Below are 56448 nucleotides of genomic sequence, written 5' to 3'. Positions count from 1 at the left end.
GCGCACCCAAAGTCGTACTTGCCGACTCCGATATCGCGATCAAGCGCGGCCATATCTATATCGCTCCGGGCAACGACCGGCACTTTACCGTGCGTGGCGCTCCGGGCCGCCTCTATTGCAAGATGCGTCCTGGCGATCTCGTTTCCGGCCATCGCCCCAGCATCGACGCGATGTTCCTGTCCGCCGCCGAGGCGATGCAGGGACAGGCGGTAGGCATCCTGCTGACCGGTATGGGACAGGATGGTGCGAAGGGTCTGCTTGCCATGCGCAATTCCGGTTGCCGGACCATTGCGCAGGATCAGGCCAGTTGCGTCGTCTATGGCATGCCCCGCGCTGCGGTGGAGCTGGGGGCGGCGGACTATGTCGTCAATCTCTCCAAAATCGCCGACAAGGCGCTTGAGCTGGTGGCGGCCTGATCGATGTATATGGACCCCAAACTCCAGGCGGCGCCGCAAAGGTCGCGTGTGACGGTCATGCAGGGCATGGTTGAGACCACGGACCAGTCGGACGTCGTTCTGACGACCGTATTGGGCAGCTGCATCGCGGCCTGCCTGTTCGATCCCATCGCTCGCGTGGGCGGCATGAATCACTTTCTGCTGGCTGAGCCAAACTCGTCGCAGACCAATGCCGACACCCATTATGGCATCTATCTGATGGAGCTTCTCATCAACGAGATGCTCAAGCAGGGCGCGGCCAAGTCGCGCATGAAGGCCCATATTTACGGGGGTGGCAACATCCATAAAAATATGCAGCCGATCGGACAAAGAAATTCCGAACTAGCTGAACGATTTCTCAACACTGAGAATATTATCATCACCCACAGAGACGTTGGCGGTTCAAACGCCCGGCGGGTGGATTTTCTGGCGGCGTTGGGCAAGGCCCGGTGCCGGCATGTCGATGGTGCGGCGGCTCCGGCTGCCAAACCGACGCCCATACCGGTCAAGGCCGTGGGCGATGTGGAATTCTTTTAAATAAGGGCGGGTCGAGGACGGACCATGGAAAAAACGACGAAAATCCTGACGGTCGATGACAGTCGCTCCATGCGGGCGCTGTTGCGGGTCGCACTCCTGGAGCGCGGCTATGATGTGGCGGAGGCAGAGGACGGTGTCGAGGCGCTTGAATGGCTCGAAACCAACAGTGCCGATGTCATCATCACGGACATCAACATGCCGCGCCTGGACGGCTTTGGCCTCATCGAAAAGGTGCGGTCAAGTTCCCGGCACATCGATCGTCCGATCCTGGTCCTGACCACGGAAAGCTCGGACGAAAAGAAGAAACGCGCGCGGGATGCGGGTGCGACAGGCTGGATCGTTAAGCCGTTCGACCCGGAAAAGCTGGCCGCTGCGGTGCGTCGCGTCGCCCATTGAGGCCGCGCACCATCGTTATCGGTCAAATGTCTCGGCAGTCGCAGTTATTAAAGGGAAAGTAAGATGTCGGAGAAGACAAGGGTTCTCATCGTCGATGACTCGGTCACCATGCGTGCGCTGTTCACGTCCGCGCTGGAGAAGTCGAGTGACATCATCGTGCTGGACAGCGCGTGCGATGCGGATGAGGCGCGCGATCTGATTGCGCAGCTCAAGCCCGACATCATCACGCTCGACATCGAAATGCCCGGCATGAATGGCATTGATTTCCTGGAGGAGATCATGACCACCAACCCGATGCCGGTCATCATGCTCTCGACCCTGACGCAAAAGGGTGCCGAGATATCGCTGCGCGCGATGGAACTGGGCGCGATCGACTGCTTTCCCAAGCCCAAGCAGGCATCGCCCGATGAGTTCGACAAGATTTCCGACAAGCTGTGCAAGCTGGTCGTCGCGGCCGCCAAGTCCAATGTGAAGAAGCCTGCGCCTCGTCCTGCCGCCCGTCCGGTGGAAGCCGATGCGGGTTTCAAGTGGAATGGTTCCATCGTTGCGATGGCGGCCTCGACCGGTGGCGTCGAGGCCTATATGGAATGTCTGGCATCCTATCCGCCCAACTGTCCGCCCACGATCATTCTGCAACAGATGGAGGAGGGGTTGGCGCTCAGTTTCGCGTCCAAGCTGAACAAGACGATCACGCCGGAAGTCAAGCTGGCCGAGGATGGACAGAAGCTGGAACAGGGCATCGTCTATGTCGCCGCCGACCCATCGGCGCATGTCGTCGTCGATCGCTGGCCAGGCGGCACGTTACGCCTGTTGCCGCGCGATCCGGTGAAGGGCTTCCGTCCGTCCGCTGACCTGCTGTTTGCAGCCTTGGCCAAAACGGCCGGTGCGCGGGGAATCGCCGCTATTCTGACCGGTATGGGCGAAGATGGCGCGATGGGAATGGGCGCGCTGAAGATATCGGGCGCACAGACTTTCTGCCAGACGCCGGATAGCGCATTGGTGCGAGAAGTGATCGACGCGGTCATCGCCAAAGACCCCACCATTCGCCAGCTTCCCCTGGATGCGCTCTGTGCCGCAATCCTCGAAAATGCGTCGTTCGATAAGGCTGCCGCCTGATGCATCAGGAAAGACATACAGATGAGGGGCCGCCACTTGGCGGTCCACTCCCACCATGCGGCGAGCCAACAGGCGACGATGGGCAGGTCGATGACCTGATCCTCTCGCTGGTCGCCGGGGAACTGGACATCATTCGCGGCGCTCTGGAAGAGGTTGCGGCGGCGTTCTGTTCCGACATTCGCATCGTCCAGACGCATGGTGAGTTGCTGCAAAGCATCGACGAACTGGCGCAACGGCATGAGAATATCGCGCGCCTGCTGCGCTCTCGTCCGATGGAAGGTGCAATCGACATGATTACGCTGGAGAGCCTGCGCAATCGGATGCTGGACGGCGTGACGGATCAGCTTGCCCGGATGGCGGGCGCGGACGAGCAGACGATCTGGACCTCCTTCTAACGAAGTCGCATTGCCCGATCTGCGGGTCGGCCAGCGTTATTCTTCGGTTCAATCCCCCGGTCGCGGCAATCGCCGCTGCCGGGGGATTTTTCGTTCGAGTGGCCGAAAACCGGACGATTTGGGCGATATTCGCCCAACGGAGCAAAACGGCTCTCCCCTTTTCGCGAAAATGCTCTAGGACCGGTCATGTAACCGTAACAGTCCAAGCGAGATCATGACCGGCCACGCGCATGCCAAGCCTCGCAGCAGTGCATCCGATTATATCCGTTTCCTGAAGGCATGGGTCCGTCAGCCGCGTCAAACCGCGTCGATCGTTCCCAGCAGCCCATGGCTCGGACGTTTGATGGCGGCGCAGATCGACCCGAATGCTGGCCCAGTTCTGGAACTGGGTGGCGGCACCGGTGCGTTGACGCGCGAGATACTGGCTACGGGCCTCCCGCGCGACCGACTGGAAGTGGTGGAGATTAACCAGCAACTCGCTCGCGAGCTTCACGCTGGATTCCATGGCGTCCGCATTATTCAGCATCCCGCCGAATCGATCTGCGAGCAGGCGGCCGGGGGTGAGGGTGCCTATCAGGCGGTCATCAGTGGCTTGCCGATGCTGGCATTCACCCCCGTACAGCAGGAGGCGATTCTCAGCGAGGCTTTTCGTCTTCTCGCGCCCGGCGGGGCCTTCATCCAGTTCACCTATTCGCCGCGTTCTCCCTTTCGGCGCCCAGTGATCCAGAATCTGGATCTGCGTATTGAGCGTATCGGCACCATTTTACGCAATGTGCCGCCAGCTACCGTTTTCGGGGTGCGGCGGGCCGCTGACACGGACTGATCGCCGGCAGCCGCCGACGACAGGATAACCGCCGCTTCCCTTGTCGCTCCAAGCGGCGTAGACAGCCGGCATGCAGCGGTTCGACGTCATCATCTCCGGCGGTGGTCTGGTGGGCCTGACCCTCGCCATCGCTCTTTCTCGCCACGGCCTTGCCACAGCAGTCGTCGATCCAGCAGACCCCCAGGCGGTCCTCGCCCCCGGTTTCGATGGCCGGGTTGCGTCGATCGGTAGTGCCAGTTGGAAGATGTTCGAGGCACTGGGCATCGCACCCCGGTTGAAAGGGCTATGTTGTCCCATCGACCGGATCTGGGTCAGCGAGGGCCTTAGCGGTGGTGCGCTGGATTTCGAGCCGGATGCTGAAGATGGGGCGCTGGGCTTCATGGTCGAGAATCGCGAACTGCGCCGGGCTCTCGATGCCACGGCCACGCAGGAGGCGAACCTCACCCGTTTTCAGCCGGACAAGGCCGTGTCCGTCGTGCGCGATCTTGACGGGGTTCGAATGATCCTCGCCAGCGGGACGGATATTTTCGCATCCCTGCATGTCGCGGCAGAGGGCCGGAACAGTCCGACCCGTGAAACGGCGGGTATAGGGATCGCCCGATGGGAATATAGGCAGCGGGCGCTCGTGACCGCGATCAACCATGAGCATGTGCACGATAATGTGGCCTATGAGATTTTCTATCCCGATGGGCCGTTTGCCCTCCTCCCCATGTTGCCTGGTACTCGGTCCGCCATTGTCTGGACCGTTCCGGAGAAACACGCCACTGCCATGCTGAAGCTGGGTGAGATAGCCTGGCTGCACGAGGCGAAGAAGCGGATGGGCGATTTCCTTGGCGAAATATCGCTGGCCGCGCCGATGTCCAGTTATCCGCTGGGCTTCCACCGCGCGGCGCGGATTACCGACACCCGGCTGGCGCTGGTGGGTGATGCTGCCCATGGTATTCACCCTATCGCAGGGCAGGGGGTCAATCTTGGTTATCGCGATGTGGCGGCCCTGTGCGAGGTGCTGGTCGAGGGCATGCGGATTGGATTGCAGCCGGGGGATGCACAGTTGCTCGACCGCTATCAGCGTTGGCGCGCATTGGACGCCATGAGCGTGACGGTGATTATGGATGGGCTGGTGCGTCTGTTCGATGTGCCGGGGCGTGCCGCCTCCGCCATTCGCCGTGTCGGCCTGTCGTCGGTTCAGCGCCTCAAACCACTCAAGACCATGTTCATGGCCGAAGCCAGAGGTGAGTCCGGGCCGCGTCCCCGCCTTCTGTTGGGGGAAATGGTCTGAACTGGGGTTGCCTGCGATGATTGCCCTGAGCATTGATATCTATGCCGCGATGACCGTGGCGGCGACGGCGGCGGGGTTCATCGACGCGATTGCAGGGGGTGGGGGGCTGATTACCGTTCCGGCCCTATTGGCGGCGGGAATACCGCCTTTCGCGGCGCTGGGCACGAACAAGCTGCAATCCAGCTTCAGCGTTGCCATGTCCTGCTACCGTTTTGCGCGCACGGGCCTCGTCGATTTTCGTGGGCATGTCTGGACAGTGTTGTTGATCTTTGTAGCGGCTTTCGCCGGCGCGCTCGCCGTTCAGAGCGTTTCCAACGCGGTGCTGGGCCGGGTCATGCCGCTGCTGATTATTGGCGTTGTTGCCTATGTGTTGCTCTCTCCCCGCATGACCGACGATGATTCACATGATCGGCTGGGATGGTGCGCCTATGCACCGCTGGCGGGTGGGATCGGCTTCTATGATGGGTTCTTCGGGCCGGGGGCGGGCAGTTTCTATTCGACCAGCTTGGTTGCCTTGCGCGGCATGGGCCTGACCCGTGCCGCTGCCAATACCAAATTGTTCAACTTCACCAGCAATTTTGCGGCGCTGGTCCTGTTTGCGCTGGGTGGGCATGTGCTGTGGCTGTTAGGGCTGGTCATGGCGGTAGGAGCGATGGCGGGGGCGTGGATCGGAAGCCATGTGGCGATCCGTTTCGGTGCGCGGGTGATCCGACCATTGCTCGTCACCATTTCGCTGATATTGACCGGGAAACTGGTGTGGGAGAATTTTTTCTAAGGCCGGGATAGCGCACTGGCCCTAGCGTTGGCTTTGGCACGCGTATCCTTCTGAAATGCCTATTGCAGGCGCGTCTGTCCCGATGTGTCGCCCCGACCGTGGAACTGCATGAGTTGCATCAACATCTCGCTGCGCTCATTAAGCCTATCGACCTCCAGCAGGGCCTGCTTGGACGCGTCGTCGAACGGCGCTATTTGGGCGATGGCGTTAACGAACGTCTCGTCATCCAGCCGTCCGACCGCATTCCAATCGACGCTATAGCCTAGCTTATCCGCGAAAATCCGCGATTCATATTCCAGCGCGGCCCGTTCGCTCGATGCCAATATGCCGGGATCATCCTGTTCGTCGGTCATGACCGTCGCCTCGACCTGACGAAAGGCGGTCGTCACGTCCAGTTCGCGGACCAAGCGAAAGCGGGCCTCGCCCTCCAGCACGATGTTGAAGCGGCCATCCTCCAGCGCCTCTATCTCGCCGATACGACCGATGCAGCCGATGTCGAACAGGGCGGGTGGATCGCCGGGGCCGCGCGGCTGGATCATGCCGATTCGCTGGTCCCGCGCCATCGCATCGCTCACCAGCGCTCGATAACGTGGCTCGAAGATGTGCAGCGGCAATTGCATGCGTGGATAGAGGATCGCGCCGCCCAGCGGGAAGATGGACAGGCGCCGTGTGGTGCTCGGGTTGGTCCGGGTCATCCCCGTCGCCTGCGGATCAGGCGAAGAGGATGGAAGACAGGCGTCGCCGCTGCGCCGCGACCCATGGATCTTCCAGGCCGACAGCCTCGAACAGGATAAGGAGTTGGTTGCGCGCGGCGCCTTCGTTCCAGCTTCGGTCGCGCGCGATGCTGTCCAGCAATGAGTCGGCAGCGCCGTCATGGTCGCCATTGCCCATGCGGCCCTGTGCCAGTTCGAAGAGTGCGTCCAGATCGTCGGGGTTGGCCGCAACGCGGGCTTCTATGGCAGAGAGGTCTGCAACAGGCCGGGCATTGGCGGCGATGTCCAGCGCGGCGCGGGCGCGCACGATCGCGGCATCCTTCGCAAGGTCCGCATCCAGCGAATCGAGGAGGGTGGTCGCTTCCGTGATCTCGCCCAGCGCGATCAAAGCCCGCGCGTGGCCGCTGATGATTTCCGTATTGTCCGGTGCCATGTCGGCCAGTTGGGCATAGATGCTCAGCGCCCGATCCGCCTCGCCGCCCGCCAGTACGTCCTCCGCCATGGCAATCAGGGGCGCAATGTCCTGCGCCTGTCGGCTTGCATCGCTCTCGATGGGCAACTGGGAGAGCAACTGGTCGAGATATTGTTTGAGTTGTCCCTCGGTGCGCGCCTGCGTCAGGTCGGCAACCGGCTGGCCTTGGAACACGGCGTAGACGGTCGGGATCGACTGCACGCGAAACTGGCTGGCGATGAACTTGTTCTTGTCGACATCCACCTTGTGCAGGATCACGCCCTTGTCGGAATAGTCGGCCGCGACCTTCTCCAGAACCGGGCCAAGTTGCTTGCAGGGGCCGCACCATTCCGCCCAGAAATCCACGATGACGAGAGCGTTCTGTGACGGCTCCACCACATCGCGGCGGAATTCCGCGATTGCCTGCTTCTCTTGCTCACCCAGGCCCAAGGTCGCCACGTCAGTCTCCCATAATCCAGTGCGCGGGGCCACCGTGAGGCAGCGCCCGCATGGCCGTGCATATGGGGGGACGGAGCGGTGGAGTGCAAGAGAAAGGGCGGAATCTTTGCCCCATGTTTTATCATCTGTCTTTTGTGCTTGCCGACCCGGAAAACCGCTGCTAGTTGCCCGCCTCACCCGACGAGGTCATCGACTTCGTCCAGCGTCAGAGCGGGCGTAGCTCAGGGGTAGAGCACAACCTTGCCAAGGTTGGGGTCGAGGGTTCGAATCCCTTCGCCCGCTCCAGATTTCCCATAATCTGGTCATTTCAGGCTGAATTCAGCCTTCCCGGAATCCTGTCCGGTTTTCAACATAACCAACCAAAAGGCTGTTTTTTCGCTATCCGGTTTTTAGGGTCGGGGAAGCTTGTGCTGATTGGGCGGACCTGTGTCGGTTGGACGGGAAAGGGGGCGGTTGGCGGGGGAGGCCATTTTAGGGCTGGCATTTGCGAATGATTCGCAATAAACGGCGGGGCAGAGTTTCGAGGCAGGGGCTGAAAGGACTGAATGATGACACGCCATTTTGTACCCCCGGCCTCTGTTTCGGCGTCGTCTGTCTCTGGTGCATCCATCCACGGTGCATCCATCCACGGTGCATCCATCCACGGTGCATCCATCCACGGTGCATCCATCCACGGTGCATCCATCCACAGTGCATCCGTTCCCCGTGCGCCGGGTCTTGCTGGCGTTGTCCGAGGCGCATCCATGCTCACTGGGCCTGCTCTCACTGGCGTTGTCCCCACTGGACCTGTCCGTGCCGGAGATGGTCCCGCCGAAGCTGCCCCCGGTGCATCCGTCCCCGCAGCGTCGATCCCCAGGGCGCCTGCCGCCAAAACACCTTTCCCCACTGAGGCCGCCCCCAGCACGCCGCCGATCCCGCCTGCCGAGCTGCTGGTGCAGGCCGCACGCTGCTGGCGGGAGGCGCGGGATGCGGGGGCGGCGGTGCAGCCCTGCCTGTTCGGCCTGTTGTCCCCGCACGACTGCGGTATGCTGGCCCCCGTGCTGGACAGCGTCATGACACTGTGGGAGGCGGCGCTGGGCCGTGGGCTGGCGACGGGTGAGCCGGATCGGCTGTCGGAGGATGAGCGCCTGCTGCTGGGCCTGTTCGACGGGACGCGGCAATGGCGGCCTTGCGTGGGCGAGGCTGCGGACGGCAGTGGGATGGCGAGCAGCCTCGATTGCGCGCTCTGTTCCGCGCGGATCATGATGGGCCGGGTGATGCCGGGGCATCGTTCGGCGGTGGTCGGTAACGCCTAAGTCGGGTGATATTGAAGCCTTTTGGGCGGGTTGGCGTCGGTTTTTGTCATTTTTCGGGGTGTTTCGGGCCGGTCGCGCGGGTGCGCTGACGGGAGGCGGATTTTTGTCGGGGTGTCGCGGCGGATGGCATATCGCGCTGCTCCTCTGGAGATTTTGGCGGAAGGCAGCGGAACCCCGGATAAGGTCCGGGGTGACGATGGGGGCATCTGTTGTGATTCCAATATTGAGACGACTGGCTGCCTCATTGCGAGCGTGGTGACGTAATCTGTCGGGTGGCGCAGTGGATTGCTTCGCTATGCGCGTAATGACGCGGTGGCGGGGTTGACGGCGTTGACAGCAACCCGTCTGGCCTCGCACGCCTCGCACGCCTCGCACGCCTCGCACGCCTCGCACGCCTCGCACGCCTCGCACGCCTCGCACGCCTCGCACGCCTCGCACGCCTCGCACGCCTCGCACGCCTCGCACGCCTCGCACGCCCAAGCCCCGCCAGCCCGATGCCCGGACCGGCGGGGTGTCAAAAGGCGATGCGGGGAGGGGAAGGCCTCCTCCTCCTCCTCGCCGGCCGAACCGGCGGGCAGGGGGACAGCCTTCCCCGCTCCGCCAGTCCGACTGGCCGTGGGATCAGAAGCCGACGCGGGCGGTGACGCGGATGTCACGGCCGGCCAGCGGGGCGAAGTCCTTCAGGACGCTCGACGCGCGGCGGGCGTCCACGTCGAACAGGTTGTTGCCCGACAGCAGCAGCGAGAATTTGCCGTTGTCCGCCACCGGCCGCCAACTGACCGACGCATTGACCAGCGTATAGCCGTCGGTCCGCGTCTCGAACTGCGCGATGCGGCTCTGGGCAAAGCTATGCTCCACCTCCACCCGTCCGGTCAGCCGGTCGGACTGCGCCTCCAGCCCGCCCAGCAGCCGTGCGGGCGGGATGCGGGGCAGGGGGCTGTTGTCGGTGCCGTCGGTGCGACCGCTGGCATGGACATAGTCGCCGACCAGATCGAGATTGAGCGCATAGCCGCCGACCCGGCCGAGCAGCAGGGTCATGTCCGCCTCCGCGCCATAATAGCGCGCCCGGCCCTGCCGGAACTGGAAGCAGGGCAGGTCGACATCGCGCCCGCTGGGGGCCGCCGCCGCCTCGCATATGCCCTGATCCACCTGATTTTCGCCGATATAGTCGGCAAACCAGCTATGATAGACGGAGGCGTCGAAGCCGAAGCCGGGTTTGTGGATGTGCAGGGTCGCCTCCACCGTCCAGGCCTTTTCCACCCGGAAATCGGGATTGCCCAGTTCCCAGGCCTGCGTTCCGGCATGGGGTCCGTTGGCGAAGAGTTCCTCCGCCGATGGCGCGCGTTCGGTGCGCGAGACGTTCAGGCCCGCCCGCACATCCTGCGCCAGCGCATAGGAGGCGCCGACCGAGCCGGAGACGGCATCGAAACTGCGCCGCCCGTCGAAGAAGCGCCCGGTGCCGCCGTCGGCGGTGGCGCGCTGGTCCGTCTTCTCATAGCGCAGGCCGCCCTCGATCTTCAGCTTGCCCAGGTCAAGTTGCTGGAGGGTGAAGAGGCCGACCTGGCTGGTGAGGTTGTTGGGCAGGAAGGCCTCGTCCCCCGCCACCTTGAACGCGCGGTTGAAATATTGGACGCCCGATGCGCCGGTCCAGCCGCCGCGATGGGCCTGAACCAGCTCGACGCGCCCCTCCAGCCCCTTGCTCTTGAAGGTGGTGCCGATGGCGCCATCCTCGTCCAGTTCATAATGGCGATAGGCGGCATAGGCGCCGCGCACCCGGATGCGTTCAAAGAAACCGTCACCCATGGCCACGTCGGCGCGCACGTCGATGCGGTTCTGCACGACGGACAGGCGCGGGCTTTCCTGTTCCTGCCCCGATGCGGTCGCATAGCGGATGGGCACACCGTAGAGGCTGTCATAATGGCTGTAGGCGATGCCGACATTGGCGGTGTCGGTGACGACCGCGCCGCCAAAGCCCGCCGTCCATGTCTCCGCCGCGCTGTTGGGCAGGCGGTCGCGCAGGCTGGCGGTCGCGGCGAAATCCGGGTCATCCGGTGTCGTGGGGCCGGCCGCCGCCGCCAGCGCCGCCGCCCGCGCGGGGGCGGAGAGGACATGGCCGCCGATCCGCAGGTCGCTGGTGCGCAGATAGGAGCCATTGGCGTTCAGCACGATATGCGGCCCCACCGCGACATCCGCCGTGCCGCCGACGGATCGCTCGCTGGCCGCCGATCCATAAGTGGCCATGCCGTCGAAGCGATAACCGTTTTCGGGCATGGCGCGGGGGATACGCCGGTCGAGGACGTTGACCACGCCGCCCGCCGCCGACGATCCGAACAGCAGGGCCGCCGGGCCGCGCATCACCTCCACCCGTTCCGCCAGCAGCGGGTCGATGACCACGGCATGATCCGCCGAGGTGTTGGACACGTCGATGGAGCCGATGCCGTCGCTCAGCACGCGCACCCGTTCCCCCTGAAAGCCCCGCAGGATGGGGCGGGAGGCGTTGGGGCCGAAGCTGCTGGCGGAGACGCCGGGCTGGCGCGCGAGTGTCTCGCCGATGGTGGAGCGCAGATCCCGCTCCAGCTTCTCGCCGGTGACGACGGTTGTGCCCGACAGCACGTCCCGCTCGCTCTGGCGGATGGGGGCGGAGACGATGATCTCCGCGCCGTCGTCATGGCTGTGCGCGGTGCGGGTGGGCTGTGTCCTGCCGGTCCGGGCGGTCTGGTCGCTCTGGGCGCGGGCCGGGGTGGCGGGGGTGAGCAGGAGCAGGCTGAGGCCGCCGAGGGTGAGGGTGCCGAGTGCGAGGGTGCTGGCGCCAGAGGCGATACGGCGGCGGCGGCGGGCGAGGTTGGTGGGGCGGGCTGAGGTCGCGGGGTGGGCAGGGCGGAGGTCGTGCAATTCCGTGGCCCGGTGGAAAGTCGGCATAATGGCTCCCTGAATGAGTCGGGCCTCGATAAACGTAATGTTGTATCATCACAATGATGGTTTTTGCGGTTGGGCGTGATGGGGGAACGGTTCGTGGGCGGTGGGGGGGCAGGTGGCGGTGGGTGTGACGGGGTAAGCAGGAGGCAAGCGGAGGGTGTGACGGGTGGGTGGTCTGCCGATGGCGTTATGTTGGAGGAACCCGGTTCGTCATTGCTAGCGTAGCGCAGTAACCAGAGGGCGTCATGCCGCATGGATTGCTTCGCTGCGCTCGCAATGACGGGTGTCTTTGATCGGCGCGCAGGGTGTTGGTTTAGGGCCTTGGCGGCATAGGCAACCTTGCCTCTCCGCCACGCCTCCGCCGAGCGCACAAAAAAGCGGGGCGCTCCCGGTTGGGAGGCCCCGCCTATCTGTCGGTTCGACCGGTGCTTGCTGCCGGTGTCTGCTGCCCAGTGCTTACTGGTCGAGGAAGCTGCGCATCTTGCGGCTGCGGCTCGGGTGCTTGAGCTTGCGCAGCGCCTTCGCCTCGATCTGGCGGATGCGTTCGCGGGTCACGCTGAACTGCTGGCCCACTTCCTCCAGCGTGTGATCGGTGTTCATGCCGATGCCGAAGCGCATACGCAGCACGCGCTCCTCACGCGGGGTCAGCGACGCCAGCACGCGCGTCACGGTTTCCTTCAGGTTGGCCTGAATGGCGGCATCCACGGGGATGATCGCATTCTTGTCCTCGATGAAATCGCCCAGATGGCTGTCCTCCTCGTCGCCGATCGGCGTTTCGAGGGAGATCGGCTCCTTGGCGATCTTCATCACCTTGCGCACCTTCTCCAGCGGCATGGAGAGGCGCTCGGCCATCTCCTCCGGGGTCGGTTCGCGGCCCTGCTCGTGCAGGAACTGGCGGCTGGTGCGGACCAGCTTGTTGATCGTCTCGATCATGTGAACAGGGATACGGATGGTGCGCGCCTGATCCGCGATGGAGCGGGTGATCGCCTGCCGGATCCACCAGGTCGCATAGGTGCTGAACTTGTAGCCGCGCCGATACTCGAACTTGTCCACCGCCTTCATCAGGCCGATATTGCCTTCCTGGATGAGATCCAGGAATTGCAGGCCGCGGTTCGTGTATTTCTTGGCGATGGAGATGACGAGGCGCAGGTTGGCCTCCACCATTTCCTTCTTGGCCAGACGCGCCTCGCGCTCGCCCTTCTGCACCATGTTCACGATGCGGCGGAATTCGGGGAGCGACGTGCCGCTGGCCTGCGCGATCTCGCTGACCTCGACGCGGATGCGTTCCACGGCCGGGCCTTCCGCCGCGGCGAAGGCGGTCCATTTCTTGTCGAGCTTGCCGACCCGCTCCAGCCAGCCGTCGTCCAGCTCATGGTTCACATACTGGTCGAGGAAATCCTTGCGGCTGACCTTGTGCCGTTCCGCGAGGCGCAGCATCTGGCCGCCCAGCGCGGTGAGGCGCCGGTTGAACGAATAAAGCTGGTCGACGAGATATTCGATCTTCTGCTGGTGGAACTGGACGCTCTCCACCTCCGCCGTCAGATCCTCACGCAGCTTGTGGTAGAGGTCTTCCTTGGCCTTGGACAGTTCCTCGCCATTGCCCAGCGCCGTCAGGCGCGCCTGCTGGACCTTGGTGAATTCCTCGAACAATTCCTTGATGCGCGCGAACTTGGCGAGCGCGTCAGGCTTGAGCAATTCCTCCATCGCGGCGAGCGAGAGGGTGTTGTCCTCCTCCTCGTCCGCTTCGGGCCGGGGCGTGCGCCGCTCGACCATCGAATCCTCGTCGTCGTCGGCGGCGACCTCTTCCTCCGGCTCTTCCTCTTCCTTGAACGAAGGGCCAGCGGTCTTCTCGCTGATCTCGGCGTCGGCTTCCTCGCCGTCCTCATTGAGGCTTTCGGGCGCGGGATCCTTGGAGAGCATAGCGTCGAGATCGAGAATCTCGCGCAGTTGCATCTCGCCATTGTTGAGCGCGTTGGACCAGTCGATGATGGCGTTGAAGGTGGTCGGGCTTTCGCACAGGCCAAAGATCATCGTGTCGCGGCCAGCCTCGATCCGCTTGGCGATGGCGATTTCGCCCTCGCGGCTGAGCAGTTCCACCGCGCCCATCTCGCGCAGGTACATGCGGACGGGATCGTCGGTGCGGTCGACCGTCGTGGTCTTCTTTTCCGCGACATTGCCGGAACCGTCATCCTCGGAGTCGCCGTCGACGCTCTCGACCTCGTTATCGGCGTTTTCTTCGCCTTCCTCGGCGTTTTCGTCATGCTCGACGATGTTCACGCCCATTTCGTTGAGCGCGGACATGACGTCCTCGATCTGCTCGGAGGACATCTGGTCCTGCGGCAGGGCGTTGTTCAGTTCGTCATAGGTGAGGTAGCCGCGCTTCTTGGCCTTCGCGAGCAGCTTCTTGACCGACGCCTCGTTGAGGTCGAGCAGAGGCGCTTCGCCGCCGTCGTCGCCGCCGTTGTCGCCGCCTGAAACCTGTTTCGCCTTGCTCGCCATCGAATGCCTTTTCCTTACGCCGCCGCCAGACCCTGTTCCGCATCCGCTCTTAAAAGCGATAAGCGCTCGCGATATTGCGCGAGTTCCCTCAGCAGACCGTGGTGTTCGTCCAGTTTACGCCCATATGACGCGTCATCCAGTCCGGGCGCATAGGGTTCAGTGGCCAAGCCTGCAAGCCTTGCCGCCAAATCCTGTTCAACCACCAAGGTCTGAATAACCTCTTTCAGATCGCCTTCCGCTGTCTCGCGGTCACCCGATTTGAAAAAGAAAGAGAAAGCCAGATCGTTCTGGAGATCCCTGCGTTCCAAATTTTGGATGTCAGATGATGCCAATATGGCCTCGATCAGGTCTTCTTCAAGCGCGGGCCGTTCATAAGAGGCCGAAACCAGTATGTCGCGCCAGCGGGCGAGATGCGCGGTCGGCAGGCTGAGCGTTTGGAGCTGTTCCCGGTGGCCGTAGAGAAGGGACGGCCAGCGCGACACGCCGAGCAGGACAGCGCGGAAGGTTTTCCGTTCGATCCGGCTCCGCATGTCAATGCGCGAATCGCCTGCCTCCACGCGGGTGTCGTTGATCGCGCGGCGCACGCCGTTGACCTCCGACTTGCGCCAGCCCCAGCCGAAGCTCTCGAAGAACTTGTCCTGAAGCTGTTTCGAATATTCCTGTTTGACGAGGGTGTCGCCGATTGCGCCAACCCGTTCGTTGAGCCGGGCTTTCAGGCCCGCGCGGCGTTCCGGCGTGTCCGTCTCGCCCTGCGCCACCTCATAGGTCCACAGGCGGTCGGCCAGCGGCTGTGCGCTGTCGAGGATGATCTGGAAGGCGGCGCTGCCCTTCAGGCGCAGCAGATCGTCCGGATCCACGCCCACCGGCAGGGAGGCGATGGACAGGCTGTGCCCCGGCTTCAGCATGGGAAGCGCGCGCAGCATGGCGCGGTCCGCGGCCTTCTGCCCGGCGCTGTCGCCGTCGAAGCACAGTGTCGGCGTCTCCACCATCGACCAGAGCTTCTCGATCTGGTTCTCCGTCAGCGCGGTGCCGAGCGGGGCGACGACATCGGTAAAGCCCGCCTGCGACAGGGCGATGGCGTCCATATAGCCCTCGACCACGATCATGCGGTCGGACTTGCGCGCGGCGGGTGCGGCCTTGTCCAGATTGTAGAGCGTGCGGCCCTTGTCGAAGAGGGGCGTGTCCGGCGAGTTGAGATATTTCGGCTCGCCCGCGCCCAATATGCGGCCGCCAAAGGCGATCACCCGGCCGCGCGCGTCGCGGATGGGGATCATCAGCCGCCCGCGGAACCGGTCGTAGCTCTCCCGCTTGCGCTTCGCGTCGCCGCCGTCCGGCTGCGCTTCGGGCTGGATGAGCATCCCCGCCTCGACCAGCAGGCTCTCGTCGAATTCCTTGAGCGCGGCCTTCAGCTTGCCGCGCGAATCGGGGGCGTAGCCGAAGCCGAAATCCTTCACCGTCGCGGCGGTCATGCCGCGCTTGTCGAGATAGGCGCGCGCCTCCGCACCCTCCAGCCCGTTCAACTGCTCGACGAACCAGGCCTGTGCCGCCGCCATCACGTCGTGCAGCGTCTTCGCTGCCTCGGCACGGCGGGCGGCATGAGGGTCGGGAGCGGGCAGGGCGAGGCCCGCGCCCTCGGCCAGTTCCTTCACCGCATCCAGGAAGGTCAGGCCGCGCTGCTCCGTCATCCAGCGGATGGCGTCGCCATGCTCGCCGCAGCCGAAGCAGTGGTAGAAGCCCTTCTCGTCGTTGATCGTGAAGCTGGGCGTCTTCTCATTATGGAAGGGGCAGCACGCCTTATATTCCCGCCCCGCCTTCTGCACCTTGATGCTCTTGCCGATGAGCGTCGACAGCGTCGTGCGCGCGCGGACCTCGTCAAGAAACTGGGGTGAGAGCGACATGCCTATAAGTATACCAGACTATTGGGTTCACCGCGATGGGTCAAACGCGGTGAACCACAGGAAAAATCATATCGGGTGCCCGTGACAGGCCGCCGGGACAGGCAACCGTGACCGGCCCCGGTGTCAGCGGAGGCGTCAGGCCAGCGCGGCCTTCACCAGACCGCTGGCCTTGCCCATGTCGATCACGCTGCCGTGCCGTTCCTTGAGCACCGCCATGACGCGGCCCATGTCCTTGACCGAGGATGCGCCGACTTCCGCCTTGATCCCCTCGATCGCGGCGCGGGTCTCGTCTTCCGACAATTGCTGCGGCAGGAAGCCCTCGATCACGACGATCTCCGCCTGTTCCTTCGCGGCCAATTCGGTGCGGCCCGCGTCGGTGAACATGGTGATCGATTCGCGGCGCTGCTTGACCATTTTTTGCAGCACCTCGACCACGGTGGTGTCGTCGTCCGGCTGGGTCGTGGCGACGCGCAATTCGATGTCGCGGTCCTTCAGCTTGGCGAGGATCAGGCGCACGGCGGCCAGTGTTTCCTTGTCCCCGGCCTTCATCGAACTGATCTGGGCGGCCTTTATTGCGTCGCGAATCATGGCGGCGGCTATGTCCTTGTGAAGCTGAACCGGAAAGGCGGAGGCATAGCGCATCCCGCGAGCGTTTAATAGATTGACCCGCATGGCCGACGGGCCTAGTTCACCGGCCGTTTAGCCTGTGCCACGGCGCGGCTTCCCAAAACCGATTTAAAAGCAAAAGCAGAAGGATTCTTGCCATGGCTCACGCCACCTACCCCGCCGTGCCCAAGGGAGCGACGGGTGTATTGGTTCTGGCTGACGGCCATGTGGTGTTCGGCCGTGGATTCGGCGCCGTGGGCGAAGCGGTGGGCGAACTGTGCTTCCACACCGCCATGACCGGCTATCAGGAGATCATGACCGACCCCAGCTTTGCGGGCCAGATCATTAATTTCACCTTTCCGCACATCGGCAATGTCGGCACCAACCTGGACGATGTGGAGGCGGACAATCCCTTCGCCCTCGGCTGCATCGTGCGGCAGGACGTGACCGCGCCCAGCAATTTCCGCAACGTGCAGCCGTTCGACGAATGGCTGACCGCGCATGGCCGCATCGGCCTGTCGGGCGTGGACACCCGCGCGCTGACCCGCCTGATCCGCGAGAAGGGCGCGCCCAATGCGGTGCTGGCCCATGACCCGGACGGCGCGTTTGACCTCGCCGCGCTGCATGCGAAGGCGCAGGGCTGGCCGGGGCTGGAGGGCATGGACCTGGCCATCGAGGTGACGGGTGCGGAGCGGCCCTGGGCCGACGGGTCGTGGACGCGGGGCGAGGGCTATCACCTCAACGCCAGCGCCGCCGACGCGCCGCATGTGGTCGCGCTCGATTTCGGGGCGAAGCATAATATCTTCCGCAATCTGGTGAAGGCGGGCGCGCGCGTGACCGTGTTGCCCGCGACCGCGACGGTCGAGCAGGTTCGGGCGCTGAACCCGGCGGGCGTGTTCCTGTCCAACGGTCCGGGCGATCCGGCGGCGACCGGCGTCTATGCCGTGCCGGTCATCAAGGCGTTGCTGGCCGACGACGTGCCGCTGTTCGGCATCTGCCTGGGCCATCAGATGCTGGCGCTGGCGGCGGGCGCCAAGACCAGCAAGATGCATCAGGGCCATCGCGGTGCGAACCATCCGGTCAAGCGGCTGGACGATGGCGTGGTCGAGATCACGTCGATGAACCACGGCTTTGCGGTCGACAAGGACACGCTGCCCGCCAATGTGGTGGAGACGCATGTGAGCCTGTTCGACGGTTCCAACTGCGGCATCGCCTTTACGGACAAGCGCGCGTTCGGCGTGCAATATCATCCGGAAGCCTCGCCGGGGCCGCAGGACAGCTTTTATCTGTTCACGAAATTTGTGGAAGGACTGGCATGAGCCTGAACGATCTGGAGAGCCATGTCCTGGCCTATTATCTGGCCGGCCCGGCGGAGGAGCTGAACATCGCGGGCCGCTTCTTCCCGCGCAACGCCATCATCGATTCGGTCGAGGACAAGATGAAGATCGCGACCCGCAAGTTCGGCCGCAAGGTCGGCGCGGCGGCGCGCCCGGGTGCGGAGCAGTTTGTCGGCACGCTGATCGCGGACGGCGGATTCTCCACCAAGGAGGACAAGTTCGGCGGGGTGATGCACCAGTTCCAGACCGACCGTTACCGCGAGATTCTGGCCGGCCTGAAGGCCGCCGATCCCGTCGTGGCGAAAGCGCCGACGATCGACGATCCCTATTGGGAAGCGACCTTCGCGGGTCTGGTGGCCTGATCGCATGAGCACCAAACTGCCCAAGGTCGATCCGGCGCGGCTGGAAGAGGAGTGGGAGGCCGACAGGTCGGTGCTCGCCAGCCTGGCCGAAAATGGCGACCGGGCGGACATCCCGCGCCTGATCGACGTCAGCTTTCGCGGCACGGACGAGCAGTTCGACCGCGTGCTGGAGATCGCGATCCTGTTCGGCTTCGTCGAACTGGACCGGGAAGTCGGCGAGGACGGCGAACTCTACCTGTTCCTGGAGTGCGAGCAGGCGGTGGACGAGGAATCGATCCGAAGCCTGGCGCGCAAATGCGTGCAGATCGAGATGATGACCGGCGTGGAATATGACGGCTGGGGGTGTGAGGCGGAGACGGGGGCAACGCATTGAAACATGCGCTGCCCGGATTGCTTTTGCTGGCGTCAACAGCATGTCACGTGGAGGAAGCAGTTACTCAGGGCAAGCTGGACCGAATTGCCGATAAATGCGGTCTGGATCGCTCCGGTCTGAAACTGACGGGCAAGCGTGGCTTGCAGTTTCAGCCTGATCCTTCGACGAAATTCGACGTGGTAGATTGTACATTGACCGAATTAAAGCGTGCCAAATTCCCCGATATGAAAATGGGGTTTGTAGGTAACGAACGATACGAGGCTGAGACTAAGTAATGCCCAAAAGAACCGACATCTCGTCCATCCTCGTCATCGGCGCAGGCCCCATCATCATCGGGCAGGCGTGCGAGTTCGACTATTCGGGTACGCAGGCGATCAAGGCGCTCAAGGAAGAGGGCTATCGCATCGTGCTGGTCAACTCCAATCCGGCGACAATCATGACCGATCCCGAACTGGCCGACGCCACCTATATCGAGCCGATTACGCCTGAAATCGTGGCGAAGATCATCGAGAAGGAGCGGCCCGATGCGGTGCTGCCGACGATGGGCGGGCAGACCGCGCTCAACACCGCGCTGGCGCTGTTCAACGACGGCACGCTGGCGAAATATGGCGTGCAGATGATCGGCGCGGATGCCGAGGCGATCGACAAGGCCGAGGACCGCATCAAGTTCCGCGACGCGATGGACAAGATCGGGCTGGAGAGCGCGCGCAGCCGCATCGCCCATACGCTGGAAGAGGCGCTGGCCGGCCTGGAGTTCACCGGCCTGCCCGCGATCATCCGTCCCAGCTTCACCATGGGCGGCACCGGCGGCGGCATCGCCTATAACAAGGACGAGTTCGTCAAGATCGTCACCGGCGGCCTCGACGCATCCCCGACCACCGAGGTGCTGATCGAGGAATCGCTGATCGGGTGGAAGGAATATGAGATGGAGGTGGTCCGCGACCGTGCGGATAACTGCATCATCATCTGTTCCATCGAGAATGTCGATCCGATGGGCGTCCACACGGGCGATTCCATCACCGTCGCGCCCGCGCTGACGCTGACCGACAAGGAATATCAGATCATGCGCAACGCCAGCATCGCGGTGCTGCGCGAGATCGGCGTGGAGACGGGCGGGTCGAACGTGCAGTTCGCGGTCAACCCGAAGGACGGCCGCCTGATCGTGATCGAGATGAACCCGCGCGTGTCGCGGTCGTCGGCGCTGGCGTCCAAGGCGACAGGCTTTCCCATCGCCAAGGTCGCGGCGAAGCTGGCGGTCGGATACACGCTGGACGAGATCACCAACGACATCACGGGCGTCACCCCGGCGAGCTTCGAGCCGACCATCGACTATGTGGTCACGAAGATCCCCCGCTTCGCCTTCGAGAAGTTCAAGGGCGCGGAGCCGCTGCTGGGCACCGCGATGAAGAGCGTGGGCGAGGTGATGGCCATCGGCCGCAACATCCACGAATCCATGCAGAAGGCCCTGCGCGGGCTGGAGACGGGGCTGTCCGGCTTCAACACGGTCGATCATCTGGTCGGCGCGGCCAAGGACGACATCATCGCCGCGCTGGCCCAGCCGACGCCGGACCGCCTGCTGGTGGCCGCGCAGGCGCTGCGCGAGGGGCTGAGCGTGGCGGAGATCAACGCTATCGCCAAGTTCGATCCCTGGTTCCTGGAGCGGCTGGAGGAGATTGTCGACGCGGAAAAGGAGGTTCTCTCCAACGGCCTGCCGCAGGATGCGGACGGTATGCGCCGCCTGAAGTCGATGGGCTTTTCCGACAAGCGGCTGGCGTGGCTGGCGCTCCAGTCCGCGCACCTCAAGCCCGGCATGGAAAGCGCGATCCGGCGTGGGTCGGGCCTGATCCGCGACGCGGTGGTCGCCATGACCGGCGGCGTGACCGAGGACGAGGTGCGCGCGCTGCGCCACCGTCTGGGCGTGCGGCCGGTGTTCAAGCGGATCGACACCTGCGCGGCGGAGTTCGAGGCGAAGACGCCCTATATGTACTCCACCTACGAAGCGCCGATATTTGGTGAGCCGGAGGATGAGAGCGCGCCCAGCGACCGCCGCAAGGTCGTCATCCTGGGTGGCGGTCCCAACCGCATCGGACAGGGTATCGAGTTCGATTATTGCTGCTGTCACGCCTGCTTCTCTCTGAACGACGCGGGCTATGAGACGATCATGGTCAACTGCAACCCGGAGACGGTGAGCACCGACTATGACACGTCCGACCGCCTGTATTTTGAGCCGCTGACGGCGGAGGACGTGCTGGAAATCCTGCATGTCGAGAAGTCGAAGGGCGAGCTGGTCGGCGTGATCGTGCAGTTCGGCGGGCAGACCCCGCTGAAGCTGGCCAGCGCGCTGGAGGCGGCGGGCATCCCGATTTTGGGCACGTCGCCCGACGCCATCGACCTGGCGGAGGACCGCGAGCGGTTCGCCGCGCTGATCCAGAAGCTGGGCCTGCTCCAGCCCGCCAACGGCATCGCGCGCAGCCGGGAGGAGGCGATCGCGGTCGCCACCCGCATCGGCTATCCGGTGCTGACCCGTCCGTCCTACGTGCTGGGCGGCCGCGCGATGGAGATCGTCGACAGCGAGGCGCAACTGGACCAGTATATCCAGACGGCGGTGCAGGTGTCGGGGGATAGCCCGGTGCTGATCGACCAGTATCTGCGCGATGCGGTCGAGGTGGACGTGGACGCGCTGTGCGATGGCGACGATGTGGTCGTCGCGGGCGTGCTGCAACATATCGAGGAGGCGGGCGTCCATTCGGGCGACAGCGCCTGCTCCCTGCCTCCCTACAGCCTTTCCGACGCGATCATCGCGGAGATCGAGCGGCAGACAGACGTGCTGGCCCGCGCCCTGTCGGTGCGCGGCCTGATGAACATCCAGTTCGCGGTGAAGGACGAGAAGGTCTATCTGATCGAAGTCAACCCGCGCGCCAGCCGCACGGTGCCCTTCGTCGCCAAGGCCATCGGCACGCCCATCGCCAAGATCGCCGCGCGCGTGATGGCGGGCGAGAAGCTGCGCAACCTGCCCAAAATCGACCGCAACGCGATCAGCCATGTCGCGGTGAAGGAGGCTGTGTTCCCCTTCAACCGCTTCCCCGGCGTCGATCCGGTGCTGTCGCCCGAAATGAAATCGACCGGCGAGGTGATGGGGATCGACGATGATTTCCCGACCGCCTTCGCCAAGTCGCAGTTGGGCGCGGGCGTGAAGTTGCCCCTGTCGGGCGCGGTGTTCGTATCGGTGAAGGACAGCGACAAGCCGATCATCCTGCCCGCCGTCCGCAAGATGGCGACCATGGGCTTCCGCATCGTGGCGACCGGCGGCACCGCCCGTTACCTGATCGGGGAAGGAATCGACGTGGAAACCGCCAACAAGGTGGCGCAGGGCCGACCCCATATCGTGGACAAGATCACCGATGGCGACATCGCCCTGATCTTCAACACGACGGAAGGCTGGCAGTCGCTCAAGGACAGCGAGCAGATCCGCATGAGCGCCCTGCGCTTCAAGGTGCCGAGCTTCACCACGGCGGCCGCCAGCGTGGCCGTTGCGGACGCGATCGAGTCAATGCGTGCACGTCCCCTTGAAGTACGGGCCTTGCAATCCTATTATTCTGTCCCGCAAGTCTGATCTTCCGACAGCTTCACGAGACTTCAGAAGGCGGGCCACCCGGCGAGGCGGGTGCGCGGTTCGGCCGCGGCAGGGCTTTCGCCGGTATCAGGTTAGGGGAATGAATGGCGACCATGGATAAAATGCCGATGTTGGCCATTGGCCACGAGATGCTGACCAATCAGCTGCGGGCATTGAAGGCCGAGCGGCCACTGATCGTCGACGCCATTGAGGAAGCGCGCGCCCATGGCGACCTTTCCGAAAACGCCGAATATCATGCGGCCAAGGAACGGCAGGGACAGGTCGAGGCGACCATCGCCGACCTGGAGGACAAGCTGTCGCGTGCGCAGGTCATCGACCCGTCGACCCTGTCGGGCGACAAGGTGGTGTTCGGCGCGACGCTGACCCTGATCGACGAGGACGACAAGCCGGTCAAATATCAGCTCGTCGGACAGGCCGAGGCGGACGCGAAGCGCGGCATGATCAGCTATAACAGCCCGTTGGGCCGTGCGCTGATCGGCCGCAATGTCGGCGACGAGGTGGAAGTGACCGTGCCGTCGGGCGACAAATTCTACCTGATCGACAAGATCGAGTTCATCTGATCCGCCGCCGGTTCCGGCGATACGCGAAAGGGGGCGTTTCCCTGTGACTCTGCCCTCCGGTCGCACGACCAACATCATCGCGGTCGCGACGCTGCTCGTCTTTCTCCTGACGGAGCTGGGCGGGTTTCTGGACGTGGCGGCGATCGTCGGCGGGTTCATCCCGGCGCGGGTCGGCGGCGTGCTGGCGCCGCAGGGGCTGCCCTTTACGTGGTTGCCACTGGCGATCACGCCGCTGAGCGCCGCGTTGCTGCACAATGGCTGGATGCACATCGGCTTCAACATGCTGATGCTGCTGTTCTGCGGACGGCAGGTGGAGACGGTGCTGGGCCGCTGGCCGCTCGTCACCCTCTATGTCGTGGGTGCCTATGCGGCGGCGGCGGCGCAATGGGCGGCCGATCCGATGGGCACCGTGCCCATGGTGGGCGCGAGCGGCGCCATCTCCGCCCTGATGGGCACCTATGCCCTGTTGTACAGCCGTCAGAATGTCCGCCCGCTGGGTCCGATCCCGGCCAGCGTGGTGCGGGTGCTGTGGCTGGCGGCGGGATGGATCGCGTTGCAGGCGCTGCTGGGCTTTGCGATGAGCGGGGCGGGCGGCATACAGATTGCCGTGGCGGCGCATGTCGGCGGCTTTATCGCGGGGCTGCTGCTGACCCGGCCGCTGCTGAAATGGCGGTTTCGGACGATGGCGGCCCATTAAGGCGGACGATGGGGTGCCGGGTCGGCACGTCCATATGATCTTTGCGCCGGATATTGTGCGGCTGTTTAGCACCGGGATGCGATGGGCGTCGCTGGCATCAGATTGCCCTCTTTGGTCATTGCGAGCGTAGCGCGGCAAATCCATAGGACGATGCCAATGGATTGCCGCGCCACGCTCGCCATCACCACGCTATCGGGATGACACTGTTGGAACGAGGCATCTGGAACGAGGCATCCGGCTTTGACCGGGACCGCGCGCCAGCCCCCCTCCAGCACCCCTTACGCCAGCCGCTCGATCCGATAGTCGCGACCCATGCCCTGCGCCAGTTGACGCAGGCGGCGTTCGGCCGCCTCGCCCAGCAGGTCCGCGTCGGTTGCGGGGACGCGCAGGAGGATAGTGGCCCTGTCCAGAGCGACCGACACGCTGTTGAGCGCGGAGGCAACCCCGCCCGACAGGCGCTGCGCCATACGGATCGCCAGCCCCCATTGGGCGGCGCGGGCCAGTTGTTCGGTCGTCGCCAGCTTTTGCAGTTCGGCGGTGGCCGCATCGCCGCCGCCCAGGCTGGTGTAGAGCGCCTGCGCCAGCATCGCCCGTTCCGGCGCGGTGATTCCCACCCAATTGCCGTGGAGCGCCGTCTCCAGCCCGCGTTCGGCGCGAAAATCCGGGTTGGCGCGCCAGCCGACATCGGCGAGCAGGCAGGCGGCATGGCGGATGCGGCGCAGCGGAGCGGGATCGTCGGCAAAGAGCGGCGCGGTCCAGCGTTCGATCAGGTCGCCATGACCGAGGAAGCGCCCCTGCGCGTCGCCCTCCGCCCGTGTCGCCACGAGGAGAGGGTCTTGCGCGGACACGTCCTGCGGCAGATCCTGATAGAGCAATCCTTCGCGCAGGCCGTAGGAGGAAACGACCAGCTTGCTCGACCCCAGCCGCGTGATGACTTCGCCCAGCAGCGCGGCGGCGTCGGGCAGGGTCGGGATGCGGCCGCCGGACATGTAGGGCAGCGCCTTGATCGCGGCCTTGTCCATGGTGGTGAGGGTGCGGGACAGCGTGGGGATGCGCGCGGGGGTCAGCTCATAATTGTGGAAGATCGGCAGCGGATAAGCGCGCAGATGCATGTCGAGCCGCGCCAGCGACCGCCAGCTGCCGCCGACCATGTAGAAGGGGAGGCCGGCATCCTCCTCCTGCCATCCCGCCGCAGTCAGCATGGCGGAGAGGGTGCGGGCCAGCGTGCCCTTGCCGCGCGCCCGCACTTCCCGCACGCGCAGCACGCCAAGGGGGATGGAGACGGATTGCAGCACCTGTCCGCCCCGGATGCGCACCAGTTCAAGGCTGCCCCCGCCCAGATCGCCCATGATGCCGTCGGCGTCGGGCATACCGGACACCAGACCGGCGGCGGAGGTATGCCCCTCCTCCTCCCCCGACAGGATGCGGACGGGCAGGCCGATTTCCTGCACGCGGGCGACGAATTCCGGCCCATTGCTGGCCTCCCGCACGGCGGCGGTGGCGACGCAGCGAATGTCCGTCACCTCCATGTCCCGGCACAGGCGCTGGAAACGGATGAGGGCGCGCAGGCCGCGCTCCATCGCCGCCTGGCCGATGCGGCCCGTGGTGCCGATGTCCGCGCCCAGCCCCGCGAGTATCTTCTCATTGAACAGGGTGAAGGGGATGCGGCGCGGCCCGTCATAGACGACGAGGCGCACGCTGTTGGAGCCGATGTCGATGATGGCGATGCGGTGGAACGGGTCCAGCACCTGATCGCGCATGTCCGGGTGCGACGGTTCGCGGGTGATACGGTCGAGAAGGCTCATGCGGGTCAGTCCGCCCGTGTGCGGCGGCGCAGGGTGAGCGTCGGCACGGCCTCGCTGTTGCGCAGCGCGGCACCGCGACCCGACAGGGACGGGTTGGTCATGAAATAGGTGTGCAGGTTGAAAGGCTTTCCGTCGAGGGGAACCCGGTTGTAGCTGCCGTCCGGCTCCAGTTCCCAGCTTTGTTCATTGTCGAGGAGATTGGCGACCAGCACCTGATCGAGGATCTGGTCATGGACGGTGGGGTTTTCGATGGGCAGCATATATTCCACCCGCCGGTCGAAATTGCGCGGCATCCAGTCGGCGGAGCTGATGAACACCTTGGCCTTGTCATTGGGCAGGGCGCGGCCATTGCCAAAGGCGACGATACGGCTGTGTTCCAGGAAACGGCCGATCACGGAGCGGACCCGGATATTTTCCGACAGGCCCGGCACGCCGGGGCGCAGGCAGCAGATGCCGCGCACGATCAGGTCGATCTCCACGCCCGCTGCGCTGGCGGCATAGAGTTTCTCGATGATCGCCGGATCGACGAGGCTGTTCATCTTGGCCCAGATGCTGGCGGGCTTGCCCGCGCGGGCAAAGCCGATCTCCGCGTCGATATGGTCGGTCAGCCGGTCGCGCAGGGTCAGCGGCGACATGCTGAGAAGCTGCATGTTCGTCGGTTCGACATAGCCGGTGATATAGTTGAAGATGGCGGCGGCATCCTGCCCCGCGCGCGGATCGGCGGTGAAGAAGCTGAGGTCGGTGTAGATGCGCGCCGTGACCGGATGGTAATTGCCGGTGCCGAAGTGGCAATAGGTGCGGAACTGGTCTGCCTCCCGCCGGATGACCATCGAAATCTTGGCGTGGGTCTTCCATTCGATGAAGCCATAGACGACCTGCACGCCCGCCCGCTCCAGCGCGCTGGCCCACAGCAGGTTCTGTTCCTCATCGAAGCGGGCCTTCAGCTCGACGACGGCGGTGACGGACTTCCCCGCCTCCGCCGCGTCGATCAGAGCGCGGATGACGGCGGACTGCTTGCCCGCACGATAGAGGGTCTGCTTGATCGCCACCACGTCCGGGTCGGCCGCCGCCTGATTGAGGAAGGCGACGACGACGTCGAAACTTTCATAGGGGTGGTGGACGACGATGTCCTTGGCCTTGATCGCGGCGAAGCAATCGCCGCCGAATTCGCGGATGCGCTCCGGGAAGCGGGGGGAGAAGGCGACGAATTTGAGGTCGGGCCGGTCCTCGTCCACCAGCAGGGCAAGGTCGCTGACGCCGATGAAGCCGCCGATCTCCACCGCCGTCGCATCGTCGCCCTGAAGCATGGTCTGAAGCAGATCCTCCACCGCCGCCGTCACGCCCTTGTCGATCTCCAGCCGGATGACCCGGCCCCGGCGGCGGCGCTTGATGGCGGTGCGGTAATAGCGGACGAGATCCTCCGCCTCTTCCTCAAGCTCGATGTCGCTGTCGCGCAGGATGCGGAACAGGACGCTGTCGTTGATGCGGAAGCCGGGGAACAGCAGATTGGAGAAGTGCCGGATCATCGTTTCCAGCGCGATATGGCAGCCCGCGTCGCACCCGGATTCGGAGGGCAGGCGGATGAAGCGGGGCAGGGTGTGGGGCAGGATCACCAGTTCCTGCACCTGTTCCCCGTCCGACAGGCGGGTGAGGTCGAAGAAGAGGCACAGGCCGCGGTTGGGGATGAAGGGAAAGGGATGCGCGGGGTCCAGCGCCTGCGGCGTCAGGACCGGGAATATCTGGCTCTGGAAATGGGTGCGGAGCCATTTCTCGGACTCGGCGCCGATCGCTTCCTCGGTCAGGACGGTGACGCCGGCCGCGATCATCTCGTCCCGCAGGACGTGCCAGACGCGCTGCTGCTCCGTCATCAGCTTGTCCGCCTCGCTGCCGATGGCGGCAAGTTGTTGTAAGGTGGTCAACCCGTCGGCGGAGCGCAGGTCGACATCCTCCTTCAACTGGCCCTTGAGGCCCGCGACGCGGACCATGAAGAATTCATCGAGGTTGGCCCCGGAGATGGAGAGGAAGCGCAGCCGTTCCAGCAGGGGATGGGCGGGGTTGCTCGCCTCCTCCAGCACGCGCTCGTTGAATTTCAGCCAGCTTTGCTCCCGGTTGAAATAGCGGTCGCCCGCGACGCCATGGAGCAAGTTGGGATCGGCCTCTGCCACAATCGGTTCCTTCTACATAACGGGCGGCATAACGGGCGTTCGACGGCATGGGTCCATCGGCAACCCGGCGGGCGCGCTGTGGCTGTCAGTCCGGGGTGAGGAGAGGAACCCCCTCCAGCATCTGTCCCTCCAGCACCTGTTTTGCCCTTGGCAGCGAAATCTTGCGCGCAGAAGACAAGGAGTCGCCGGTGAGCGCGGTGACCGCGGCCTCCACCGACTGATAGCATCGCGGCAGGCGCGGGGCCAGATAGCGGGGCACGTCGGGGGCGAAGGCGGTGCCCGATTCGGACAGGCCCTGCGCGATCATCGCCTCGACCATCGCCTCGTCCGGCGCGGCGATACGCGCGACACCGGCGGCGGACAGGCGCGAGCGCAGGTCGGGCAGGGCGATGGCCCAGCGCGGCGGCGCGTCGGCGGCGACAAGGATGAGGCGACGCCCCACCTCCCGCGCGCCGTTCCAGCGGTGGAAGAGGGTGGCCTCGTCCTGCCGGTCGGCGTCGTCGATCACGTCCGCCAGCCCCTGTGCGGCGATGCCGGCGGCGATGATGGAGCGGCCCGAACGCGGCGGACCGACCAGCAGGGTGCAATGGGACGGCCACAAATCCGGGCGGGAGAGCAACTCCACCGCGTCGCGATTGCCGTCCCCCACGATGATCGCGCTATGCTGGCCGCTGCTTCTCCAGTCGATGGGAAGCGGGAGCTGGGTCACTCCAGTTCTCCGGCCGGGGCGGCGGTGCGGCGGACGATACGCAGCGTGGTGCCCGACCCCTGCACGGTATAGCCCCGCGCTGCGAGGGCGATGCGCAGTTCCTCGATGGACTGGCCGAACGCCACCTGCATCACGGACGTGCCGCCCAGCGCCAGGCTGGTGGTGGTGGCGGAGCGGACGCCGGGGATGGAGCGCAAGATCGTCTCACCCTGGCCGACCGATCCGACATTGGGCGTGTCATACTGGATGAGATAGGTCGTCGTCGTCCCGCCGGTCGCCGGGCCGGTGTCGGCGGGCACATATTCGGTGATGCCGGCAGCCTGTGCGGCGTCGTCGACGGCCTCGTTGCTGATCGGTTCCTCGATGACGAGGGAGGGATCGGGGCGCAGCACGCCGCTGATGAGGGCCTGGGTATAGAGTTCGTCCATGCGCTTGACGGCCTGCGCCATCATCGCGGGAATGTCAGCGGGCTTTTCGACGCGCAGGGTGAAACCGCCGATGTAGCGATTGTCCGGCCCGTAACGGGCGGCGAATCGGCCGACGACGGGGCCGTTGGGCGACAGCCGCTCGATCCGGGCGAGCGGCATGATGACATCGGCCGCGCCATAAAGGTCGAGGAGCGTCCGCCACCAGTTGCGCCCGCGCCGCGTGACCTGCCCGGCGTTGAGCAGCATCGGGTCCGCGCCCGCGCCCGACGTGCGGACATAGTCGATGGCGCTGTCCGCCGTGCGAAACAGCGCCCATGCCCGTTGCCATTCGGTGGGATATTCGAACATCGCGCTCGTCCCCCCTTCGGTCAGGACCGGCAGGACGAGGAGCGGCGGGGAATGCATCGACTGGCCCGACACGCCCAGCGCCTGCCCCGCGCGGGCGCGGTCGAACAGGACGGTCAGGCGCGCGATATAGCGGTTGGGGCCGATCTGCTCCTTCTGCACCTCGATAGCGGAGACCATGGAATCGAGCGCCGAATCGGGGAGCGAGCCGCCCGCGCCGCCATTGGTCGTCTGCGTCAGCTTGCGCCAGGCCAGCCGTTGCGCCAGTTTCCAGCCGGTCACGCGGGCGCTGTCGGCGGTGCCGCCATAGACATCGACGTCGATGTCCCGCACCTCGAAATCCGCGCTGCTGGCGATGGGCGCGATGCCGCGTTCGCCCTCTATCTGGGCGATCAGGATCGCGCCAGCGGCGGCGAGGAGCAGCGATGCGACGATCGGAACGGGCCGGATGGCGGGCAGGGTGCGTATCACGGCGTCCTTTTGGCGGCATTGGGCTGGAAAACCAAGCCCGATTTGGTAAGGGCGGTCCATGGATTCCAAAGACAGCAAGCCTACGGGCTACACCTATGCGCAGGCGGGCGTGGACATCGCCGCCGGCAACGCCCTCGTCCGCGCCATCGCGCCGCTCGCCAAGGCGACGCGCAGGCCCGGTGCAAACGCCGATCTCGGCGGGTTTGGCGGCTTTTTCGACCTGAAGGCGGCGGGCTTTACCGACCCGCTGCTGGTCGCGGCCAATGACGGGGTGGGCACCAAGCTCAAGCTCGCCATCGACACGAATCGGCATGACACGGTCGGCATCGACCTGGTTGCCATGTGCGCGAACGACCTGATCGTGCAGGGTGCGGAGCCGCTTTTCTTCCTCGACTATTTCGCGACCGGCAAGCTGGACAATGGCGTGGCGGAGACGGTGATCGCGGGCATCGCGGAAGGGTGCAAGCAGGCGGGTTGTGCGCTGATCGGCGGCGAGACGGCGGAGATGCCGGGCATGTATGCGGCGGGCGACTATGACCTGGCCGGTTTCTGCGTCGGCGCGGTGGAGCGCGACCAGGTGCTGACCGCCGACAAGGTGGCGGAGGGTGACGTCATCCTCGGCCTTGCCTCGTCGGGTGTCCATTCCAACGGCTATTCGCTGGTGCGGCGTCTGGCGGCGGATCGGGGCTGGAAACTGGAGCGGCCCGCCCTGTTCGATCAGGAGGTGCTCCTGATCGACGCGCTGCTGGCGCCGACGCGCATCTATGTGAAGTCGCTGCTGCCGGAAGTGCGCGCGGGCCGGGTGCATGGCATGGCGCATATCACGGGCGGCGGCCTGCTGGAGAATATTCCGCGCATCCTGCCCGACGGCCTGCACGCCATCGTCGACGCCGACCTGTGGCAGCAGCCGCGCCTGATGGCGTTCCTCCAGGCGCAGGGCAATATCGAGCCGGGCGAGATGGCCAAGACGTTCAACTGCGGCATCGGCATGGCCGTGGTCGTGGCGGAAGCGGATGTCGCGGCCTTCACGGCGGCGGTGACGGACGCGGGTGAGATGGTCCACCGGATCGGCCGGATCGTCGCGGGCACCAAGGGGTGCACGGTGCGCGGGTCCGGCGAGACATGGGGCGGCAAGGGCGACTGGGAAGCCGTCTATCATGGCTGACACAGGGATTTCGAGCCGGACGGTCTTGTCCGGCGGCTCGGAAATCCCGGTGAGGGGAAAGGCGCGCGTCGCCGTGCTGGTCTCCGGCGGCGGGACCAATATGGCGGCGCTGCTCTACGCCAGCCGGGCGGAGGACTGCCCCTATGAGATCGTGCTGGTGGGATCCAACAACCCCGACGCGGGCGGCCTGACACTGGCGGCGGCGGAAGGCGTTGCGACCTATGCGCTGCCACATAAGGGCATGACGCGGGTCGATCATGACGCAGCAATGCATGCCGCGATCGTCGCGGCCGGGGCGGATTATGTGGCGCTGGCCGGTTATATGCGGATCCTGACGCCGGAGTTCGTGGGCAAGTGGGAAGGGCGGATGCTGAACATCCATCCGTCGCTGCTGCCGCTGTACAAGGGGCTGCACACGCATCAACGCGCCATCGACGCGGGGGACAGCCATGCCGGGTGCAGCGTCCACCTCGTCACCGCAGACCTTGATGACGGGCCGGTGCTGGGCCAGACGCGCGTGGCGGTGTTGCCGGGCGATGACGAGCATAGCCTGTCGTCGCGGGTGTTGATCGCGGAGCATCAACTCTACAGCCGGGTGTTGGCGGCGTATGTCTCACGCGAGAGCGATCCGGCGTGGATTGAGGCGCGGATCGGCGAACTGGCGCTGGCCTTGCCGGAGACGAGCGCGCGCGCGGCCCATGGATCGCCGGGCTGGCGCGTGGGCGGCGAGAAGTCCGGCAAATTCTTCGCGATATTGTTCAATCGCCATCATGGTGCGGACGCCATCGGCCTGCTGGTCAAGACGAGCGGCGAGGATGAGATGGCGGCGCTGATCGACGCGGAGCCGGACGCCTATTTCCGCCCGGCCTATTATGGCCCGTCGGGCTGGATCGGGTTGCGGCTCAACCGGCAGGGCGTCGATTGGGATCATGTCCGGCAATGGCTGGAACGGAGCTGGCGCAGCGCCGCGCCGAAGAAACTGAGACGGCTGCTGGACGTCGCGGACAGTTTTTGATTTGGGCGGTATGGCGTTAGATTAACCCACCCCTTCAGCGCGAGCGCAGCGAAGTAATCCATAGGGCTGTGCTGATGGATTGCTTCGCTGCGCTAGCAATGACGATCCAAGGGAAAGCCATCATGTCCCACGATGGTCGATTTGGGGGCCGGTTTGGGCTAAACGCTATGTTCGACTGAGCGGTCGAGGATCTCTTCTTCCTTTGTGGCAGGGAAGGAGGGCGGTCCTTCGACAGGCTCAGGACGAACAGGGCAGCTTATAACGGCCAACCGCGACGGTCAGTCCGCGACGGTACCGACCACGGCTCCGCCTACACCACCGATCGCCGCGCCCTTTTCGACGCTGCCGCCGGTTACGGCCGCGACACCGGCGCCAGCCACGCCGCCGATAGCGGCACCTTTGAGGGTGGAGCAGCCCGATATGGTCAGGGCGGCGGGGGCCAGCAGCATGGCGGCCAGAATAGCGCGTTTCATCTCAAGGTCTCCGTAAGGGAAGCGTCCTTGGATAAAACATGGATCAACCGGGAGTTCCCGCGCGGCGCTCTATCCACCGCGCGGGAAACAAAACTTAACCGACGATTTCTTCGGGCTTGAAGAAATAGGCGATTTCGATGGCGGCGTTCTCGTCGCTGTCCGAACCATGGACGGTGTTCGCCTCGATGGATTCGGCGAACAGCTTGCGGATCGTGCCCTCGGCGGCGTTTTCGGGGTTGGTCGCGCCCATGATGTCGCGGTTGCGCTGCATGGCGTTCTCGCCTTCCAGAACCTGCACGACGACGGGGCCGGAGGTCATGAAGGACACCAGTTCACCGAAGAAGGGACGCTCGCTGTGGACGGCGTAGAAGCCCTCGGCCTGCTCCTTGGTCAGGTGGAGGCGCTTGGACGCGACGACGCGCAGGCCGGCTTCCTCCAGCACCTTGGTCACGGCGCCGGTCAGGTTGCGGCGGGTCGCGTCGGGCTTGATGATCGAGAAAGTGCGTGTCGCAGCCATGCGATAAACTCCAGAAGTGTAAGGATGAGGAAAGTTGCGCGGCCTCTAGCGTCAGAGGGCGTGGGGATCAAGTGGGGCAAGGACTGGCGGCGGGTGTCGGCCGTCGTGATTCGGGATTCGTCGCCCGATCGTCCGGTCCGGTGGCGGAACGGCAACGGCAACGGCGTCCGGCTGTCGCGGATGGTGGGGCGGGACGCCTGATTTTGGCTGTGACTTGCCGTTCCTTATAACAAAGGGCGCCGGATCGCTCCGGCGCCCTCCTGTCATCGGGGGGTGTTGCAATCAGGCGGCGTTCTTGTCCGCATCCTCGATGCCGATCACCGCGCCCTTGCCATTGATCGCGATCTTGCGCGGTTTCATGGCGTCGGGAATCTCGCGGACGAGATCGACGGACAGCAGGCCGTCGGCAAGACGGGCATCCTCCACCCGCACGAAGTCGGCCAGTTCAAAACGCCGCTCGAAATTGCGATTCGCGATGCCGAGGTGCAGGAAATTGGCGCGGTCCTGATCCCCCTCCGCCTTGCGGCCGGAGATGAGGAGCAGGTTCTGCTGGGCGGTGATGTCGACTTCCTCCGCCTTGAACCCCGCGACGGCGAGGGTGACGCGATAGCGATCCTCGCTCAGCCGCTCGATGTTGAAGGGAGGGTAATTGTCGGCCTGCTGGAGCCGCGCGCCATTTTCGATCAGGTCGAAAAGCCGGTCGAAGCCGACGGTGCTGCGGCGATAGGGAGTAAGGTCGAATTCACGCATATCAAATCCTCCATCAGAGCAAGTTGACGTCATGCCGGACCCAAATGGCGCCCGGCGCATTATCCGGTCCCATGCGGCGACCGGATGCGAGAAAGATGGGTGAGGGCGAGGCACTTTCAAGCCTGCGTGCGATGAAGAACGAGCGGGTGTCGCCACGCCTGTCGGCTGGCGAAAGTCGCGGGAGGCGGAATTGGGAGGCCCGAAAACAACTAGGGCGTCCGGACCTGTTGATCCGGACGCCCGTTGTGACGCTGAGCGTCTCCCCCTTTAGGTGGGGCACCCGCGCGCTCCTTAGCCCCCTTAAAGCTTGGAACGGGATGCACCCTCCCTGAACCACGGCCCTGCTATGATCGCCTGTGCTTCGTGAGATTTTGAGTATGCGACGCGACGGCTTCTGTCACGATCCTTTCACAATGGGACATGATTTTGCGCCGCACGCTGTGCCAAATTTGCAACGGCTTTGCGGCGCTTGCCTCCCGCCGCGCGGCACCATAGACCATCGCCACCCTGTCCGGCCTCTTTCAACAAGGCATTTTCCCGTCCCATGATCCTGTCACGTTATGAAAAAATGGTCGCGCGGCGATATTTGCTGCCCGGCCGGGGGGAGGGGTTCATCTTCCTCGTCGCGGCGATCAGCCTGGTCGCGGTCATGCTGGGCGTCGCCGCGCTGATCGTGGTGATGAGCGTGATGAACGGCTTTCGCGCGGAACTGTTCGACAAGATCGTAGGGCTGAACGGCCATGCGGTGGTGCAGGGCTATGACGGTCGCCTGCCGGGATGGCAGGATGTGGTCCGGCAGGCGAAGGCCACGCCCGGCGTCACATCCGCCACGCCGCTGATCGAGCAGCCGCTGCTGGCCATCCATGGCGGGCGGGTGGAGGCGGCGCTGGTGCGCGGCATGACGGTGGCGGACATTCGCGCCAATCCCTCGCTGAAGGGCAAGGTGATCGCGGGCAACCTCAACTATGTCGAGACGGGCAGCGGGCGGGTGGCCATCGGGTCGCGGCTGGCCGAGAATCTGGGCGTGACGGTGGGTGACACGATCAGCATCCTGAACCCGGCGGGACGCTCCACCCCGTTCGGCACGGTGCCGCGCCAGTTGCCCTATGAGATTGGCGCGATCTTCGAGATCGGCGTCTATGATTATGACAAGGCGTTCGTGGTGCTGCCCATGGCGGACGCACAGAGCCTGCTGCTGCTGGGCGATCAGGTTGGCATGGTGGAGGTGAAGACGGTGGACCCGGACAGGGTCGCCGCCATCCTCGCCCCGCTGGCCGACAAATTGCGCAACAAGGCGGTGGTGGTCGACTGGCGGCAGATGAACGCCAGCCTGTTCGAGGCGTTGCAGGTGGATCGGGTGGTGTCCTTCGTCATCCTGTCGCTCATCATCCTGGTCGCGGTGTTCAACATATTGTCGTCGCTCATCATGCTGGTGCGGGCCAAGACCCGCGACATCGCCATCATGCGGACGATGGGCGCGGCGCGGGCCAGCCTGCTGCGCATCTTCCTGACGGTCGGCCTGTCGATCGGCACGGCGGGGACGGCGGCGGGGCTGGGGCTGGGCCTCGTCATCCTGTATTTCCGCCAGCAGATGCTGAACGGCATCCAGTTCCTTACCGGACAGAATATCTGGGATCCGTCGGTGCGGTTCCTGACCGAATTGCCGTCCAAGCCGGATGCCGTGGAAATCGCGGTGATTTGCGGGATGGCGGTGCTGTTCAGCTTCCTCGCCACCCTCTACCCGGCCTTCAAGGCGGCCAATACCGATCCTGTCGAGGTGCTGCGCTATGAGTGATGAAATCCTCTCGACACAGGGGCTGACGCGCAGTTTCCAGCAGGGCGATGCCCGGATCGACGTGCTGCGCGGCGTGGACCTGTCCATTGCGCGCGGCGAGATCGTGGGGCTGCTGGGACCGTCGGGGACGGGCAAGTCCACGCTGCTCCAGGCGGTGGGCCTGCTGGAGGGCGGCTATGGCGGTTCGATCCGGCTGGGCGGGGAGGAGGCGACGACGCTGGGCAATGACGGGCGCACCCGGTTGCGCCGTGACGCCATCGGCTTCGTCTATCAGTTCCACCACCTGCTGCCCGATTTCTCCGCGATGGAAAATGTCGTGCTGCCGCAGCTCATCCATGGCGCGAGCGAGGATGTGGCGCGGGCGCGGGCCAGCGAGTTGCTGGGCAAGCTGGGGCTGTCGGCGCGGCTGAACCATCGGCCCAGCCAGTTGTCTGGCGGCGAGCAGCAGCGGGTGGCGGTGGCGCGGGCGCTGGCGAACCGGCCCGCCATCGTGCTGGCCGACGAGCCGACCGGCAATCTGGACGAGCGGACCGCCGACATTGTGTTCGGCGAGTTTCTGGCGCTGGTCCGGGGTGAGGGGTCGGCGGCGCTGATCGCGACCCATAATGAGCGGCTGGCCGGGCGGATGGACCGCATGGTGCGCCTGCATGACGGCAAGCTGGCGTAGCGGCCCAGAGCCGTTTCCGATCCGATTGCATCGGACCGGCTGCTCTCAGTTTTTGGTTTGGCGCGTTTTCCGAGTCAGCCGGTGATTCCACCTACTTGGAAAACGCTCTAATGAGAGGCGCTTTCCGTTCATCCTGATGCCGCAGCGACAAGCTTGTCCTCCGGCAGGCTCAGGATGAGGCGGTAGGTGCGCGCCCTATTTCACCAGCGCGCTGAGCGACCCGGCGTCGATGGTGGCGACCGCGTCCTTCAGCGTGGCGATGTCGTCCACCTCGCCTTCCGCCTTCACCAGAAAGCGGTCGGCCAGCGTGGTGCCATATTCGCCGCGACCGGCGGTCTTGTTCCATTTCTCCGTGACGAGGCGGCCGTCCACCGTCGCCGTCTTCTCATAGCCGTCGGCGTCCTCCTTGTTGGAACTGACGCCCATCGCCGCGCCCATGGAGGCCAGCGCGCCCATGGCGGACATGTCCGTCACGCTGAGGGTGAAGCTCTTGCCGTCCTTCTCATAGCGGCCTTCGGCATTGCTGCCCGCCTGACCGAGCGCCTGGCTCTGCACCGAGGTGCGGCTGAACCCGGCGATGGAGGCGGGGAGCAGGGCCTGGAGCGCGGTGGCGCTGGCGGCCTTGCTGGCGCCGGTCGCGGCGGCCTGCGCCTTCTTTGCGGCGTCCTGCATTTTGGCGACGTCGATGGAGCCGACGCCGGGCACGGTGACATTGCCGGACACCTCGCCCGCATCGCTGCCCAGCGTTGCCGGGCCGGGGACGAGGGCGGTGGTGACGACCGCCGCGATCGCGCCCACGACCAATGTCACGACGATGGCGCAGATCACGGTGACGATGGTGAAGGTCAGCGCCTTGGCCGCCGGCACGTTCAGCAGGGGCACGACCCCGGTGTAGAGCAGGTAGAAGCTGTAGAGACCGGCAAGGCTGAGCCATCCCAGCGAGGGCACGATGGCGAAGATGCCGGCCAGCCATGACGCGGTCATGCTGTAGGCGACCAGCTTGAAGGCGGTCAGGCGCGTGGCGGCGCCATCGAATTTGGGCGCGAGAAATTCGACCAGCGCGGTCATGACGCCCAGCGAGATCAGCGCCACGACGAAGGCGACGAGCGCCGAGGAAATGCCCGCGACCAGAGTGGGCCGGTAATTGATGCCAAAGGCGCCATAGCCGAATATCTGTCCGCCGATCAGCCCCGCGACCGGCGCGATGGCGATCAGCGGCAGGGCATAGCCCGTGAAGATGGGACCGATGCCCTTTGGTTCGGCGGCGATTTTCGGCCATTCGTCTCTGGGGGCCAGCAAGATGCCCTTCGCTCGCGCGATCAGCGACTCGGATGCGGTGACGGTGTCGTTGGGCATGGTCCAGCTCCCCGGAAATTATATGCCCGATAGGATCATTTCATGGCGTCATAGGCAAGCGCCACGTTTGGCGTCGCACGGCGCGGCGGGAGGGCCATCTGTCCATATTGGCTGTGGGTAACTCGTTCAGCCGCCTTGGCGTATGGGGATCGGCACCCTATCATCGGGGCATGTCCCATGCCCAATTCGTACCGCTGCGCGTCTTTTCATCCTTCACCATGCTGGAAGGGGCGATGGAGCCGAAGGCCATTGCCAAGCGCGCGCGAAAACTGGGCTTTCCGGGCGTAGGCATGGCCGACCGCAACGGCCTGTATGGCGCCATGGCCTTTTCCGATGCGTGCAAGGGCGAGGGTGTGCAGCCGATCGTCGGCACGCTGCTGGGCGTGGCGCGGCCGGGGAACATCGGCGGGGGCACGGACGCCATCGACTGGCTGGTGCTGTTCGCGCAGGACATGCGCGGATATGAAAATCTGTGCGACCTGGTGTCCGCCGCGCATCTGGAGCGGCCCGACACGCTGGCCCCCCATGTGACGCTGGAGCGGATGGGTGCCCATACCGACGGCCTGATCTGCCTGACCGCCGCGGGCGAGGGCGCGCTGGTGCGGTTGCTGGCGGAGGGGCAGGCGTCGGCGGCGAACCTGTATCTCGACCGGTTGCAGGCGATGTTTGGGGATCGGCTCTATATCGAGGTGGCCCGGCGCGGCGAGGATGCGGAGGAACTGGCGGAGGGCGCGCTGCTCGACCTCGCCTATGCCCGCGACCTGCCCATCGTGGGCACAAACCCCGCCTGTTTCGCGGAACCGGATTTCCATGCGGCGCATGACGTCATGCTGTGCATCGCCTCCTCCAGCTATGTCGACAGCGCCGACCGGCAGCACAGCAGCCCGCAAAGCTGGCTGAAACCGGCGGACGAGATGCGCCGCCTGTTCGCGGACCTGCCGGAGGCGCTGGCGAACACGCTGGTCGTCGCGCAACGCTGCGCCGTGGCGGCGCCCAAGCGGTCGCCCATCCTGCCCAGTCTGGCGGGCGACATAGAGGGCGAGAAGCAGGCGCTGCGCGATCAGGCCGAGGACGGGCTGGCCCTGCGGCTGGCGACGGCGGGGATCACCGACCCGGAGGAACGGCGGACCTATGCCGAGCGGCTGGATTTCGAGATCGGCATCATCAACCAGATGGGCTTTCCCGGCTACTTCCTGATCGTGGCCGACTTCATCAAATGGGCGAAAAGTCACGATATTCCGGTGGGGCCGGGCCGTGGTTCGGGCGCGGGGTCGCTGGTCGCCTGGTCGCTGACCATCACCGACCTCGACCCGCTCAAGCTGGGCCTGCTGTTCGAACGCTTCCTGAACCCGGAACGTGTGTCGATGCCCGACTTCGACATCGACTTCTGCGAAACCCGGCGCGGCGAGGTGATCCGCTATGTGCAGGAGAAATATGGCCGCGACCATGTGGCGCAGATCATCACCTTCGGTAAGCTGAAAGCGCGGGCCGTGCTCAAGGACACCGGGCGCGTGCTCCAGATGAGCTATGGGCAGGTCGACCGGCTGGCCAAGATGGTGCCGAACCACCCGACCGATCCCTGGACGCTGGAACGCACGATGAACGGCGTCAGCGAGTTCGTGGCGGAATATGAGGCCGACGGGCAGGTCAAGCGGCTGGTCGACTATGCGATGAAGCTGGAGGGCCTGCCCCGCCACAGTTCCACCCATGCGGCGGGCGTGGTGATCGGCGACCGGCCGCTGTCGCAACTGGTGCCCTTGTACCGCGACCCGCGCTCCGACATGCCCGTCACCCAGTTCGACATGAAATATGTCGAGGGGGCGGGTCTGGTGAAGTTCGACTTTCTCGGCCTCAAGACGCTGTCGGTGCTGCAACGGGCGGTGCAACTGCTGGCGAAGCGGGGGGTCAGCGTCGATCTGGACGGCATGCACTGGGAGGATGAGAAGACCTATGCCCTGATGCAGCGCGGCGACACGGTGGGCGTGTTCCAGCTGGAATCGGAGGGTATGCGCAAGACCCTGGCGGCGGTGAAGCCGACCAATTTCGGCGACATCATCGCGCTCGTCTCGCTCTATCGCCCCGGCCCGATGGACAATATCCCCATGTTCGGGCGGCGCAAGAACGGGCAGGAGGAGATCGTCTATCCGCACGACCTGCTCGAACCGATCCTGAACGAGACGTACGGCATCTTCGTTTATCAGGAACAGGTGATGCAGGCCGCCCAGATATTGGCGGGCTACAGCCTCGGCGACGCCGACCTTCTGCGCCGCGCGATGGGCAAGAAGAATCAGGCGGAGATGGACGCGCAGCGCGAGCGGTTCGGCAAGGGGTGTCTGGAGCGCAGCAACATCCCCAAGGTCAAGGCGAACGAACTGTTCGACCTGATCGACAAGTTTGCGGGTTATGGCTTCAACAAGAGCCATGCGGCCGCCTATGCGCTGCTGTCCTACCAGACGGCGTGGCTGAAGGCGCATCATCCGGCGGAATTCTATGCCGCGTCCATGGCGTTCGATATTCACCTGACGGAAAAGCTGACCGTCTTCGTCGATGACATGCGGCGCATGGGCATCACCATCCTGCCGCCGGACATCAACGCGAGCGAGGCGGATTTCTCCGTCGAGCCAGACCCCGGCGGCGCGGTCTATCCCTTTGCCGTCCGTTATGGGCTGGGCGGGCTGAAGGGCGTGGGCGAAAGCGCGATGGACCTTCTGGTGGGTGAGCGGCGCGCCAAGGGATTGTTCAAGGATCTGGACGATTTCGCCAACCGGGTGGAGCCGCGGATGCTCAACCGGCGGCAGATCGAGAGTCTGGCGGCGGCGGGCGGGTTCGACTCGCTGGGCGTGAGCCGGGCGGGCGCGCATGCGGCGGCGGAGGCGATACTGGCGGTCGCGTCCAAGGCATCGGACGCGCGGGAAACCGGGCAGGGCGGCCTGTTCGGCGGCGAGGATATTGCCCATGCCGATGTGCAGGTGCCCGATGTCAGTTGGACCAAGTCGGAGTCGATGCAGTTCGAACAGGAAGCCTTTGGCTTCTATTTCGCCAATCACCCGGTCGACCGGTTCAAGGAGATCGCCCGGTCCAAGGGTGCGCGCACCTTTGGCGAGATTTGCGCGGCACCGATGGTGGGAGAAAAGCCGACCGCCATCATGGCGGCGCTGGTCGAATCGATCCGCTGGCGGGACAAGCGGCGAGGGGGACGATACGCGCTGGTCCTCTTCTCCGACCCCAGCGGCCAGTTCCAGGCGAGCTGTTTCGAAGATGACGGCTGCAAGATACTGGAAAGCCTGAGCAATGCGGAGGATAGCAGCGGGCGATGCGCACTGCTGACCGTGGAGCTGGACCGGCAGGGCGGCGAGGACATGCCGCGCGTGACGGTGCGCGGGGTGCAGGGGTTCGATAGCATCGCCTCGACCAGCCGGATGCGGCTGGTCATCCATGTCAGCGAGGCAGAGGCGGTGCAGCGAATCGGTGCGATGGTGCGGGATGCGCGCGGCGGCAAGGGCGAGATCGTCTTTGTCACCGCCGCGCCGGGCCAGCATGAGGCGCGCTTCATCGCCGGGCGGGATTTCCGCTTCGACCCCGAATTGGCGGAGGTGATCGAGCGGCTGGACGGCGTCGAATCCGCCCGGATGGAAACGAACGAAAGCCCCCGACTGTCACTGGTAGGATAAAGGCCGTGCAATCATGATCGTAGGAACGGTTCGCGAGATCAAGGATCATGAATATCGGGTCGGCCTGACGCCGGAAAGCGTGCATGAACTGTCGGCCCATGGCCATGATGTGCTGGTGGAGGCTGGCGCGGGGCTGGGCATAGGCGCGACAGATGAACAGTATCGCCACGCGGGGGCGGAGGTGCTGGACGATGCCGCCAGCGTATTCGCGCGGGCGGATATGATCGTGAAGGTCAAGGAGCCGCAGCCGGCCGAACGGGCTATGCTGCGACCGGGGCAAATTCTCTATACCTATCTGCACCTTGCGCCCGATCCTGAACAAACGGCCGCACTGGTCGCATCGGGAGCGGTGTGCATCGCCTATGAGACGGTGACGGATGCGGGCGGCGGATTGCCGCTGCTGAAACCGATGAGCCAGGTGGCGGGGCGTATGTCGATTCAGGCGGGGGCGACCGCGCTGGAAAAGGAGCATGGCGGGCGCGGCGTGCTGCTGGGCGGGGTGCCGGGGGTGCTGCCCGCCAAGGTGGTGGTGATCGGCGGCGGCGTGGTCGGCTTCAACGCGGCGCAGATGGCCGCCGGGCTGGGCGCGGACGTGACCATCCTCGACCGCAGCCCGGAAGTGCTGGAGCGGCTGGGCACCTATTTCGAGGCACGGGCCAAGACACGCTTTTCCAACAAGGCCAATCTGGAGCAGAGCGTGGCGGAGGCCGATCTGGTGATCGGCGCCGTGCTGATCCCCGGCGCGGCGGCGCCCAAGCTGGTGTCGCGCGCGATGCTGGCGACGATGCAGCGGGGAGCGGTGCTGGTCGATGTAGCGATCGACCAGGGTGGCTGTTTCGAGACGAGCCATCCCACCACGCACAGCGCGCCGACCTTTGTCGTGGACGGGGTGGTGCATTATTGCGTGGCGAACATGCCGGGTGCGGTGGCGCGGACATCCACCTATGCGCTCAACAATGTGACGCTGCCACATGCGCTGGCCGTCGCGGACCTGGGCTGGCGGGATGCGATGCGGCGCGATCCGCACCTGCTGGCGGGATTGAATGTGTGGGACGGGAAAGTCACCTGCGCGCCCGTCGCGCGGCAGCATGGCTATGCCGTCACCGACCCGGCGGAGGCGCTGGCGTGAACGTCTGAATTCATCGTGTCATCTTATTAAAATATCATGATTTTCTCAGTTGCTCGACAGCCGTTCGCGCATGTCCACGGAATCGATCATCAGCCCGCCCGCCATGAACACCGATCCGGTGCAGGCAAGGGCGAGCAGGACGCCGCCATAGCCGGGATATTGATCCAGATAGTTGGACGCCCGCTCGCACGCGCCCATCGCCAGCGGATAGATGACGAGATAGACCTCGAATTTCGTCTTCAGCGTGAAGAGGCGGCGAAGTTTGGTGAGGCGGGACGTCATGCGCAGTGACAAAGCAACCTCCGTGCCAACGGCTAAAATCCGTATTTTACGTTAAATGATTCTTAACCAGTTGTAAAAAATCCCGACAATCTTGTCCATGCGGGCTGTTGCCACGCGGGGGCTTGCGGTGGGGGCGATCCCTGCCATTCTGGCGTTGAAGGCGCGGTTTGCCGCCGGTTGGAAGGATGTCGATATGGTTGAGCGCCGCCCGCTGGGCGATACGGGGCTGTCCATTGCGCCGCTGGTGCTGGGCGGCAATGTGTTCGGGGTCAACGGGATGGACGCCGCGCGCAGCTTTGCGGTGCTGGACGCCTTTGTCGACGGCGGCGGCACGATGATCGACAGCGCGGACATGTATTCCAACTATCTGCCCGACGGTAAAGGCGGGGATAGCGAGGCGATGATCGGCGCATGGCTGGCCCATCGCGGGCGGCGCGACGATGTGCAGATCGCGACCAAGGTGGGCGGTCCGATGGGGCCGGGTCTGGGCGGACTGGGCAAGGCCTATCTGCCGCGCGCGGTCGAGGCGTCGCTGCGGCGGCTGAGGACCGACTATGTCGACCTGTATTTCGCCCATTTCGACGATGAGAGCGTGCCGCAGGAAGAAGTGGCGGAGGCGTTCGACACGCTGGTCCGGGCGGGGAAGGTGCGGAGCATCGGCGCGTCAAACTTTACACCGGCACGGCTGGGCAGCGCGCTGGACATTGCGGCGGCGAGCGGGCTGACGCCCTACACGGTTTTCCAGCCCCAATATAACCTGCTGGAGCGCGACCTGGAGCGGGAACTGTTGCCGCTGTGCATGGCGCGGGGGGTCGGGGTCGTGACCTTCTTCAGTCTGGCGCAGGGCTATCTGACCGGCAAATATCGCTCGCCCGACGACCTGTCGCAGAGCAGGCGCGGGGGCGGGGTGCAGAAATATATGGAGGGCAAGGGGCCGGGGATGCTGGCGGTGATGGACCGGATCGCGGGGGATCATGGCGTGTCCCATGCGGCGGTGGCGCTGGCATGGGTGATGGCGAAGCCGGGGGTCGCCGCCCCGATCGCCAGCGCGACAACGGTCGGGCAACTGCACGACCTGATGCCGTCGCTGACCCTGCACCTGTCGCAGGAGGAGATGGCGCGGCTGGATGCGGCGGGGATTTAGGGCGGCGGCTTTGGGGGAGGGTGACGCGTGCGCCCTTCGTCCGTTTCGGGATGGTCGACGGCTTGAACTGTTCGAGGCCGAACAGTCCTTCGACAGGCTCAGGACAAACGGATTTCCATTTGCCCCCTCGCTCCTATGGACTGCCTCGTCAGCGGATCAGATCAGGTCGCGGAATTCCGCCAGCACGTCGCGGTAGATCTTCTTCTTGAAGGGCACGATCAGATCGACCAGCGTATCCGGCGCGGTCCAGCGCCAGTTGTCGAATTCGGGATGCTCGGTCGCGATGTCGATGTCGCTGTCCGCGCCCAGAAAGCGGGCCAGATACCAGATTTGCCGCTGTCCGCGATATTTGCCGCCCCATATCCGTCCGGCCAGTTCTTCGGGCAGGTCGTAGAACAGTTCTTCCTTGGTGTGGGCGAGCAGTTGGATATGCTCCGGACGGACGCCGGTTTCCTCTCCGAGTTCGCGGATCGCGGCCTGTTCCGCCTCTTCGCCCCGGTCCACGCCGCCCTGCGGCATCTGCCAGGCGTCGCCTTCCGTGCTGTCGATGCGCTGCCCGACAAAGACCTGGCCGTCGCGGTTGACCATCATGATGCCCACGCAGGGGCGATAGGGAAGGGAGGCAGGTTCGGTCATGGCTGTGGTTCGATCATCGTAAGGGAAAGCCCCCTGTACAGAAGCGACCTTCCCCGGTTCAAGCGCCCATCCATGGGTTCGGCAAAAATCGTGCCGGCGTGAACAGCATTGGGGGAGGGTGCGCGTCAGGGTTCGTGTGGCGATACGTCCGTGGAATTGCCGTATGTGGCGGAACCAGCCTTTGACGCGCGGAGTCTGGCCGCTAGACGTCGTTCGATCTCCGCTTTCCTTTCTCTCTCGACAGGCTGAACCATGACCGCGCCCTCCATCCTCTGGTTTCGTCGTGACCTGCGCCTGTCGGATCAGGCGGCGCTGTGCGCGGCGGTGGCGGAGGGGCCGGTGATTCCGGTCTATATATTGGATGACGAGACGCCCCGGCATCGGGCGATGGGCGGCGCGAGCCGGTGGTGGCTGCACCATAGCCTGACGGCGCTGGACGAGGCGTTGCGGGGCAAGGGGTCGCGGCTGATCCTGCGCCGGGGGGAGAGCGTAGCGGAACTGGCGAAGCTGGCGGCGGAGACGGGGGCGGTGCGGGTGCATGGCCTGCGCCATTATGAACCCTGGTGGCGCAATGCGGAGCGCAAGGTGGCGGGCGCGCTGGACCTGATAGGCCATGACGGCAATTACCTGCTGCCACCCGGAAGCGTGACGAGCGGCAGCGGCCAGCCGTATCGCATCTACACCCCGTTCTCCCGCGCGGTGCTGCTCCAGATGCCGCCGTCCGATCCGCTGCCGGCGCCGGTGACGATCGCTGGTCCCGCGCACTGGCCGCAGAGCGATGCGCTGGCGGACTGGGGCCTGCTCCCGACGAAGCCGGACTGGGCGCAGGGGTTCGGGGCGGAGTGGACGCCGGGCGAGGCGGGCGCGCTGGAGCGGCTGGGCGATCTGGCGGATATTTTGCCGGACTATGGCGAGGCGCGGGACCGTCCCTCGGTCGAGGGGACATCGCGCCTGTCGCCGCATCTGCATTTCGGCGAGGTGTCGCCCGCCACCGTCTGGCAGGCCGCCACAGGACGCTCGCAGGGGGCGGAGACGTTTCGCAAGGAAGTGATCTGGCGCGATTATGCACAGAACATCATCACCGCCTTCCCCGATTATGGCCGGCGCAACGGTCATGAGCGGTTCGACGCACTGGCATGGCGCGACGGCAAGGCGGCGCAGGCGGACCTGTGCGCGTGGCGGCAGGGGCTGACGGGCTATCCCATCGTCGATGCGGGTATGCGGCAATTATGGGCGACGGGATGGATGCACAACCGCGTCCGCATGATCGTGGCCAGCTTCCTCATCAAGCATCTGCTGATCGACTGGCGCGAGGGCGAGCAATGGTTCTGGGACACGCTGGTCGATGCGGATTACGGCAACAACAGCGTCAACTGGCAATGGTCGGCGGGCACGGGGCTGGACGCCAATATGTTTGGTCGTATCATGGCGCCGCTGGTCCAGTCGGAGAAATTCGACGCGGGCGATTATATCCGGCAATGGGTGCCGGAATTGGCGGGGCTGGCCGGGCGGCAGGTGCATGACCCAGACGGCGCGGGTTGCCGCCCGCGCGCCTATCCGCCGCCCGTGATCGGTCATCGGGAGGGGCGGGAGCGGGCGCTGGTCGCCTATGCGAAGGTGAAGGGATGAAGACGCAAAGCGGGATTGGACAGGCCGTCCCCCATGAGTCATAGTCCCGTCCTATGAACGCACCCGGTCCCCGCGCCGCGCCGCGGCTGCATGCCGTGGACTCGCTGTTCGCCCGGACGGGCGCCAGCCTGATGGCCCGGCTGCCCGTGCGCCTCTTCCACGAGCTGCTCGACCGGATCGACGCGGGGCTGGCGACGGGCAGTCTGGAGGGGCATCTGCCCGACGGGTGCGTCCGTTTGTTGGGTGGCCGTGCGGAAGGACCGGCCTGCGTGGTGCATCTGCATAGCTGGCGCGCGCTGGCCCGGCTGGCTCTGTCCGGGTCGGTGGGGTGGTACCGCGCCTGGGTGAAGGGCGAATGGAGCAGCCCCGACCCGGTGCCGCTGTTCGCGTTGTTCATGGCCAATGCGCGGACGCTGGGCGGGACGGCGCGGGCGCGCGGTCTGCCGAGGCTGGCGATCCGCCTGTGGCATGGGCTGAACCGCAACAGCCGCAAGGGCGCGCGGCGGAACATCGCCTATCATTATGACCTCGGCAACGCCTTCTATGCGCTGTGGCTCGACCGGAGCATGACCTATTCGAGCGCGCTGTATGCGCGTCCGGGGATCGCGCTGGAGGACGCGCAGGCGGCCAAGATCGACGCGATGCTGGATCGGCTGGACCTGTCCGCCGGGCAGCGGCTGCTGGAAGTGGGATGTGGCTGGGGTTCGCTGGCTCTGCGCGCGGCGGAGCGGTGCCCGGAGTTGCGCTATGACGGGCTGACCCTGTCCACCGAGCAGAAGGGCTGGGCGGATGCGCGGCTGGCGGAGGCGGACGTTGCGGACCGGGCGGCGATCCACCTCGCCGATTATCGCGATTTCGATCATGGTCCCTATGACGCCATCGCCAGCGTGGAGATGGTGGAGGCGATCGGGCAGGCTCAATGGCCGGAATATCTGGCCACCCTCCATGGCCTGCTGGCGCCCGGCGGGCGGGCGGCGATCCAGTTCATCAGCATCGACGATGCGATCTTCGACAGCTATGCGGGCAGCGCGGACTTCATCCAAACCTATATCTTCCCCGGCGGCTGCCTGATCGCGCGGGACCGGTTTCGTGCGCTGGCGGAGGCGGCGGGATTCGAATGGCGGGATGAACGGTCGATGGGGCAGGATTATGCCCGCACTCTGCTGGAATGGCGGGAACGGTTCGACGCCGCGATCATGGCGGGCAAGCTGCCCCATGCCTTTGACGAGCCATTTGTGAAGCTGTGGCGCTTCTACCTCATATATTGCGAGGGCGGATTCCGGGGCGGCGGGATCGACACGCATCAGGTGACGCTGGTCCGGCGGTAGGGTCGGGAATCGCGCACAGCAGGACGGTTTTGGGACAGGCAATTTCGTCACCCCGGATCAAGTCCGGGATGACGGACAGGCAGGGCTACTTCGCCAGATCGAGCCGATAGCCGTCGGGATGGTCCGCCGTGACGAGGTCGAGCAGCGTAGTGGCCACGCTCTCCGGCTCCTTGACCGTCTTGGGGTCTTCGCCCGGATAAGCCTTGGCCCGCATGGCCGTGCGGGTGGCGCCGGGGTTCACGATATGGGTGCGGATGCGGGAGATTTTCGCGACCTCTTGCCCATAGGCGCTCACCAGCACCTCCAGCGCCGCCTTGGACGCGCCATAGGCACCCCAATAGGCGCGCGGAGCGGCGGCGACCCCGGTGGTCAGGGCGATGACGCGGGCGTCCGGGCTGGCGCGCAGCAGTGGATCGAACGCGGCGACCAGCGCCTGCTGCGCCAGCACGTTCAACGTCATGACGCGCGAAAATTCCTTGGCGTCGACAGCGGGCACTGCGGCCAGCGTGCCGAGCATCGCCGCGTTCAGCACCAATATGTCGAGCGCGTTCCAGCGACCCGCGATCGCCTGCGCCAGCCGCCCGATGCTCTCGCCATCGACCAGGTCGAGCGGCGCGATGGTGGCATGGCCACCGGCAGCGTGGATTTCCTCCTCCACCGCTTCCAGCCCGCCGCTGGTGCGCGCGACGAGGATGACATGCGCCCCCGCCGCCGCCAGCGCCTTGGCCGTCGCCGCGCCGATGCCCCGGCTGGCGCCCGTCACGAGGGCGAGGCGACCGGAAAGCGCCCCGGCGGTCGCCGGGGCAGGGGAAGATATGTCAGCCATGATGGTCCCGGAAGTTTAGGTGCGCGTCAGACGACCCGTTCGGCCAGCAGGGCAAGCTGGTCGCCCGTGTCATGGTCGTCGAGGTCGGTCAGGCGGGTCGGATAGTCGCCGGTGAAGCAGGCGTCGCAATATTGCGGCCGGATGTCGGCCCGCTGCTGCTCGCCCAGCGCCTTGTACAGACCGTCGATGGACACGAAGTCCAGGCTGTCGGCGTGGATGAAGTTACGCATCCCCTCGATGTCGAGCTTGTGCGCGAGCAGCTTTTCGCGTTCCGGCGTGTCGACGCCATAGAAGCAGCTGTGCCGTGTCGGCGGGCTGGCGATGCGCATATGCACTTCGCGGGCGCCCGCATCGCGCATCATCTGCACGATCTTGAGGCTGGTGGTGCCGCGCACGATGCTGTCGTCGATCAGGACGATGCTCTTGCCCTGAATAAGCGCGCGGTTGGCGTTATGCTTGAGCTTCACGCCCAAGTGGCGGACCTTGTCACCCGGCTGGATGAAGGTGCGGCCGACATAGTGCGAACGGATGATGCCCAGTTCGAACGGTATGCCCGATTGCTGGGCATAGCCGATGGCGGCAGGGACGCCCGAATCGGGCACCGGGATGACCAGATCGGCCTGCACCGGATTTTCGATGGCGAGCTGCGCGCCAATCGCCTTGCGCACCGAATAGATGCTGGTGCCGTCCACGATCGAATCGGGGCGCGAGAAATAGACATGCTCGAAGATGCACGGGCGGGGATGATGGTCCCCGAACGGGCGGTGCGAGCGGATCTCGTTGCCGCTGGTCACGACGATCAACTCGCCCGGATCGACGCTGCGGATGAAGTCCGCGCCAACCACGTCGAGCGCCACCGTCTCCGACGCGAAGATCACCGATTCGCCCAGCCGGCCCATGACCAGCGGGCGGATGCCCAGCGGGTCGCGGCAGGCGATCATGCCCTCGCGCGTCATGCAGATCAGGGAGTAGGCGCCCTCCACCCGCTTCAGCGCGTCGATGAAGCGGTCGAGCAGCGTCCGGTAGTTGGACGTGGCGACGAGGTGGATGATGACCTCTGTATCGCTGGTCGACTGGAAGATCGACCCGCGGCGCACCAGTTCGCGCCGCAGCGTGGCGGCGTTGGAGATATTGCCGTTGTGTGCGATAGCGAAGCCGCCCGACGACAGGTCGGCATAGAGCGGCTGCACGTTGCGCAGCGCCGTCTCGCCCGTGGTGGAGTAGCGGACATGGCCGCAGGCCACATCGCCGCCCAGCGCGCGAATCACGTCGTCGCGGTCGAAATTGCCCGCCACATGGCCCATCGCCCGATGGGTGTGGAAATCCTTGCCGTCATAGCTGGTGATGCCGGCGGCTTCCTGACCGCGATGCTGGAGGGCATGGAGGCCAAGCGCCACGATGGCCGAGGCACCCTCGGCTCCGTGAACACCGAATACGCCGCATTCCTCGCGCAACTTGTCATCGTCGAACGGATGGGTTGTGAGCATCGTTTAGGAGCGCCCGTCATATTTTTGGGATGGGCGGCAACACCGCCCGTGTGATCGCGCATATAGGGATGAACGGACGCTTTGTCGCCCCATTGTAATAAAAAACGAAATTTTGCCGATGATAGCTGGGCTTTCAGCGCGTTCGGACCCCGGTCGGGCGCTTATGGCCGCTGCGTAAAGCGGGTGTAAAGGCGGCTGGCATAAGCGGGCGCATGGCAGTATGAGCGGCGCGATGCACGCTTATGCCAATCCGACGCGCTTTCTGGGCGTGGCCCGCCCGCTGGCGCCCTGGCTGTTCTGGATCGGGATCGCGCTGATTCTCGGCGGATCGGCGGCGGGGTTGTTCCTCGCGCCCGCCGACTATCTCCAGGGCGACAGTTTCCGCATCCTCTATATCCATGTGCCGACGGCCTGGCTGGGCATGGGGGGCTGGACCGGGATCGCACTGTGCGGCGTGATGCAGATCGTATGGCGGCATCCGCTGGCGGCGGTCGCCGCGCGCGCGGTGGCGGTGCCGGGCGCGTTGTTCACGGCGCTATGTCTGGCCACCGGCTCCATCTGGGGGCGCCCGACATGGGGGACATGGTGGCAGTGGGACGGGCGCATGACCTCCATGCTCGTCCTCCTTTTCCTCTATCTCGGCTATATCGCCCTTGCCTCCGCCAGCGCGAAGTCCGGCGAGCAGGGCGGGGTGAGCCGGGTGACGGCCATCTATGGCATCGTGGGCGCCATCAACATCCCGATCATCAAGGGTTCGGTGGTGTGGTGGAACAGCTTGCATCAGGCACCGAGCATCGGCTTTTCCGGGTCCAGCATCGCGCCCAGCATGTTGTGGCCGCTGGGCCTGACCGTGACCGGATTTACATTGTGGTTCATGGCCATTGTCATCCTCCAGATGCGGGCGATATTGGCGAACAACCGCATAGAGGCCCGCCTGCGCCGCATGGCGCGCGGCTGACAGCAGCGCGGGGATAGGAGAGAGATGAACGCCTGGCCTTTCGTGATCGCGGCCTATGGCCTGACGCTGTTCGGGACCGTGGCCGTCAGCCTGTGGTCCTGGCGCAAGGCGCGCACGGCGGAGGCGCGCGCCGACGCCCTGCGGCGGGAGCGTGACTGAGGTGGGCATTCGTGCAGGTGGCCCGATGAAGGGCAAGCATCAACGGCTGATCCTGGTCAGCGTCGCCATCGTCGCGCTGATCGGTGCGGTGCTGCTCGCCATGTCGGCGCTGAAGGATCAGGCCGCGTATTTCTACACCCCCAGCGAGGCGCGGGCCAAGGCCGTGGCGCCGGGCACTGCCTTTCGGCTGGGCGGCATGGTGGTCAAGGGCAGCGTGAAGCGCGCCAGTGACGGGATCAACATCCGGTTCGAGGTGAGCGACGGCAAGGGGTCTTTGCCCGTCGCCTATGCCGGTGTCACCCCCGACCTGTTCCGCGAGGGCTCGGGCGTGGTCGCGGACGGGGCGCTGCGTCCCGACGGGACGTTCGAGGCGACGGAAATTCTGGCCAAGCATGACGAAAATTACATGCCCCGCGAACTGGAGGGCATGAAATATGACGAAGAGACCCACAAGATCGAACAGAAGCCGCAATGATCGCTGAAACCGGACTTGCCGCGCTGTGGCTCGCCGCCGCGCTGGCCGCGCTGCAACTGGTCGCCGCCTGGGCGGGGATCGCGCGGGCGGAGACCGACCTCGTCCGGCTGGTGCGCCCCGTCGCGGTGACGCAGGGCCTGCTGACCGGCTTTGCCTTCCTGATGTTGATGCTGCTGTTCCTGCGCTCCGACATGTCGGTCGCGCTGGTCGCGCAGAACAGCCATTCGATGAAGCCCTGGCTGTACAAGTTCGCCGGGACATGGGGCAATCATGAAGGCTCTATGCTGCTGTGGGTCATGGTCATGGGACTGGCCGGCATGGGCATCGCCCTGTTCGAACGGTCGCTGGCCCGCGACACCCATATCGCCACATTGGGCGCGCAGGCGCTGATTTCGCTGGGCTTCTATGCCTTCCTGCTGTTCGCCTCCAACCCCTTCGCCCGGCTCGATCCGGCGGCGGCGGACGGGCAGGGGCTGAACCCGCTCTTGCAAGACCCCGGCCTGGCCTTCCATCCGCCGACGCTCTACCTGGGCTATGTCGGCCTGTCGGTCGCCTTCTCCTTTGCGGTCGGTGCGCTGGTGACGCGGCAGGTGGACGCCGCCTTTGCCCGCGCGATGCGGCCCTGGGTGCTGGGCGCGTGGGTGATGCTGACGCTGGGCATCACGGCGGGCAGTTACTGGGCCTATTATGAACTGGGCTGGGGCGGCTGGTGGTTCTGGGATCCGGTTGAAAATGCGTCGCTGATGCCATGGCTGGCGGCGACCGCGCTGCTTCACAGCGTCAGCGTGCTGGCGACCCGCGATGGCCTGCGCGCCTGGACGGTGATGCTGGCGGTGGTCGCTTTCTCCATGTCGATGGTCGGCACCTTCCTGGTGCGGTCGGGCATATTGACCAGCGTGCACGCCTTTGCCGTCGACCCCCGGCGCGGCAGTTTCATCCTGATCCTGCTGGCCCTCTATATCGGTGGGGCGCTGGCCCTGTTCGCGCTGCGCGTCGGCGCGGTGCGGGAGGGCAATCGTTTCGAGGCGGTGAGCCGGGAGGCGATGCTGGTCATCAACAACCTGCTGCTGTCCGTCCTCCTCGGCCTTGTGCTGATCGGCACGCTCTATCCGTTGTTGACGGAGGCGCTGGGGACGAAGGTTTCGGTCGGCCCGCCCTATTTTAACAGCGTCGCCGGGCCGATCGCGCTGGGCCTGATGGTCGTGCTGGCGATCGGGCCGGTCACGCGCTGGCGCCGCGATACGCTGCGTTCGGTGGCGAGGCGGGTGGCGGTGCCCGCGCTGGTCGCGGTGGCGGTGCTGGCGACGGTCCTCGCATGGGCGGGGGGATGGATCGGGATATTGCCGTTGCTGGGTCTGGTCGCGGCGGCGCTGGTCGGCGTGGCGAGCCTTGCGCCGCTGTGGGGCCGCAACCTGCGCCGGACGCCTTTGTTCACCTATGGCATGGTGCTGGCGCATCTCGGCTGCGCGGTCAGTCTGGCGGGGATGGCGTCGGAGAGCGCGTTCAGCGTGGAGAAGCTGGTCGCGGCCCGTCCCGGCGATGTGATCCGTACCGCCGGATGGACCGTGCGCTTTACCAGCGTGCAGCCGGTGGCCGGTCCCAACTGGACCGCGATGGAGGGCCGCTTCGACGTGTCGCAAGGAACGGGCAAGGTGCAGGAAATCCGTCCGCAGGCCCGCTTCTTTGCAGAACCGCCGACCAACACCACCGAATCCGCGTTGCTGACCCGCTGGAATGGGCAGCTTTATGTGGTGCTGGGCGATTCGCTGGATGATGGCCGCTGGCAGTTGCGCATCTGGTGGAAGCCGTTCGTGACGCTGATCTGGGCCGGTGGCGGCCTGATCGGGCTGGGCGGCGTGCTGTCGATCATCGGGCGCTGGGGGCGCGGCTGGCGGCGTCTGCGTCGCCGTGGGCAAGCGGAGTCCTATGCATGAGGTCGTGGTTGCTCTGGGCGCCGCTGGGCCTGTTCGTCATCTTCATCGGCCTGTTCGCCAGCGGACTGTTCCAGCCGGACGATCGGCAGATACACAGCGGGATGTTGGGCAAGGCTCTGCCCGCCTTCACCCTACCCGCGGGGGCGAGCGACCGGCCGGGCCTGTCCACTGCCGACCTGAAGACGGGCAAGCCCCGCCTGCTGAACATATTCGCCAGCTGGTGCGTGCCCTGTGCGGCCGAATCGCCGCAACTGGTGGAACTGGCGCGGCAGGGCGTCACCATCGACGGCGTGGCGATCCGCGACGCGCGGGAGGATGTCGACGGATTCCTGAAACGCTGGGGCAATCCCTATGGGCGCATCGGCCTCGACGCCCGGTCCGCGCTGCAATTGTCGCTGGGGTCGTCGGGCGTACCGGAGAGCTTCGTGGTCGATGGCAAGGGGATCATCCGCTACCAGCATATCGGCGAGATCAGGCCTGAGCATATCGCGGTGATCCGGCAGAAGCTGGCCGAGGCGGCGCAATGACGCGGCGGCTGTCGTTCCCTGTCATGCTGGCTTCTATGCTGGCCCCCATTTTGGCCCCAGTTCTGGCTTTGTCGCCGGTGAGCGCCGTCGCGCAGACCGCCCTGCCGCCTGCGCCCTATGCCGATACGCAACTGGAAGACCCGGCGCTGGAGGCGAAGGCGCGGGACTTCATGCTCACCATCCGTTGCGTCACCTGCCAGAGCCAGTCCATCGCGGACAGCAATGCCAGCATGGCGAGCGACCTGCGGTCCGAAATCCGCACCCGGATCAAGGCGGGCGAGGAGCCGGAGGCGATTCGGCGCTGGCTGATCGAGCGTTATGGCAACTGGATCAGCTATACCCCCACCGCTGACCCGGTGCTCTGGCCGCTATGGGCCGCGCCGGTCGTGCTGCTGCTGGTCGGCGGGACGTTGGTCGGCACGCGATTGAAGCGGAGAAAGCGCCCATGACCGGCCTGTTCATCGCTGGTGGCTTGGCGCTGCTGGTCGCCATCGGCATCAGCCTGTTCGCGCGCATCGGCAAGGGTGGGTGGGAACCGGTGGCGACCGTGCTGCTCATCGGCCTTGCGGGGTATGCCTGGCAGGGGCGACCGGGGCTTGCCGGTGCGCCCGTGACGGCGAAGGCCGCGCGCACCGTGCATTTCGACGAGGGCATGGCCCAGCGCCGCCGCGCCATGGGCGAGCGGGTCAGCGGCGCGACCAAATGGTTCGTGCTGTCCGACGCGCTGGCGCGGCAGGGCGATACGCAGGGATCGGTCAATCTGTTGAGCGCGGCAGTGCGCAGCGACCCGAAAGACGCGAACCTGTGGGTCGGCCTGGGCAATGCGTTGATGCTGCATGGCGAGGATGTGTTGTCCCCGGCGGCGGACTATGCCTATCGGCAGGCGCTGCGTCTCGCCCCCGCTGCGCCGTCGCCGCGGTTCTTCTATGGTCTGGCGCTTGCGCGGGCGGGCAAGCTGGAGCCGGCGCGGGCGATATGGGGCGAACTGGCGGCGAGCCTGCCGGTGGGGTCGCCGTTCCGGGTGGAGCTGGAAAGCAATCTCGCGGCCATCGACAGACTGCTGGCGGCGCAAGGCGGCGGGGCGGCGGCCCCCACGCCCTGATCCCCCTCCCTGATCCAATGCGGGAACCGGGCGGACTCTCGCCCGTTTCCAGCGCTGTTGCACCGCCCATCGCGCCATGCTAGGCGGCGCCGCAACGGCGAAGGACGGGCGCCGGTATCGGGCAGTTTTCCCCGCGATTTCGTCGGAACGGAACGGCATGCATGAGCAGTGACGCGGGCCAGACTGAGGGCGCATCCGGCAATGCCGGAGCGACCGGCCACGACCCGTCCCTTGGCCATCATGGCCATCCACAGGACGCCCTGCTGAAACTGGCCATTGGCGCCATTGGCATCGTGTTCGGGGACATCGGCACCAGCCCCCTCTACGCCTTTCGCGAAACCTTTGCGGGCCATCACCCGCTGGCTCTCGACCTGCCGCACATATTGGGCGTCATCAGCCTGATGTTCTGGTCGATGATGCTGGTGGTGACGCTGAAATATGTCAGCATCATCATGCGCGCGGACAACAAGGGCGAGGGGGGCAGCTTCGCGCTGCTGGCGCTCATCAACCGCAACAGCGCAGGACCGCGCCGCTGGAGCGCGGGCATCGTCCTGCTGGGCGTGTTCGCGACATCGCTTTTTTATGGCGACAGCATGATTACCCCGGCGGTTTCCGTCCTGTCGGCGGTCGAGGGGCTGGAGATCGTCAACCCCGCCTTTGCCGGGGTCGTGGTGCCGGTCGCGCTGGGCATCCTCGTTTTCCTTTTCTCGATCCAGCGGGCGGGCACCAATCTGGTGGCGCGCATGTTCGGCCCGGTCATGCTGCTCTATTTCACCACTATCGCGGTGCTGGGCGTGCTGAGTATCCTCCAGACGCCCTATGTGCTCAACGCGCTGAATCCCTATTGGGCGTTCCACTTCTTTGCGACCTCGCCCGTGGCGGCCTTTCTGGCGCTGGGTTCGGTCGTGCTGGCGGTGACGGGCGCGGAGGCGCTCTACGCCGACATGGGGCATTTTGGGCGCATCCCCATCCGTGTGGCGTGGATATTCTTCGTGCTGCCCGCGCTGATCCTGAACTATATGGGGCAGGGTGCACTGCTGATCCGCGATCCGGCGGCGCTGGCCAGCCCCTTCTACAATCTGGCGCCTGAAACGATGCGGCTGCCGCTGGTCGGTCTGGCGACGATGGCGGCGATCATTGCGTCGCAGGCGGTGATTTCCGGCGCCTTCTCCGTGACGCAGCAGGCGATCCAGCTCGGCTTCATGCCGCGCCTGCGCATCGCGCATACCAGCGCGTCGACCGTGGGGCAGATCTATATCCCGCTCATCAACTGGGGGTTGATGGTGATGGTGATCCTGCTGGTGTTGACCTTCCAGACATCGTCGAACCTGACCGCCGCCTATGGCATTGCGGTGACGGGCGCGATGTTCATCGACAATGTGCTGCTGACCGTGCTGCTGCTACACCTGTGGAAATGGCCGCGCTGGGTCTCCATCCCGTTGCTGGTCGTCTTCTATCTGGTCGACGGGGCCTATCTGGCGTCGAATCTGACCAAGGTGCCGGACGGCGGCTGGTTCCCGCTGCTGATCGGCTTCATCGCCTTCACCCTGCTGACCACCTGGGCGCGGGGCCGCAAGCTGATGCAGGATCGGCTGCGCGAATCTGCCATGCCGATCCCGGTCTTCGTCGCCTCCGCCGCCAACAGCGCGGTGCGGGTTGCGGGTACGGCGATCTTCATGACGTCCGCGTCCGACGGCGTGCCGCATGCGCTGCTCCACAACCTCAAGCACAACAAGGTGTTGCACGACCGAGTCGTGCTGCTGACCGTGAACATCGCGGACGTGCCGGTGGTGCCCGAGGAGAAGCGGTACAAGATCGACGACTTGGGCCATGGTTTCTTCCGCCTCGTCCTGACCTATGGCTTCATGGAGGAGGCGAACGTCCCCGACGCGCTGAGCCGGGTGCAGGGTTGTGGCCAGACGTTCAAGATGATGGAAACGAGCTT

52 protein-coding genes and 1 tRNA gene (2 of these 53 running past the window's edge) are annotated in these 56448 nt (G+C 65.3%); 34 read left to right on the top strand and 19 right to left on the bottom strand.

Going from position 1 to position 56448, the window contains the following annotated elements; translation table 11 throughout:
• The 8 genes from LWE61_RS12875 to LWE61_RS12840 all read left to right on the top strand — a co-directional run.
• Positions 1 to 416 carry the 3' portion of a protein-glutamate methylesterase/protein-glutamine glutaminase gene (locus LWE61_RS12875; RefSeq protein ID WP_267961717.1) on the top strand. It extends 658 nt beyond the left edge of the window, so only the last 416 of its 1074 coding nucleotides appear in the window; its start codon lies off the left edge, out of view; the stop codon is at positions 414 to 416.
• Positions 417 to 419: 3 nt separating this feature from the next.
• A complete protein-coding gene (locus LWE61_RS12870; protein ID WP_407696233.1) occupies positions 420 to 971 on the top strand; it encodes a chemotaxis protein CheD in 552 nt (183 codons plus the stop codon).
• 24 nt (positions 972 to 995) lie between these two features.
• Positions 996 to 1367 carry a response regulator gene (locus tag LWE61_RS12865; RefSeq protein WP_234150558.1) on the top strand — a complete coding sequence of 124 codons (372 nt, stop codon included), beginning with the start codon at positions 996 to 998 and terminating at the stop codon, positions 1365 to 1367.
• 63 nt (positions 1368 to 1430) lie between these two features.
• A complete protein-coding gene (cheB, locus tag LWE61_RS12860; protein ID WP_234150556.1) occupies positions 1431 to 2483 on the top strand; it encodes a chemotaxis-specific protein-glutamate methyltransferase CheB in 1053 nt (350 codons plus the stop codon).
• A complete protein-coding gene (locus tag LWE61_RS12855; protein WP_234150554.1) occupies positions 2483 to 2878 on the top strand; it encodes a hypothetical protein in 396 nt (131 codons plus the stop codon). Before cheB ends, LWE61_RS12855 begins: the two co-directional genes overlap by 1 nt.
• A 214-nt stretch (positions 2879 to 3092) precedes the next feature.
• Entirely contained in the window at positions 3093 to 3701 is a 609-nt protein-coding gene (locus LWE61_RS12850; protein WP_234150553.1) for a class I SAM-dependent methyltransferase, read from the top strand.
• A gap of 70 nt (positions 3702 to 3771) precedes the next feature.
• Entirely contained in the window at positions 3772 to 4980 is a 1209-nt protein-coding gene (locus LWE61_RS12845) for a UbiH/UbiF/VisC/COQ6 family ubiquinone biosynthesis hydroxylase (protein WP_234150551.1), read from the top strand.
• Positions 4981 to 4996: 16 nt separating this feature from the next.
• Positions 4997 to 5755 carry a TSUP family transporter gene (locus LWE61_RS12840; protein ID WP_234150549.1) on the top strand — a complete coding sequence of 253 codons (759 nt, stop codon included), beginning with the start codon at positions 4997 to 4999 and terminating at the stop codon, positions 5753 to 5755.
• Positions 5756 to 5814: 59 nt separating this feature from the next.
• On the opposite strand, the gene LWE61_RS12835 is transcribed toward LWE61_RS12840, so the two are convergent.
• The gene (locus LWE61_RS12835; protein WP_234150548.1) at positions 5815 to 6450 is read right to left on the bottom strand and encodes an LON peptidase substrate-binding domain-containing protein; all 636 of its coding nucleotides are present in this window, start codon (positions 6448 to 6450) and stop codon (positions 5815 to 5817) included.
• 16 nt (positions 6451 to 6466) lie between these two features.
• On the bottom strand, positions 6467 to 7378 hold the full coding sequence (locus LWE61_RS12830) for a tetratricopeptide repeat protein (RefSeq protein ID WP_234150546.1): 912 nt from the start codon (positions 7376 to 7378) through the stop codon (positions 6467 to 6469).
• Between the two features lie 210 nt (positions 7379 to 7588).
• On the opposite strand from LWE61_RS12830, the gene LWE61_RS12825 reads away from it, so the two are divergent.
• A tRNA-Gly gene (locus tag LWE61_RS12825) sits at positions 7589 to 7663 on the top strand.
• Between the two features lie 104 nt (positions 7664 to 7767).
• On the opposite strand, the gene LWE61_RS20955 is transcribed toward LWE61_RS12825, so the two are convergent.
• Positions 7768 to 8394, bottom strand: coding sequence for a Cys-every-fifth RiPP peptide CefA (locus LWE61_RS20955; protein ID WP_407696232.1), 627 nt, complete (start codon positions 8392 to 8394; stop codon positions 7768 to 7770).
• On the opposite strand from LWE61_RS20955, the gene LWE61_RS12820 reads away from it, so the two are divergent.
• On the top strand, positions 8311 to 8673 hold the full coding sequence (locus tag LWE61_RS12820; protein WP_234150545.1) for a hypothetical protein: 363 nt from the start codon (positions 8311 to 8313) through the stop codon (positions 8671 to 8673). The genes LWE61_RS20955 and LWE61_RS12820 overlap by 84 nt on opposite strands.
• Positions 8674 to 9294: 621 nt before the next feature.
• On the opposite strand, the gene LWE61_RS12815 is transcribed toward LWE61_RS12820, so the two are convergent.
• The 4 genes from LWE61_RS12815 to LWE61_RS12800 all read right to left on the bottom strand — a co-directional run bounded on the left by LWE61_RS12815 (position 9295) and on the right by LWE61_RS12800 (position 16574).
• Positions 9295 to 11592 (bottom strand): TonB-dependent receptor, encoded by a 2298-nt coding sequence (locus LWE61_RS12815; protein WP_234150544.1) that lies wholly within the window; start codon positions 11590 to 11592, stop codon positions 9295 to 9297.
• A 453-nt stretch (positions 11593 to 12045) separates the two neighbouring features.
• Entirely contained in the window at positions 12046 to 14088 is a 2043-nt protein-coding gene (gene rpoD / locus LWE61_RS12810; protein WP_234150543.1) for an RNA polymerase sigma factor RpoD, read from the bottom strand.
• A gap of 14 nt (positions 14089 to 14102) precedes the next feature.
• A complete protein-coding gene (gene dnaG / locus LWE61_RS12805; RefSeq protein WP_234150542.1) occupies positions 14103 to 15986 on the bottom strand; it encodes a DNA primase in 1884 nt (627 codons plus the stop codon).
• A 135-nt stretch (positions 15987 to 16121) separates the two neighbouring features.
• A complete protein-coding gene (locus LWE61_RS12800) occupies positions 16122 to 16574 on the bottom strand; it encodes a GatB/YqeY domain-containing protein (RefSeq protein ID WP_234150541.1) in 453 nt (150 codons plus the stop codon).
• 176 nt (positions 16575 to 16750) lie between these two features.
• Between LWE61_RS12800 and carA the strand changes: the two genes are divergently transcribed.
• From carA to LWE61_RS12765, 7 genes are all read left to right on the top strand, one after another.
• Positions 16751 to 17911 carry a glutamine-hydrolyzing carbamoyl-phosphate synthase small subunit gene (gene carA, locus LWE61_RS12795; protein ID WP_234150539.1) on the top strand — a complete coding sequence of 387 codons (1161 nt, stop codon included), beginning with the start codon at positions 16751 to 16753 and terminating at the stop codon, positions 17909 to 17911.
• The gene (locus tag LWE61_RS12790) at positions 17908 to 18291 is read left to right on the top strand and encodes a hypothetical protein (protein WP_234150537.1); all 384 of its coding nucleotides are present in this window, start codon (positions 17908 to 17910) and stop codon (positions 18289 to 18291) included. The genes carA and LWE61_RS12790 overlap by 4 nt, the downstream gene beginning before the upstream one ends.
• Positions 18292 to 18295: 4 nt before the next feature.
• Positions 18296 to 18664 carry a ribonuclease E inhibitor RraB gene (locus LWE61_RS12785; RefSeq protein WP_234150534.1) on the top strand — a complete coding sequence of 123 codons (369 nt, stop codon included), beginning with the start codon at positions 18296 to 18298 and terminating at the stop codon, positions 18662 to 18664.
• Positions 18661 to 18939, top strand: a complete 279-nt coding sequence (locus LWE61_RS12780) for a hypothetical protein (RefSeq protein ID WP_234150532.1) — start codon at positions 18661 to 18663, stop codon at positions 18937 to 18939. Before LWE61_RS12785 ends, LWE61_RS12780 begins: the two co-directional genes overlap by 4 nt.
• Entirely contained in the window at positions 18939 to 22277 is a 3339-nt protein-coding gene (carB, locus tag LWE61_RS12775) for a carbamoyl-phosphate synthase large subunit (RefSeq protein ID WP_234150530.1), read from the top strand. The genes LWE61_RS12780 and carB overlap by 1 nt, the downstream gene beginning before the upstream one ends.
• 104 nt (positions 22278 to 22381) lie before the next feature.
• On the top strand, positions 22382 to 22858 hold the full coding sequence (greA, locus tag LWE61_RS12770) for a transcription elongation factor GreA (protein ID WP_234150523.1): 477 nt from the start codon (positions 22382 to 22384) through the stop codon (positions 22856 to 22858).
• 43 nt (positions 22859 to 22901) lie between these two features.
• Positions 22902 to 23555 carry a rhomboid family intramembrane serine protease gene (locus tag LWE61_RS12765; protein ID WP_234150521.1) on the top strand — a complete coding sequence of 218 codons (654 nt, stop codon included), beginning with the start codon at positions 22902 to 22904 and terminating at the stop codon, positions 23553 to 23555.
• Between the two features lie 278 nt (positions 23556 to 23833).
• On the opposite strand, the gene LWE61_RS12760 is transcribed toward LWE61_RS12765, so the two are convergent.
• The 4 genes from LWE61_RS12760 to LWE61_RS12745 all read right to left on the bottom strand — a co-directional run bounded on the left by LWE61_RS12760 (position 23834) and on the right by LWE61_RS12745 (position 29478).
• Positions 23834 to 25315 (bottom strand): Ppx/GppA family phosphatase, encoded by a 1482-nt coding sequence (locus LWE61_RS12760; RefSeq protein WP_234150819.1) that lies wholly within the window; start codon positions 25313 to 25315, stop codon positions 23834 to 23836.
• A 50-nt stretch (positions 25316 to 25365) separates the two neighbouring features.
• The gene (locus LWE61_RS12755) at positions 25366 to 27525 is read right to left on the bottom strand and encodes an RNA degradosome polyphosphate kinase (RefSeq protein ID WP_234150520.1); all 2160 of its coding nucleotides are present in this window, start codon (positions 27523 to 27525) and stop codon (positions 25366 to 25368) included.
• 85 nt (positions 27526 to 27610) lie between these two features.
• Entirely contained in the window at positions 27611 to 28234 is a 624-nt protein-coding gene (locus tag LWE61_RS12750; RefSeq protein ID WP_234150518.1) for a P-loop NTPase family protein, read from the bottom strand.
• Positions 28231 to 29478: a heavy-metal-associated domain-containing protein gene (locus LWE61_RS12745; RefSeq protein ID WP_234150516.1), complete on the bottom strand. Its 1248-nt coding sequence runs from the start codon at positions 29476 to 29478 to the stop codon at positions 28231 to 28233. Before LWE61_RS12745 ends, LWE61_RS12750 begins: the two co-directional genes overlap by 4 nt.
• Positions 29479 to 29536: 58 nt before the next feature.
• Between LWE61_RS12745 and purM the strand changes: the two genes are divergently transcribed.
• Both purM and purN read left to right on the top strand, forming a co-directional pair.
• Complete coding sequence (purM, locus tag LWE61_RS12740; RefSeq protein ID WP_234150515.1) at positions 29537 to 30643, top strand: phosphoribosylformylglycinamidine cyclo-ligase; 1107 nt, start codon at positions 29537 to 29539, stop codon at positions 30641 to 30643.
• The gene (gene purN / locus LWE61_RS12735) at positions 30636 to 31658 is read left to right on the top strand and encodes a phosphoribosylglycinamide formyltransferase (protein ID WP_234150513.1); all 1023 of its coding nucleotides are present in this window, start codon (positions 30636 to 30638) and stop codon (positions 31656 to 31658) included. The genes purM and purN overlap by 8 nt, the downstream gene beginning before the upstream one ends.
• Before the next feature lie 278 nt (positions 31659 to 31936).
• Here purN and LWE61_RS12730 read toward each other — a convergent pair whose 3' ends face one another.
• The 3 genes from LWE61_RS12730 to LWE61_RS12720 all read right to left on the bottom strand — a co-directional run bounded on the left by LWE61_RS12730 (position 31937) and on the right by LWE61_RS12720 (position 33398).
• Positions 31937 to 32131: a hypothetical protein gene (locus LWE61_RS12730; protein ID WP_234150511.1), complete on the bottom strand. Its 195-nt coding sequence runs from the start codon at positions 32129 to 32131 to the stop codon at positions 31937 to 31939.
• A gap of 94 nt (positions 32132 to 32225) precedes the next feature.
• Positions 32226 to 32648, bottom strand: a complete 423-nt coding sequence (ndk, locus tag LWE61_RS12725; RefSeq protein WP_234150510.1) for a nucleoside-diphosphate kinase — start codon at positions 32646 to 32648, stop codon at positions 32226 to 32228.
• A gap of 282 nt (positions 32649 to 32930) precedes the next feature.
• Positions 32931 to 33398 (bottom strand): Hsp20 family protein, encoded by a 468-nt coding sequence (locus tag LWE61_RS12720; RefSeq protein WP_234150509.1) that lies wholly within the window; start codon positions 33396 to 33398, stop codon positions 32931 to 32933.
• Between the two features lie 544 nt (positions 33399 to 33942).
• On the opposite strand from LWE61_RS12720, the gene LWE61_RS12715 reads away from it, so the two are divergent.
• Both LWE61_RS12715 and LWE61_RS12710 read left to right on the top strand, forming a co-directional pair.
• Positions 33943 to 35193, top strand: a complete 1251-nt coding sequence (locus LWE61_RS12715; protein ID WP_234150507.1) for a lipoprotein-releasing ABC transporter permease subunit — start codon at positions 33943 to 33945, stop codon at positions 35191 to 35193.
• Positions 35186 to 35860: an ABC transporter ATP-binding protein gene (locus tag LWE61_RS12710; protein WP_234150506.1), complete on the top strand. Its 675-nt coding sequence runs from the start codon at positions 35186 to 35188 to the stop codon at positions 35858 to 35860. The genes LWE61_RS12715 and LWE61_RS12710 overlap by 8 nt, the downstream gene beginning before the upstream one ends.
• A gap of 195 nt (positions 35861 to 36055) precedes the next feature.
• Here LWE61_RS12710 and LWE61_RS12705 read toward each other — a convergent pair whose 3' ends face one another.
• A complete protein-coding gene (locus LWE61_RS12705) occupies positions 36056 to 37216 on the bottom strand; it encodes a Yip1 family protein (RefSeq protein ID WP_234150504.1) in 1161 nt (386 codons plus the stop codon).
• 170 nt (positions 37217 to 37386) lie between these two features.
• Here LWE61_RS12705 and dnaE point away from each other — a divergent pair, with 170 nt between their 5' ends.
• Positions 37387 to 40887, top strand: a complete 3501-nt coding sequence (gene dnaE / locus LWE61_RS12700) for a DNA polymerase III subunit alpha (RefSeq protein WP_234150502.1) — start codon at positions 37387 to 37389, stop codon at positions 40885 to 40887.
• 13 nt (positions 40888 to 40900) lie between these two features.
• Entirely contained in the window at positions 40901 to 42016 is a 1116-nt protein-coding gene (gene ald, locus LWE61_RS12695; protein WP_234150501.1) for an alanine dehydrogenase, read from the top strand.
• 45 nt (positions 42017 to 42061) lie between these two features.
• Here ald and LWE61_RS12690 read toward each other — a convergent pair whose 3' ends face one another.
• On the bottom strand, positions 42062 to 42298 hold the full coding sequence (locus LWE61_RS12690; RefSeq protein WP_234150499.1) for a hypothetical protein: 237 nt from the start codon (positions 42296 to 42298) through the stop codon (positions 42062 to 42064).
• A 193-nt stretch (positions 42299 to 42491) separates the two neighbouring features.
• On the opposite strand from LWE61_RS12690, the gene LWE61_RS12685 reads away from it, so the two are divergent.
• Positions 42492 to 43442 (top strand): aldo/keto reductase, encoded by a 951-nt coding sequence (locus LWE61_RS12685; RefSeq protein ID WP_234150498.1) that lies wholly within the window; start codon positions 42492 to 42494, stop codon positions 43440 to 43442.
• A 156-nt stretch (positions 43443 to 43598) separates the two neighbouring features.
• Here the strand turns inward: LWE61_RS12685 and LWE61_RS12680 are convergent, their stop codons facing one another.
• The gene (locus LWE61_RS12680) at positions 43599 to 44078 is read right to left on the bottom strand and encodes an RNA pyrophosphohydrolase (RefSeq protein WP_234150496.1); all 480 of its coding nucleotides are present in this window, start codon (positions 44076 to 44078) and stop codon (positions 43599 to 43601) included.
• Between the two features lie 252 nt (positions 44079 to 44330).
• Here LWE61_RS12680 and LWE61_RS12675 point away from each other — a divergent pair, with 252 nt between their 5' ends.
• A complete protein-coding gene (locus LWE61_RS12675; RefSeq protein ID WP_234150494.1) occupies positions 44331 to 45707 on the top strand; it encodes a cryptochrome/photolyase family protein in 1377 nt (458 codons plus the stop codon).
• A 53-nt stretch (positions 45708 to 45760) separates the two neighbouring features.
• On the top strand, positions 45761 to 47035 hold the full coding sequence (locus LWE61_RS12670) for a class I SAM-dependent methyltransferase (protein WP_407696231.1): 1275 nt from the start codon (positions 45761 to 45763) through the stop codon (positions 47033 to 47035).
• Positions 47036 to 47120: 85 nt separating this feature from the next.
• Here the strand turns inward: LWE61_RS12670 and LWE61_RS12665 are convergent, their stop codons facing one another.
• Positions 47121 to 47861, bottom strand: a complete 741-nt coding sequence (locus LWE61_RS12665; protein ID WP_234150492.1) for an SDR family NAD(P)-dependent oxidoreductase — start codon at positions 47859 to 47861, stop codon at positions 47121 to 47123.
• A 26-nt stretch (positions 47862 to 47887) separates the two neighbouring features.
• A complete protein-coding gene (gene purF / locus LWE61_RS12660) occupies positions 47888 to 49348 on the bottom strand; it encodes an amidophosphoribosyltransferase (RefSeq protein ID WP_234150490.1) in 1461 nt (486 codons plus the stop codon).
• Positions 49349 to 49580: 232 nt separating this feature from the next.
• Between purF and ccmC the strand changes: the two genes are divergently transcribed.
• From ccmC to LWE61_RS12620, 8 genes are all read left to right on the top strand, one after another.
• Positions 49581 to 50306 (top strand): heme ABC transporter permease CcmC, encoded by a 726-nt coding sequence (gene ccmC, locus LWE61_RS12655; protein ID WP_234150488.1) that lies wholly within the window; start codon positions 49581 to 49583, stop codon positions 50304 to 50306.
• Positions 50307 to 50330: 24 nt separating this feature from the next.
• On the top strand, positions 50331 to 50465 hold the full coding sequence (gene ccmD / locus LWE61_RS12650; protein ID WP_234150487.1) for a heme exporter protein CcmD: 135 nt from the start codon (positions 50331 to 50333) through the stop codon (positions 50463 to 50465).
• Positions 50466 to 50490: 25 nt separating this feature from the next.
• Positions 50491 to 50940, top strand: coding sequence for a cytochrome c maturation protein CcmE (ccmE, locus tag LWE61_RS12645; protein WP_234150815.1), 450 nt, complete (start codon positions 50491 to 50493; stop codon positions 50938 to 50940).
• Positions 50937 to 52874, top strand: coding sequence for a heme lyase CcmF/NrfE family subunit (locus tag LWE61_RS12640; RefSeq protein WP_234150486.1), 1938 nt, complete (start codon positions 50937 to 50939; stop codon positions 52872 to 52874). Before ccmE ends, LWE61_RS12640 begins: the two co-directional genes overlap by 4 nt.
• Positions 52871 to 53401 carry a DsbE family thiol:disulfide interchange protein gene (locus tag LWE61_RS12635; RefSeq protein ID WP_234150485.1) on the top strand — a complete coding sequence of 177 codons (531 nt, stop codon included), beginning with the start codon at positions 52871 to 52873 and terminating at the stop codon, positions 53399 to 53401. The genes LWE61_RS12640 and LWE61_RS12635 overlap by 4 nt, the downstream gene beginning before the upstream one ends.
• Positions 53402 to 53436: 35 nt before the next feature.
• The gene (locus LWE61_RS12630) at positions 53437 to 53850 is read left to right on the top strand and encodes a cytochrome c-type biogenesis protein (RefSeq protein ID WP_234150484.1); all 414 of its coding nucleotides are present in this window, start codon (positions 53437 to 53439) and stop codon (positions 53848 to 53850) included.
• Positions 53847 to 54503: a tetratricopeptide repeat protein gene (locus LWE61_RS12625; RefSeq protein WP_234150483.1), complete on the top strand. Its 657-nt coding sequence runs from the start codon at positions 53847 to 53849 to the stop codon at positions 54501 to 54503. Before LWE61_RS12630 ends, LWE61_RS12625 begins: the two co-directional genes overlap by 4 nt.
• Before the next feature lie 161 nt (positions 54504 to 54664).
• On the top strand, positions 54665 to 56448 hold the 5' portion of the coding sequence (locus tag LWE61_RS12620) for a potassium transporter Kup (RefSeq protein ID WP_234150482.1). It continues 163 nt past the right edge of the window; the window shows 1784 of its 1947 coding nt (coding positions 1-1784); it begins with the start codon at positions 54665 to 54667; its stop codon lies off the right edge, out of view.

This window comes from Sphingobium sufflavum (genome assembly GCF_021403115.1).
GTDB lineage: Bacteria > Pseudomonadota > Alphaproteobacteria > Sphingomonadales > Sphingomonadaceae > Sphingobium > Sphingobium sufflavum.
The sequence above is the reverse complement of the archived record's forward strand: the minus strand, read 5'-3'. Positions and strand labels throughout refer to the sequence as shown.

Excerpts from the sequence above, each read along its gene's own strand:
- LWE61_RS12870 (WP_407696233.1), top strand. The coding sequence starts at position 420 with ATGTATATGGACCCCAAACTCCAGGCGGCGCCGCAAAGGTCGCGTGTG.
- LWE61_RS12865 (WP_234150558.1), top strand. The coding sequence starts at position 996 with ATGGAAAAAACGACGAAAATCCTGACGGTCGATGACAGTCGCTCCATG.
- cheB (WP_234150556.1), top strand. The coding sequence starts at position 1,431 with ATGTCGGAGAAGACAAGGGTTCTCATCGTCGATGACTCGGTCACCATG.
- LWE61_RS12855 (WP_234150554.1), top strand. The coding sequence starts at position 2,483 with ATGCATCAGGAAAGACATACAGATGAGGGGCCGCCACTTGGCGGTCCA.
- LWE61_RS12850 (WP_234150553.1), top strand. The coding sequence starts at position 3,093 with ATGACCGGCCACGCGCATGCCAAGCCTCGCAGCAGTGCATCCGATTAT.
- LWE61_RS12845 (WP_234150551.1), top strand. The coding sequence starts at position 3,772 with ATGCAGCGGTTCGACGTCATCATCTCCGGCGGTGGTCTGGTGGGCCTG.
- LWE61_RS12840 (WP_234150549.1), top strand. The coding sequence starts at position 4,997 with ATGATTGCCCTGAGCATTGATATCTATGCCGCGATGACCGTGGCGGCG.
- LWE61_RS12835 (WP_234150548.1), bottom strand. The coding sequence starts at position 6,450 with ATGACCCGGACCAACCCGAGCACCACACGGCGCCTGTCCATCTTCCCG.
- LWE61_RS12815 (WP_234150544.1), bottom strand. The coding sequence starts at position 11,592 with ATGCCGACTTTCCACCGGGCCACGGAATTGCACGACCTCCGCCCTGCC.
- rpoD (WP_234150543.1), bottom strand. The coding sequence starts at position 14,088 with ATGGCGAGCAAGGCGAAACAGGTTTCAGGCGGCGACAACGGCGGCGAC.
- dnaG (WP_234150542.1), bottom strand. The coding sequence starts at position 15,986 with ATGTCGCTCTCACCCCAGTTTCTTGACGAGGTCCGCGCGCGCACGACG.
- LWE61_RS12800 (WP_234150541.1), bottom strand. The coding sequence starts at position 16,574 with ATGATTCGCGACGCAATAAAGGCCGCCCAGATCAGTTCGATGAAGGCC.
- carA (WP_234150539.1), top strand. The coding sequence starts at position 16,751 with ATGGCTCACGCCACCTACCCCGCCGTGCCCAAGGGAGCGACGGGTGTA.
- LWE61_RS12790 (WP_234150537.1), top strand. The coding sequence starts at position 17,908 with ATGAGCCTGAACGATCTGGAGAGCCATGTCCTGGCCTATTATCTGGCC.
- LWE61_RS12785 (WP_234150534.1), top strand. The coding sequence starts at position 18,296 with ATGAGCACCAAACTGCCCAAGGTCGATCCGGCGCGGCTGGAAGAGGAG.
- carB (WP_234150530.1), top strand. The coding sequence starts at position 18,939 with ATGCCCAAAAGAACCGACATCTCGTCCATCCTCGTCATCGGCGCAGGC.
- greA (WP_234150523.1), top strand. The coding sequence starts at position 22,382 with ATGGCGACCATGGATAAAATGCCGATGTTGGCCATTGGCCACGAGATG.
- LWE61_RS12760 (WP_234150819.1), bottom strand. The coding sequence starts at position 25,315 with ATGCGCGATCAGGTGCTGGACCCGTTCCACCGCATCGCCATCATCGAC.
- purM (WP_234150515.1), top strand. The coding sequence starts at position 29,537 with ATGGATTCCAAAGACAGCAAGCCTACGGGCTACACCTATGCGCAGGCG.
- purN (WP_234150513.1), top strand. The coding sequence starts at position 30,636 with ATGGCTGACACAGGGATTTCGAGCCGGACGGTCTTGTCCGGCGGCTCG.
- LWE61_RS12730 (WP_234150511.1), bottom strand. The coding sequence starts at position 32,131 with ATGAAACGCGCTATTCTGGCCGCCATGCTGCTGGCCCCCGCCGCCCTG.
- ndk (WP_234150510.1), bottom strand. The coding sequence starts at position 32,648 with ATGGCTGCGACACGCACTTTCTCGATCATCAAGCCCGACGCGACCCGC.
- LWE61_RS12720 (WP_234150509.1), bottom strand. The coding sequence starts at position 33,398 with ATGCGTGAATTCGACCTTACTCCCTATCGCCGCAGCACCGTCGGCTTC.
- LWE61_RS12715 (WP_234150507.1), top strand. The coding sequence starts at position 33,943 with ATGATCCTGTCACGTTATGAAAAAATGGTCGCGCGGCGATATTTGCTG.
- LWE61_RS12710 (WP_234150506.1), top strand. The coding sequence starts at position 35,186 with ATGAGTGATGAAATCCTCTCGACACAGGGGCTGACGCGCAGTTTCCAG.
- LWE61_RS12705 (WP_234150504.1), bottom strand. The coding sequence starts at position 37,216 with ATGCCCAACGACACCGTCACCGCATCCGAGTCGCTGATCGCGCGAGCG.
- dnaE (WP_234150502.1), top strand. The coding sequence starts at position 37,387 with ATGTCCCATGCCCAATTCGTACCGCTGCGCGTCTTTTCATCCTTCACC.
- ald (WP_234150501.1), top strand. The coding sequence starts at position 40,901 with ATGATCGTAGGAACGGTTCGCGAGATCAAGGATCATGAATATCGGGTC.
- LWE61_RS12690 (WP_234150499.1), bottom strand. The coding sequence starts at position 42,298 with ATGACGTCCCGCCTCACCAAACTTCGCCGCCTCTTCACGCTGAAGACG.
- LWE61_RS12685 (WP_234150498.1), top strand. The coding sequence starts at position 42,492 with ATGGTTGAGCGCCGCCCGCTGGGCGATACGGGGCTGTCCATTGCGCCG.
- LWE61_RS12680 (WP_234150496.1), bottom strand. The coding sequence starts at position 44,078 with ATGACCGAACCTGCCTCCCTTCCCTATCGCCCCTGCGTGGGCATCATG.
- LWE61_RS12675 (WP_234150494.1), top strand. The coding sequence starts at position 44,331 with ATGACCGCGCCCTCCATCCTCTGGTTTCGTCGTGACCTGCGCCTGTCG.
- LWE61_RS12670 (WP_407696231.1), top strand. The coding sequence starts at position 45,761 with ATGAACGCACCCGGTCCCCGCGCCGCGCCGCGGCTGCATGCCGTGGAC.
- LWE61_RS12665 (WP_234150492.1), bottom strand. The coding sequence starts at position 47,861 with ATGGCTGACATATCTTCCCCTGCCCCGGCGACCGCCGGGGCGCTTTCC.
- purF (WP_234150490.1), bottom strand. The coding sequence starts at position 49,348 with ATGCTCACAACCCATCCGTTCGACGATGACAAGTTGCGCGAGGAATGC.
- ccmC (WP_234150488.1), top strand. The coding sequence starts at position 49,581 with ATGCACGCTTATGCCAATCCGACGCGCTTTCTGGGCGTGGCCCGCCCG.
- ccmD (WP_234150487.1), top strand. The coding sequence starts at position 50,331 with ATGAACGCCTGGCCTTTCGTGATCGCGGCCTATGGCCTGACGCTGTTC.
- ccmE (WP_234150815.1), top strand. The coding sequence starts at position 50,491 with ATGAAGGGCAAGCATCAACGGCTGATCCTGGTCAGCGTCGCCATCGTC.
- LWE61_RS12640 (WP_234150486.1), top strand. The coding sequence starts at position 50,937 with ATGATCGCTGAAACCGGACTTGCCGCGCTGTGGCTCGCCGCCGCGCTG.
- LWE61_RS12635 (WP_234150485.1), top strand. The coding sequence starts at position 52,871 with ATGAGGTCGTGGTTGCTCTGGGCGCCGCTGGGCCTGTTCGTCATCTTC.
- LWE61_RS12630 (WP_234150484.1), top strand. The coding sequence starts at position 53,437 with ATGCTGGCCCCCATTTTGGCCCCAGTTCTGGCTTTGTCGCCGGTGAGC.
- LWE61_RS12625 (WP_234150483.1), top strand. The coding sequence starts at position 53,847 with ATGACCGGCCTGTTCATCGCTGGTGGCTTGGCGCTGCTGGTCGCCATC.